We start from the raw sequence: 57,671 nt of genomic DNA on the forward strand, positions 1-57,671 counted from the left end.
TTTCTGGCACTTCCATTAATGATTACAATTTTCATGCGTGTATCCTCCAACTTTCGATTTGTCACTTTGTCTATGCTACAAATTATATCACATCGGTTTTTGAAAAACTACTTCTATATGTAAAGGCAACCCGAAGGCTGCCCCAGGCATCAAGCCTATCCTGTTTACACAGGTTCATTATCATCTTCGTCAACGGAGCTATCTGCATCATCGTCCTCAAACTCCGGATCGTATCCATAGTCCTCGTCATCGTCCACATAATCAGCATCCGGGGCAGGCTTTGCCGCTTCCTGTTCCTTCTTCTTTTCCTGGACTTTCTTGAATACGAAGAAACCGCCGCCACAGGCAAGCACAATCAGAGTAAGAATCGCCGGGAGCATATTCTTAGATTTCGGTTTTTCCTCCGGTGCCGGTTCTGTAATTTCAGGAATCGTTTCAACTACTTCTGGCTTTGTTTCCTCAACCGGCTTGGTGAACTCTGCAACTTCCTCCTCGTCCATCAGCTTGAGCAGGTCGGCTTCATCCACCTGGTTCAGAAAATGCACGGTTTCCTCGCCCTTATCATCACGGTCAATGATGATATAGAAGTAGTTTCCGTTTTTGGTAACGGCAGTAATGAATTACTTTCCGCTTTTCGTAGGTGAACCAACATCGTCAACCAGAGTCAGATTGCCGTCAGGAGTAAGGGCAGGTTCGCTTGTGTCCGTGTTCTGCATGAACGCACTCATAAACATCATAAGCAGCGCCATATCCATTTCGCTGTTCCGACAAACCGGAATTTGAAATCACACTGTTCAAGCCCTTATTTCTGAGCTTCACATTCAGAATATAATATTCGTAATCTTCTTCCTCTGTTGTTGTCTCTCCCGTTTCGGGATCAGTAGAAGATGTTGTTCGTGTACGAATCTCCACTACTTCTGTTAGGGTCAGCTCATATTGTTGCTCAAACAGCCATTGCAGGGTAGCCTGCACCTCATCTCTGGTGTAGTCCTCGAATTTTACCGTCAGATATGCCGCAAGCTCGTAAGGATTGTGGTTGATTTCATCAAGGTCATACCGGTACTCGTCATATCCGCTATGAGTACGCTCGATATTATTGATTTCATTGCGGAGCGCAGCTTCCAAAGCCTTGTAATCATTGTTCGCACCGATAATATCTTCCTCTTTTGCGGTAAAAGAAGTTCCCAGAACGATCTGCGTACCGCCTTGAAACATAGCAGAACAAGACGAGAACATCCCTGAGAGAATCATAAAAAGCAGTCCGGCAATCAAAACAAACAGAATCGTTTTAGAGTGTGTGGTGCAGAACTCCGTTACTCTTTCTGTGATGTTCTTGGCTCCCTGAGCTGCTTTGCCCGTTGCCTTGCCTGCACCCTTGGATGCAGAAGCCGTTGTCGAAGCGGTTTTCTTACTGGCTTTGGCGGCAGCATATTCTTTCTTGATTGCCCTTTTCTGTTACCAACGGGAGAACGGGTTGGAACCGGCATCGGGGTTGTCCTTTTTGAACTTCTCATACAGGGCATACCCAGCAATTGTGGCTTTTATCATTCATATTGAGAGTCTTATTCATAAAGATACCCAACTTTTTTTCTTTGTTTTCTCAATTCTTCACAGCATTAGTTAATAAGTTGAGCAACTAATTCCATCAGTTTCTGTTTATCAAATGGCTCTACTTCAGAAGAATAAAGACTAAATGCATTAATACCCTTCAACGCCTCATCAAGCTCGTCAATTTCAAATGCAAATGGTTCTTGTTTTGGCTCATATCGTGTCCCATATATCCCGTTATTCTTATTTCTTAAGATATACCAATCACCATACATATCGTCCGTTTGTACCAACCAGAGGTTAAATCCTAAACCCTTGGTATTTTTAATTTCAACCCATCCCATAATATTCTTATTTTTATACTGCGGAGTATATACTACTTCACGCTTACCATACAAAGAACCTTGCATATATGAAAAACCATAGACCCTATCCACATCAACAGTACGAGTAAACGAATTAGGCAAAATCACCTTACACTTAATTTCAATATTTGTAACAGAAGGAATTGTAAGTTCATATGAAAACTGTTCCATATGTTCATAACCTCGACCTGCTGATTGTAATCTACACTTATCATTTCCAGCCAAATGAATATTATATTCATCAGCGAATTGCTCAAAAAAATCTACTATAACTGATTCAAATTGATTCCTCACTAAATTGCAGAAATCTTCTTTTTCTTTTTTCTTTCGATTTTCCTCCTCGATTTGCTGTTGTATTCTCGTGTCAGTCTCTATTTTTTTCCCAATAGCTAAACTTATAATATTTCCTAAAGCACTATTTGCTTCAAGTGATGGATTGCCTAGTTTTTCTTCAATCTCCTCCCATGATTTTAATCTCTTCTGAACAGGTTTTTCTAACATAGCTAAAATTATGGATGCTACATCTGCTCCTAAAACATTTTTTAAATCATTCGTTCTTTTTATTCTAGAAAACATATGTGCGCTTCTGTATGCATCCACATCGTTAGAAGTAATGTCATATGGATAATCTAATAAAGCTAATTCATAAAATACTATGCCCATAGAGTAAATATCCATCTGAATAGTATTCTTTTCTGATTTCCAGGCTTCAGGAGCAATATATTGTAATGTACCATATCCCTTAAATGACATGGTTCTAGTAGATTCTGAAGCCACCTTTGCAAGTCCGAAATCAGTAATTTTACATATTCCATCACAAATAAGTATATTCTCCGGTTTTATATCTCTATGAACTAATTTTTTATTAATTGACTTCATTCCAGCAACAAGTTGAAGAAATAGATTTCTCAATTCCTCTTTCGAATATGGACTATTTGTTTTTTTACGCTCTTCAATCTGGTCTGCTAGCGTTCCTCCCTCTGCATACTCCATAATAATATAGGGAGGTAGTTCAGGATATTCATCTCCATCATGTGCATAGATATAACGTATTACATGCTCCCCACTTACTTCTGATGAAATTCTTACTTCATTTTTAAAAGACGCTGCTGTAGCCTCATCGCCAAATGAATATAATAAAGTTTTCACTGCATACACTGATTTATCCGCTTCACATTCAGCTTTATATACGCATCCAAAACCACCATGACCTAATTCTTCTGTTAATGTATATGTATTTCCTTCTCCATCTTTTACCTTGGATCCAATTGTAATAATCAATGTCCCACCTCAATTCTTTAAACTTAACAAATAACAATTATGATCAAAGTTCACTAAATCTCCTTTTTACCTAGTATAACACATACATAATATATTCACCATCAATAATCCTTATCTCCCTGTGGAACCAAATGCTCCGGTTCCACGTTCTTTCCATGATTCATAAGTAAAGTCCGGTATCACAATCGGCAGAATTATAAGCTGTCCGATCTTATCATCTGCTTTGATTTCATAGACTGTATTCCCTACATTTGAAATGATTGCATGAATCTCTCCTGTATAACCGGAATCGATGGGAGGCAATTCACACACAATTCCCTGAGCGCTTAATCCGCTTTTAGGAAATACAAAACCCGCATATCCATCAGGAACCAAAAGTCCAAATCCCAAAGGTATCTTGCAAATTTCTCCCGGTCGGATCACTGCATCCCTGAGACTGAATACATCAGCCCCTGCATCATTCGCAGGTGCCCTTTCCGGGCACCTGCCACCATAATCAAGCAACCGAAGGTAAGTCCAGAGTCTGATAATTAGCCAGTAACTCATTTAATCCGTTTCTGAATATCTTCAACAGATGGCAGTTGCTTTTCCAGAGCATCCGGCAAACTACTGGTTATTTTATATTCGCTTACCCCAATCGGCTTTGAAATATCCTTGAGTGAATATTCTGCAACCACATTGTTTTTGCTTTTGCACAGAAGCAAACCAATGGACGGATTATCCTGCTCTTTTTTCAAAATGCCGTCCACGGCTGACAGATAAAAGTTTAGCTGACCAGCATATTCCGGCTTGAAGTCACCGGTTTTCAATTCGATAACTACATAACAGCGAAGATTCAGGTTGTAGAACAACAAATCAATGTAAAAATCATCACCGCCCACATTCAGGTGATACTGATTCCCCAGAAATGCAAACCCTGTTCCAAGCTCCAGAAGAAGCTTGGTTACATCCCTAACAAGTGCCTGCTCAATATCCCGTTCCAGCATATCTTCTCTAAAAGGAATAAAATCAAAGACGTATGGGTCTTTCATAGTCTGCACTGCTAATTCGCTTTGCGGAGACGGTAAGCGGTGCTCAAAATTTGTGACCTTATCTGCCAGAACCTGTCTCTGATACAAGTTGCTTTCAATCTGATGGACAAGAACATTTCGAGACCAGCCGTTTTCCGCTGACTTTTTAATATACCATTTACGTTCATCCATATCAGCGACCTTATCCAGAAGAACTATATTGTGCCCCCATGGAATTTGTGCAACAACCTGTTGCACAAATTCTCGGTCTGGATAAATCTCTGCGAATTTTGCCATATACTTCAAATTACGAACAGAATATCCTTTGCTTTCTGGAAAAGCAATTCGAATATCTGCTGCAAGGTTATCAATAAACTTGTTTCCCCATGATTTATGTTCATTGATTACGCAACCAATATCATAATAGAGAAGCAACATATCAGCATTCACATGAACTGCCGCACGATATTGCGCCGCAGTAATTTCACTCTTAATATTTTCAATAATGGAAAGATACTCAGCCGTATTCATTAACATACTCATCGCCTCGCTTTCACATAATTCCTATCATTATTTTCTCTATATAAGATGCTCATATACAATTTTCAAATAATTCAGGTAACCACATGAGCACAGATACAACCATATTAGCCATTCAGCAGCACCGACATCAATTCGTTGACCTTCTTGTACACCCTTAGCTTTTTTGCATATATGGAAAGATTTTGCAGATTCTTCTTCTCATCCTTTGCATAAGCATTCAATGCCTTACTAAATATTTCACGATCAAGCCTTGAACGATATTTGAAGCAATCACAAATCGTACGCTCTCGATCATATACGGAGAGCTTAACCCCGTAAAAATCATCCGTCACTCTCCCCAGCTCATATATTTCTGGTTGAACATAATACGTTTGCAAAGCCAGTACATCTACATCCAGCTTTGTCCGGGACATAGATCTCGGTACAGCAATAGACCATTTACGAGGTGCAAAGTCACTATAGCCATAATGAAAAAGAGCCGATTCCACACAAATAATTGCCTTTGGAATCAACGCTGCAATGAGTTGTTCTTCAGAAGATGTATCCGCCTCAGCAAGTTGATAATATCCGTGTCGAATGCGATCAAGGTATCCGGCATTGCACATGTTTACTACATCAGCAGCATGAATTCCTGCCTGAACAAAATCTGCTGCTTTGGCAATGCCATCCTTTTCTATAATAACTTGTTTTGCTATCGTTCTAATATCCACGTGTTCACCAACTTTCGTTTTTAAAATCACTCACATTTATTTTCTTTCTGTGTATGTATTTATTATAACAGATATGCTTTAATAAGCAATAATTTTACGCACATTTATTCAAGATTTGTAAGTGAAATTTTGCATTAATTCGCATTAAAATATTTCACATACAAAAAAGTAAGCTTTTTTCAAAAAAGACTGGATGCAATCTCCCGTAGAATAACATCCAGTCTTGCTTATTTTACTCCTTATTACAGAACCAACTCATGAATCACAATCTCTTCCGCTCGATTGTGGATACTGTTCATAGCTCCGAGCCATGCCATCTGGTCGGCTGCTTTCAGTTCCTCTGTCACGCCCTCAGCGGCCTTCATCTGCTCAACAATCAGGGACAAACGCTCCTGTGCCTGCTCGTTCAAATCGGCAAGGTAAGTCCAGAGCTGCCCCTCCAGAACCAGGTCATTGAACATCATTGGGTTATGCTCTTTCAAATACTCTCGGTGCATCCGTCCGTATTTTCCGATAGGGCGTTCCTCATTGGGAAACTTCCGATCCGGGATGTAGTAATCTCCAACCAATATGTATTCGATATTGTTGATACTCTTTTTGTTTTTCATAACCTTGACCTCGATTTCAAAATTTTTGTCACATCGAGACTCACTGGTGTAGTAGTGGTGTAGTAGCACCACCTTCAAGTTTGAAAAACCTTGATATTACAGAGGATTTTAGAGATTTCTGCAAATAATGCCGTGGCAAACCATGAGCACTTTTATTTTTTCTCGCATAGCTTGGTATAACCTCTATTTTCCTTGTATTTACAAGGGTTCTATCTATTTCTCCTTAGAACCCTATCTCGATATATCTTAGCATATTATTTCTTACTCTTAGTAGGTAAAAGCTGTACAAATGGCTGTAAATTTTACCACTCGTACAGCAGCCCTATTTTTTCTCCCAGTGTTATACCGCACTCACTCTTTTTGATGGTGTATAAATAAAGTTGACAGCCTATTCTCAAGGATTTCATAGTATAATCAAGAGAATAAGGAGGTGCCCAACTATGGCACGAAGTCAACGTAAGTACACCATTTGTAAACGCATAAGTTCCGCCGCAAATTATCCAGAAGTACAATCTCTCTCATGATTTGTGCAGGAAGCCATTGCACAATTAACTGCACCTAATGCAAATGAACCTTCTGCTTTTTTAATTTCCGAAACATTACTTTGGAAATTAAAGTCTTATCTAATGATATATTTTGTGCCTTTGCCTTTTCCTTCCACTGCAATCACACCTTTTTGACACATTTCTTTTAGCAGCTTTATTGTCTTTGATTTACCGAAAGGTACATATGGTGCAACTTCGCTGATTGGCTTCAACATCGTCTTGCTTAAAAGTTTATAGATCACGATTTCGTCTTCTGTCAGATCCGCATTTTTTTCAAATATCGGAAGCACAATTTCTATCGCATTTTCTGAAACTTCAAAATCCGGTTTTATCAAACTTTCTGCATACAGTTGTTTTATTCTTGTAATTCCCGTTCCGAATATCTCTACAAATCCCAATCTGTAAAATACATTGGCAAGATTTCTATTTCTTAAAACAGAAAGTTTACCAGACAGATATTCTTCCTCTGTGATTCCAGACGGCAATCCGCCAGGAGAAACTATTTCAATTCGATCATCAAACATCGAAACTCTGATTTGCGAATTCACGTCCCACACTCTATGAATCAGAGCATTGGCGATTGCTTCCCGGAAAGCAGCTTCCGGTACTTTTTCCATCTTCTTTCGATCAGCACCTTGTATTACTTCATATTGGTAATAGTCTCTGAATACATCGATTGCCTTTTCATAAACCTCTAAAACCGATATATTTTCAAAAGTCGATCTCTTTTGAATGATGCTGATATTTTCTCCAAATTTGACAATATCGATTCCCGGAAAATGATTTTTATCTGCCAAAAGCCCTGCTGCATTATTGAATCCATTTACATCGTCATATAAGTTCAATGTCTTCAGTGTGTCCTTATCAAAATTTTCAATCCGGACAGTCTCTTTCAGCTTACGATGTAAAATTTCAAAGGACAGCTCCTGATCTTTGCAAGGCAATTCTTCAAATCGAATATTTTTTCCATCCAATACAAGCCTTGAAAATTCCAGAGTATCTACCTCTATCGTTGCTGTATCATTCCGCTTGTATGCTTTCGATTTATATAGATACGGCTTCTGTAATCCGCTTTTCACAGTAAGCTTTATCGTCTGGTCATTATTCTGTACCTCAAGCGTATAATCCGGCTGCGGTGTAATGCTGTCATTGATTTTATTTTCAATATCCAAGCAGGCTTGTTTTACATCCGGCAAACCTTTTATATTTCCATCATCATCCACTCCAAAAAAGATGGTTCCGCCGTCATAATTTGAAAAAGCACTGACTGTTTTTAAAAAAGTGTTGGTAATCGTTTCCTTGAACTCTAATGTTCTTGTTTCACGCATATCAATCGCCTCCATTTCTGTCTTATATATTATATGCAGAAATGCGCAAAAAAGCAATCGTATTTTTTTACGATTGCTTTTTTGATTACTTTTTGTTGTGTGCTCATAAATAAACTTTCTTTCTATACTGATTGCCCAAAGATTCCTGAATTGGTGAAACAATGTTTTTCCAATTTGAGCATGAGTAAATGCCTTATAGTAAGTGCATTATCCTCTGCTTTTCCAAATGACTTTCCAATCTTTTGTGTGTATCGGCTAATTAAAAGTATTTATTTACAAAAATGCACAGCTCCCGATAAGCTAAGAACTGTGCATTTCTTTTTTCTTCAATTTTACAATTTCTCTATTTTTCAAACAAGAACTTCTCGCTTTCAAATGGCGATAAATAAATCTCTCCACCATCATCAGTTTAATTTTCGTTTAGATTAACGATTTCTTTTTCCTGTATTCTCTGTCCCTCGGATTTCCTCATGATAGAAATAATCTACGATCACCGGATGTCCCTGCGGGACTCTGCCATAAGGCATTTCATTATCCACAAAGGAACAATCATGCTTCTTAGCCATTTCCTCAGCTTTTACTTCAAGTGCTTTAAAGTAGCTGTGGTTATGCTTGTTATAGATCTCGTCGTAAAGTGGTACAAGATCAGGATATTTTCCGGCGATATAATCCATAATTGTCTTTTTGAAACCGCCTCGAAGATTGAGATTTTCGATCCAGAACAGATCGCACTGATCCTTTACCCGCTCAAATATTGCTTCAAAATCCGTGATACCGGGGAATACCGGGGATACGAAACAGACTGTACGGATACCTGATTCATATACCTGCTTCATAGCAGCGATACGGCGCTCAATGCTAGAAGCAGAGTCCATATCGTTCTTGAAATTTTCATCTAGTGTGTTGATCGACCATGAAACGGTTACTCGTCCAAGCTTCTTCAGCAGATCAATATCCCGTACCACAAGATCCGACTTTGTGCAGATCAGAATATCTGTGTCACTGCCGATCAGCTGCTCCAGAAGTTTTCTGGTATTCCCGAATTGCTCCTCCTGTGGATTGTAGCCATCTGTCACAGAACCGATGACCACCCGTTGTCCGGCATATTTCTTCGGATTCTTAATTTCCGGCCAATGCTTCACATCAAGGAAAGTGCCCCATTCCTCCTTGTGTCCGGTAAAGCGCTTCATAAAAGAAGCATAGCAATACTTGCAGGCGTGTGTACAGCCTACATATGGATTGACCGAGTAACCGCCTACAGGCAGACTGGACTTGGTCATGATGTTCTTTGTTTCCACCTCACGAATGAGGATTCCATTTATTACTTCTGCCATGATCTCTGTCCCTCCAACACTTTATTGAATTCATCCGGCATTTCCTGAATCATATTTTCATTCCCTATGATAGGGACAAGAGCTTCCTTCATAAATACCGGAATGTCAAGCACATGCGCCTGATCTGCCAGAGACCATGCCCACTCCGGCTCCGTATGAACCTTCCTGCTCTGAACTCCAGTCATGGTGCCGACAACGATCCAGTTGATCCCGGAAAGATCAACTGAACCTGGATTGTCGAATAGCGGCTCAAAGGTAACATGATAGTGTTTTGCTCTGACATTTTCCCGTAGTGCGTCAATACGCCACAGTTCTGCTTTTCTCGTCACCGTAACACCAAACCATGCGTTTTCCAAATCTGTATCAAAATCCAGCAGATCTGGTCGCTTTGTAAGGAACAGGAACTGATGCTGTGGATTTTCACGGATTTTTTCAAATACCTCGTTTCTCCATTCTGACTTCCAGCCGGAAAGATCGCTCATGCCGGTAATAAGAAAGTTCTGCGGACGTTTCTTTTCCATCATCTTGAGCTTACCCGGAAAGAATTCAGGGTCAGCAAAGTCATCAATCATATGCCAGCGTTTCACATTATTGCGGGCATAGCAATATGCACACCCCACTGTACATCCGATGACGATATTCATGTTTTGAATCTGATCTTTGATACAAATACTCATGATTTCTGCCACTCCTCAAGATTCTTTCTGATGCGGTCGAGGTATTCCTCAAACTGGGTAATTTCTTCCTCCGAAAAACCTTTGTAGTAAATACTGCCCATTTTATCAGATACAGAATCGTATTCGTCCTTTAAGGCATGTGCTTTTTCAGTCAGAAACAGGAGTGTTTTCCTTTTGTCCGTTTCAGACTGAATGCGTCTTATCAGCCCTTGATTTTCCATTCTTTCCAGCATCGTAGTAAGAGAAGTTATCGCTAATCCACATTTAATCGAGAGTGACCTGATAGAGATTCCATCTTCCTGCCACAGTACATAAAGAATACGCCCTTGGGCTCCGTTAAACGCATCAATATTCTTTTCGCTGAGAATCTTCTCAAAGATTCGATACCAATCTTTTCTGGAATCGCTGGTGCCGTTCTTCAAAACCAAGTGAAGCTCTTTGATGAACTTTTCCGTCAGAGCTGCTTTTGCATGATCAATGATCATGTCAATGCAGCAGAAGTGATTTGCTGTTTCAATCACGTCATCCACGTTCAGCACTTCTTTTTCTACACCGATAGTATTGGTTTCAAAGATATACCGGGTCTGATCGTGGGTCAGTCGGCTTCCTTCTATATGGTTGGAATAGTATGTCAAATCAATCTGTGTTTTGTGGTAGATCTCGCCGGAGTATTTACTTGCCTTCTGCTCTTTCAGAATATCCAACAGTGTAACACTTTTCACCGACACAGGAAATGCGATTTCTGGATACAGAACGCCGGACTCCATCGAAAATGAAGTCCGGCAAGGTATTATCTATATACGGTTTCTCTTCAATTTTTTGAAACTTGCTTTTAAGGAGTATATACAGTTTATGATCCAGATGCAGGGCAAATCTGAAAAGCAGCGGTGACAAAACTGAGAGCATGATTCTCATACAAAGGCATCTGACTCCTATCAGACCCAACCTTAAATATCCTATTAACATCCGCCCAAAGAGAAACAGGGATTTCATGTATCGAGCAGCTCAAATCTCATCCCTATTATATTTCTTAACGTGACCGATGTGCATTCTGTCTTTTCGTCATACCTTAAAATATTTTTGCAGCACATGTGAGTATTTTCCTTGTAATGTACAATGCAGATTTTTCTGCATATTCCCTTAACTGAACCATGCTTTCCGCCATCGAAACCGGCAGCCCGAGTGCAGCGGCAGCAGAACTGATAGAATTTATGCAGAAGGATCTGATTCATGCCTTCGAGTAATCTATACGAACATCCGCTTTTTATACATTATTCGTCCTTCTTCACCTGCCGCAGCACCTCTTCCGGCACCGAATCCAGCAGATAATTTTTATGTCCGCTATGCGGTCGGTTGGTATGCTCCCGTGTCTGATTCTTCACACGGTCTACCTCTTCCTCAAAATCCCGCGCCGAATACAGCCCGCAGCCCTGCCCACGGATGATGATCTGTTCCAGACGGTCGGAGGTCGCTACCATCACCGTATATTTCCGCCCATTTTCATGGGCAAATTTCTCGATGTACTGGTCAGCTGTCTCCGCCTCTTTCGTAAAGACTACATGAATGTTGTGGTAATCCGTCACCTCCGTCCGGTGTCCCTGCACCCGGTAAGCATCGAACACCGCTATCACCTCGATACCGCGGCTTCCCTGATAATCGCATAGAATATCCAGCAGCTTACCACGGGCGCTGTCAATGTTGATCTTTGCCAGCTCATTTAACTCGTCCCAGGAGAAAATAATGTTGTAGCCATCTACCAGCAGATATTCCCGAACCGCTGATGCCATTTTTCCTTTGGAGCTGCCAGTTCTGCTGCCCTGTCTGCCACTTTCCGGCGCTTTCCCTGTATGCTCAAATTCCCCTGCATTTCCAGCTACGGATCCTCCTGATTTTCCCACATTTCCAAATGTCGAAGCTCCAGCTGTCCCGGCTTTCGAATCGCTCTTCTGTCTCACCGCTTCCTGTCTCCGCGCCGTCTCTCCATACACGCCCGCGCCGTACTGCTGCACTGGTCGTTTACTGGTTCCGCCCCAGCGGCGTTTTCCGCCGTCTTCCTTTTTATTGGCATGATAGGTGCGCGCCAGAATCGCATCGACCTCATCCGTTCCAATCCACATCTCCTCGACAGAACCTCCGCCCTGTCCGTCGGAGGAACGTGCGCCTGCTTCAATCGCCTCCATCCGCCGCTTTCCATTAGACGCACCCAGGCAGCTTTCCAGATGCATGTAATCTTTGACCTCGTCCCAGTTGACGACAAATCCGGCTCCGTGTGCACAGAAAACAGATCCGCTCGGGTTTGCCAGATCCGCATCCGGATCATACCCGGCTGCCGCAATGATTTCTTCTTCATTGTGGCACGGTCCGTAGCCATCGAGCGTGCAGATCATCTGTCCCAATCCGCCCGTGTACGCCGTCACCTCCGTCTGATATCCATCGAGTGCCGATACCGGAGCACGTCCGGTTAATATCGCCTGCCCGTCCTCCAGCGCCGGTCCCTCAAAGACGGCAAACCGCCGCTCCAGATCGGTCATTGCACGTCCCACCATCTTGTCCGGTATCGTCAGGTGAAAGGCATAAAATGGTTCCAACAGCACCGAATGCGCCTGCATCAGTCCCTGACGGACCGCCCGGTACACGGACTGTCGGAAATCGCCGCCTTCTGTATGTTTCACATGGGCGCGTCCCAATTTCAGCGTAATTTTCATATCCGTGATCGGCGCCCCAATCAGAACACCCCGGTGTACCTTTTCTTCCAGATGCGTCAGCACCAGCCGCTGCCAGTTTTTACTTAAAATATCTTCACTGCAATCGGTATCAAATACCAGCCCGCTGCCCGGTTCTCCCGGCTCCAGAAGCAGATGTACCTCCGCATAATGGCGGAGTGGCTCAAAATGCCCGACACCCTCGACCGTATCGGTGATCGTTTCTTTATATACAATGCTGCGCCCGCCAAACCGGACATTTACCCCAAAACGCTCTGCAATCAGGCTTTTCAGAATCTCCATCTGGATCTCGCCCATGATCTGGGCGTGAATCTCTTTCTTTTCTTCCTCCCAGACAATATGAAGCTCCGGCTCTTCTTCCTCTAATTGAAGCAGTTTCGGCAGCATCGCCGCCGCATCCACATCCTCCGGAAGCTCGACGCGATACGTCAAAACCGGCTCCAGCACCGGTTCCGCGCCCATTTCACAGACTCCAAGCCCCTCACCCGGTTTCGTGTGCAAAAGTCCCGTTGCCGCACAAATCATACCCGCCGGTGCCTCGCTCACCGCCTCATACTTATCGCCTGAATACAGGCGGAGCTGATTTACCTTTTCCTCGCCGATCCGGTCTTTGACATGCAGCACGCCGCCCGTGATCTTCATATAAGTCAGGCGTTCGCCCTGGCTGTCGCGCACAATTTTAAATATTTTCGCCCCAAATTCGTCCGGATACACTGGTTCCAGCGTATATTCTTCCAAACCGCGCATAAATTCTTCCATGCCCGTATTTTTGAGCGCCGAACCAAAATAACACGGAAACAGATCCCGGCTGGCAATCCGGCTGCGGATCGCATCTTTAGACACCTGTCCCGTCTCCAGAAATTCCTCCAATTCCGCTTCGCCGCTGACTGCTGCCTCTTCATAGAAACTTTCCGTCCCGTCCGCACCAAAATCAACAAAGTTGCCGCCCAGCGACTCTTTTAGGTCGCGCAGGACCTCCTGTTCCCGTCCCGGCGCCAGATCCATTTTATTGATAAAAAGGAACGCCGGAATCTGGTAGCGCGCCAGCAGCCGCCACAGCGTCCTTGTATGCCCCTGCACGCCATCTGAACCGCTGATGACCAGCACCGCATAGTCCAGCACCTGAAGCACCCGCTCCATTTCCGCTGAAAAATCCACATGTCCCGGCGTGTCCAAGAGCGTCACATCCATATCATCCCATGCAAGCCGCGCCTGCTTGGAAAAAATCGTGATTCCGCGCTTTTTCTCCAATTCATATGTGTCCAGGAACGCATCGCCCTTGTCCACCCGCCCCAGATGGCGGATCATACCGCCCGCATAGAGCATCGCCTCTGATAATGTTGTCTTCCCCGCATCTACGTGCGCCAGGATTCCCACCGCCAGTCTCTTCATGTATGTTACCCTCATTTCCGTTCTATATGAAAAAGAATGTGCCTTGGCACATTCGGGCGTCTCGCGCAGTCGCTTGCGACATGTTTCTGCTTCGCGCGAGTGCGCATCCTCGCGAAGCGTTTTTTGTTTCATAGGACGTAATTTCCTATGAAATAAAAATCACTCTACCCGTTATGATACCATGTATGTCACTGATTGTAAAATACCGCGTGCTGACCAGCCCGCTTCTATATCACAAAAAAAGTGCCTCTATTTTTCTTTTTTTCGTGATTTTTCGGATTGCCAATTTTATGTATTTCTTATAAAATCTACTCTCAGAGTTTTATAATCGTTTTTTAGAAAGGATGGTTTTTCCATGAGCCGCTCTTCGCAACGCTCTACCATAAAAGATATGACAAACGGAAGCCCGGCAAAACTAATTCTGGGCTTTGCGGTTCCGATGCTGATGGGACTTCTGTTCCAGCAGTTTTACAGCATGGTCGATACGATCATTGTTGGAAAATTTCTCGGTGTCGATGCACTGGCTTCGGTCGGTTCCACCTCCGCCATCAACTTTATGATTAACGGTTTCGTCATCGGCGTCTGCACCGGGTTTTCCATTCCGGTTGCACAGCGGTTCGGCGCACAGGATTACAAGGACATGCGCCGTTTCGTCGCTAATGCCGGATGGATCGCCTCCTGTTTTGCCGTGGTCATGACCGTGATCGTCTGCCTGATGACACGCCAGATTCTCGTCTGGATGCAGACGCCGGACAATATCATTGACGGCGCGTACAGCTACATTTTCTTCGTATTCGCCGGTATTCCGGCAACCTACCTGTACAATACGCTGGCGGGCATCATCCGTGCGCTCGGCGACTCCAAAACGCCGGTCTATTTCCTGATTTTATCCAGCCTTTTAAACATTGCGCTGGATCTGCTTTTCATCGTACAGATCGGAACCGGCACCGCCGGAGCTGCCTATGCAACTGTTATCTCTCAAGCAGTATCCGGTATTCTCTGCCTGATCTATATGAAGAAAAAATTTGAAATCCTGCATATGCACCGTGAGGAAACGCATATCAGCGGCAGACACATTTACATTCTCTGCAAAATGGGTGTGCCGATGGGACTCCAATACTCGATCACCGCGATCGGCTCGGTTGTCATCCAGACTGCCATCAACTCCCTAGGTTCCATCGCAGTTGCCTCCGTCACCGCAGGTCAGAAGATCGGCATGTTCTTCTGCTGCCCGTTTGACGCGCTGGGCGGCACGATGGCAACCTACGCCGGACAGAACGCCGGTGCCGGAAAGGTAGACCGCATCCGCCAGGGCGTCCGGTCCGCAACTCTCATCGGCGGCATCTACTCCATTGCGGCGTGCATCGTGCTGACCGTGTTTGGCGGCTTGATTCCGCTTCTCTTCGTCGATGCTTCGGAAACAGTTGTAATCCATCAGGCGCACCAGTTCCTGACCTTCAACTCCCTGTTCTACATACCTCTGACAATCGTCAATGTATGGCGTTTCACGATTCAGGGAATGGGCTACAGCCTGCTCGCCATCCTGGCAGGTGTCTGCGAAATGATCGCCCGCGCCATGGTCGGCTTCCTGCTGGTGCCGATCTTCGGCTACATCATCATCTGTTTCGCCTCGCCGCTCGCATGGCTCTTTGCAGATGCATTTTTGATTCCAGCATTTTTCTATTGCCAGAAACATTTGCTGGCTGAGAAAGCACGGATGGACTAAAACAAAATAAATAATACAACTCAAAAAAACTCCTCAGAAAGCTTTCATTTTGACCACTTTCTGAGGAAATTTTTGATTGCAGATTCTTATTTTGGACTTTCGCCAATTTGATTTTCAAAGATTTTTATTGTTCCGTCTATCCTTACACAAGCACAGTTCTATGCAAATGATTTCATTTTTGTACAGACAGAGTTCACGCATTTTCACTTTCCTCCGGCTCATTCTCACTCCACTTATCCTGCATTTCTATCTCTTCTATTTGCCTCTTCTCATCCCGCACATCCCTATAAAATGCCGCAAATGCCGCCTCCTCATATGGGCGCAGAAACAGATAGCCAATATTGAGCGGTCCCATCAGCCCTACCAGAAACAGCACTGCCAGAAACAGCACGGTCACACCACTGAGCCTTCCCTGTGTATACAAAAGAACCGCTGGTATTATATATTGAATGCTGCAGATCAGCCGCCAGCCGATAAAGCTAAAGGTCAGGCAGAATAAATTCCATTTTTTCCCATCCATCAGGCGGCGCGACTCGGTGATCGCCTCGTTAGCGGAATATTCTGGATGTTCCATCAGCACATATGGTGTCATCGCATAGCTGTACGTCTTTATGAAACCCGGAACGAAAAACAGGCAGGTCCAGCAATATATATAAAAGCCGCGCACAAATACCATCGCTACGCCATCTGTGATCCGCGAAAACTGGGAAAATAAATCAGAAAAGGACGCTTCCTTTTTCTCTGCCAGATTCAGATGGAAACGAGCGTATCCCATCTGCCCCGCACCTCCAATAATAACCACCATCAAGCCCCAGATAAGCAAAAGCACCCAGGGCAGAAGCATGCTGCGCATCGGAAATACCTGCGTCAGCACATTCTTCACTTCCGGTCGTGCCTGTATCACTTTTTGCAGCTCTGATATTCCATTTGGCGCCGTATCGGCAATCTCCGCACCGATCAGGGACGCTGCTAATCCCGTTCCCATCGCAAGTTTCCAGTTTCCGCGCAGTGTCTCACGCGCCATTTGCCTAAATTCAGATGCACTTCTCATGCTTTTGCCCCCTTTCTTTCTGAAATCATTGTATCATTTTTCCATTTTGACCGTCAATATGCCACTTCAAACCGTAAATAATTTGTAATAAGATCGTAATGATTCTACTGTCGTCAAAGGAAATTTCAGAATGCCGGAATCACTCTCCCAGCATTCTGGGAGCTGATTGAGCTGGCGATCCGCTGGCACTTCTCATCTTCCAAATCTGCCCTGCTTCCTACAATCTTCAACTGAAATTTTTAGCCTGCATCACAGACAGGTTGTTTACATTTTTCCCTACTTCATATACCCGCGCAGCTTCACATATTCCTTGATCAGCTCCGCCGTCTCGTCCAGTCCGAGGCGGGTCGTATTGATCGGAAGATCGTAGTTCTTCATGTTTTTCCAGTCATTTCCAGTAAAATATTTATAATAATTCTTCCGCTCATTCTCAATCTTCCGGATGCGCTTCTTCGCTCTTTCTTCACTGATGCAGTCTACTTCCATAACGCGTTGCACGCGGCGCACACGGTCGGCATAGACAAAGATGCGGACCAGATTTTCGATCTCCTCGTCCTGATCCAGCACATAGCCAGCCGCACGGCCCACAAATACGCACGGTTCCTGTTCTGCCAGCTCCCGCATCACCATCGCCTGGAATTTAAACAGGTTATCCGGCGATGTCACATCGCCTTTCAGGGACGGCTTTCCGAACACATCTGCCTTCTTCGCGCCAGTCAGACGGTGAAGCAGGTTGTTTCCCGCTTTCTCATCCGCTAAACGGAAAAATTCCTCTCCAACCGCACTCTTCTCCGACGCCATCTTTAAGATCTCATCGTCGTAGAAATGAAGCCCCAGCTCCTCTGCCAGCTTGCGTCCCACAATACGTCCTCCGCTTCCGTACTCCCTCTCGATTGTGATAATCAGATTTTTATTTCCCATAAACTCCACCGCCTTTCTATGTCCCAGTTTTATCTGCAAAACAGCCTGTCTTTTGTCTATGCAAATCTCCATGCCGTTTTCTTATTTGCATCTCTTTCTGCACATCACTTTTTGACACATCTTTCATTCCGTCCGGAATTTTTCTTTAGATGCGATCGCTCACACAGATCGCGCCGTGCGGACGGATACTCATGCGATATACATTTCCCTTACCGGTCGCATTTTCAATGTATTCTGTATACTCGTCCACCAGATCATTCGGAATCATCGCCATGATGACACCGGCAAATCCGCCGCCATGAACCCGGCACGCGCCGCGTCCTTTTTTCGCAATAAACAGCTCTGTCAGCGCCAGTGCAATGCTGATGCCCTGCTCCTGCACGTCTGCAGTCGTGTATACATTCTGAAGCCATTTCCAGGAAGAATTGCCCGAAGCTGTGATTCCCTCCAAAAAGGCAGCAAAATCATTTTCCCGAAGGGCCTTTACTTCCTGCTCCACTCTCTTATTTTCCTCAAAGAAATGGAACGCACGCATCACGGAACGATCTCCCGCAAATGCACGCACTTTCGCCAGGTTTGCGATCACCTCTTCCTCGGAAATCTCCGCGCAGACCTCTTTGCCAAAGTACTGCGCTACTTTTTTCATCTCGTTTGGAACGGAAGAATAATCTGCGCTCAGATCCGCGTGGCCTTTTCCCGTATTTACAATCATCAGGCTGTGATCCTGCGCGCCGAAATCAAAATCAATCTTCTCCACAACCGGCGCTTCCGGATTTTTAAAATCGATCGTAATCAGACCGCCGACCGCGCATGCCATCTGATCGAGCAGACCCGACGCCTTGTTCCAGAACTTGTTTTCTGCATATTTTCCGATGTGGGCGTAGGTGACAACATCCATCTTTTCCTCGTTAAACATCGTATTTAACATAGAGCAGATCAGCATCTCATAGGAAGCCGAAGAACTGACGCCCGCCGCGCTGATAACATTGCTGGTAATGTATGCGTCAAATCCGCCGACCTTGTATCCTCTCTCCTCAAAGCCCTTTAAAATGCCCTTTGTCAGGTCGATGGTGCCGCTCATACCCGTGCTCGGTTTCAGGTCGCTTAAATGGATGCTGAAATTTTGATGAAATGTCTCACTTAATATGCGGATCGTGTCGGTTCCGTTCGGTGCCGCCGCTCCGACGCAGTCCAGGTTGATGCTGCCCGCCAGCACCTTGCCATGATTGTGATCGGTGTGGTTGCCGCTGATCTCCGTCCGTCCCGGAGAAGTAAACAGCTTGATATCACGTTCCCCATATGTTTTCTCAAAGCGCTCTGCCACATAGCGGTAACGCGCCCGGTTCTCCTCCGCTTTCTCTGCCCCGTATAATTCTGCCATCAGCACTTTCGTTTTCTCAGATTCCAGCTGTTTCAGTGTTTCTTTGACTGACATATCCCTTCTCCTTTTCCCCAAATTGTTTGTTACTGTTCACGCATACGTGCCCAGTAACGGAATTTGCCGTGGCTTCGCATTTTAATACGGCAAATTCCTGCTGCCACCACGTTTTCTTACGGCACTTTCGATTCCAAAAGTGCCTACCCGTGAACAATTGTTTCCTTTATATGATTATGATTTCAGATATTTTGATTTCATCTGACTTCTTGTATGTATTATATCATTTTCCTCAAAATGCCTCAATACGATATTCTTTCGTGTATTTACAAAATGCTGTGGTTCTGGTAAGCTTTCATTTATATAGTAAAACACAGGAGTCCGTATGAAGCAAACCACTCAAACATACCTATCATTACCCGAAACATTCCATCCTGCATCCACCACCTCCGGCAAACAGCCGGATTCCTCCATGCCCCGCTGCTACTCCGACGGTCGTCCCTACTATTCGTTAAACGCATGGCTGAAAGACCAATTTGGGCAGAAAATCTACAAGCTGGCGCTCGACGGCGGCATGACCTGTCCCAACCGGGACGGTACGCTGGGAACGGGCGGCTGTATCTTCTGCAGCCACGGCGGTTCCGGCGATTTTGCAGAGCCGGCTCACACTTCCGTGACCGAACAGATCGAAGCGGCAAAGGCGCATGTCGCAAATAAAATAAAGGGTGGAAAATATGTCGCATATTTCCAGTCCTACACAAATACCTATGCGCCTGTCTCCTATCTGGAGCCGCTTTTTTCCGAAGCAATCGCCCACCCGGACGTGGCTGCCCTGTCCATCGGAACCCGCCCGGACTGCCTGCCGCCGGATGTCCTGGAGCTTCTCGCCCGCTTAAACCGCCGAAAACCGGTCTGGGTGGAACTGGGACTTCAGACCATCCATGAGGAAAGTGCTGCGCGCATCCAGCGCGGTTATTCCCTCCCAGTCTTTGAAAATGCCGTCCGTGAACTGAAATCCGCCGGTCTGACCGTCATCGTCCATGTCATTCTGGGGCTGCCTGATGAAACGAAAGCTCAGATGCTCGATACCGTCCGCTATCTGGCCGATTTCCAGCCCGCTATCGACGGCATCAAACTTCAGCTTCTCCACATTTTACGCGGCACGAAGCTGGCAGAGCTCTACGAACAGGCACCTTTTCCGGTCTTTTCAATGGACGAATACATTGAGCTGCTGATCGAATGTATCCGCCTGCTGCCGCCCGATATGGTCATCCACCGGATCAGTGGCGATGGACCGAAAAAATTGCTGGTCGCACCGGAATGGAGTGGAAATAAGCGGGCGTTTTTGAATACGTTTTCCAAGGCACTGCGGGAAAGCGGGTGTTTTCAGGGGCAGGATTTCACGAATTGATTTTACTGCACCTGCACTTTTCCATTCTCATCAATCTGCACGCCGTCCGAAAGCCCCTGTATCTTCTCGTAAAACGCCTCTTTCTTCCCCACATCCAGCTCTCTCGTATATCCGGCAGATGAAGTTGCAGGCACAATCGAAAGCGCCGTCTCTCCCTGTGCATCTAGCGACGCCTGCACCAGCATTGTCTCCGGAATCGAACTTCCGAACACAAAATTTCCCAGACTGTACAGAATCCATTTTCCATGATACAGCTCAATCCCCTGCAGCACATGTGGATGGCTGCCAACCACCAGATCAGCGCCCGCGTCGATGTACTGATGTCCCATCTCCCGCTGGTACGCCTCTGGCTGCGTGTTCCGCTCGATACCCCAGTGGACATAGACAACCAGATAATCACACTCTTTCTTTACCTTCTGGATCTCCTGCACGACCGAAGCCGTGTCATACGCCGAAAACATGCCCGGATGCGACGATCCTGCCGCCCATCCGCCCGTCGGAAAGACGCGCGACGCGCCCAGAAAACCAATCTTTTTTCCATTTTTCTCAATGATCTGCGGCTGTTTCGCCTCTTCCAGATTTTTTCCCGCCCCAACATGCAAAATCCCGGCACTGTCCAGCGTATCGCACGTGTCCAGCAGTGCGTCCGTGCCGTAATCTAGCGCATGGTTGTTCGCCACCGTCACGATGTCTGGTCCGATCTCCTGTAAAATAGACACGCGGGACGGCGATACCCGGAACGTAAACTGTTTATCCGCCGCCTGTGTTCCCCGGTCGCTGAACGGAAATTCCAGGTTTGCCATAAAAATATCAGACTCCGCGATCGTCTCCCGCAAACCCTCTCCGAGGACGCCACCGATACCTCCCACACGGTCGTAGGCATTTAAAACATGGTTGGAAAAATAGATATCTCCGGCAAACAGAAGCGAACACTCATTTGAATCATTTTCTCCCGGTTCTGCCTCAAGTTTGCCGGATTCACCCTGCCCCTGCATTTCCACCCTCAGTTCCGCGCCATCTACCTGTTCTGACTCCACCTGCCCGTCTATATCTGTTTCCGGATCAAGCGTTTCTTCCGATACCGTTTTGTCTTTTGGCTCCAATGAGATTGTCTCTTTCCATATGGAACCTCCCGCCTGGCATCCGCCAAGCAAAAGCGTCATTCCTGCCAAAATTGTCAAATTTCCAATTCTGGATAAAAGAAATGCCGTCCGGTATCTGAACGGCATTTTCGTGCATTTACTAAAAAATGTATGCTTCATTTTTCCTCAATCAATCGCAGCTGTCCGGCGTTTTCCACCTTTCCAGCTGTCATCACCCACTCTTTCTCCCTACAGTGTCATAATGATTCCGCCGTCGCCCGCATATACGGTTGCAACGCCAGCCGTATTCGTGATCACTACCTCACGGAAGTTTGCCCGTTTACACATGATCTCTTTCACGTGCTCAGCACGTTCCGGGTTATTACAGTGTGCGATCACCAGACGTTTGCTTGTGGTATCGCCGCCCTCTTTGCACGCAATCTCCGCCATCCGGTCGAGCGCCCGGGTCATGCCGCGCGCCTGATCAAGCTTGATGATCGTACCGCTGTCCGCGCCCATAACCGGCTTGATATTCAGCGCCGACGCGATAAAAGCCGTCAAACCGGTCAGACGGCCATTTTTCTTTAAGAAATCAAGTGTCTCAATGACGAAATACGTGTTCATCGAATCCCGATATGCCTCCGTCTGCCTGCAGATCTCCTCAAACGGAAGACCTTTCTCGCACAGATCCCGGATGAACAGCGCAATATTTAACTCGCCCGCCGACGCCGACAGGGAATCAATGACTGCAATCTTCTTCCCGTCCGTTCCGTTCTCTTCCTCATAAAGGCGTTTTGCCAAAGCCGCCGAGTTGTAGCAGCCGCTCAGATGATTCGAAAGCGTTACCACGAAAATATATTCTGCCTCGCCCTCAAATGCTTCCTTGAAGCTCTCCGGCGATGGACACGCCGTCTTCGGGCACTCGGAACTTGCCTTTACCTTTGCCAGAAACTCCTTCTGGTTAAATGTCTCATCATCCGTTACCTTGTAATCCCCTATCTGCAGGGTCAGCGGAATCATCTGAAAATGCGGATCCACTTTCAGTTCCTCCGTCAAATCCATGCAGCTGTCACCAATAATTTTATATAACATAACGTCCTCCCGTTACGCAATTCACATCACGTAGTATTCATTACTATTTATTATAGTAATCACACAGTAGGAAGTCAAGCAGAATCCCGTGAAATACATGCTGAAATACATGACAAACACATGAACAGTGTTACTGTTCACGCATACGTGCCCAGTAACAGATTTTACCGTGGCTTCGCATTTAAATACAACTAATTCCTGCTGCCACCACGTTATCTTACGGCACTTTCACTTCCAAAAGTGCCTGCTTGTGAACAGCAACTGACCACCACATCATCTCGACAAGAAAAACGCCATCGTAATCAAACTTACCAGAATAAATGCCACTGTCCCGAGATTCCCATACATTGCCCCACATATATTGCGGAATTTCACACCCTCTGGGAGTGCCCCATCGGACAGCCGGATTTTCCGGAAATTGAAAATCAGCAGAACAAACGCCCCGATGATCGTGCAGCCCATAAACCCGGTCATCAGAAACGTGATAAACAGCGGCAGCAGCGTATCCTGTGTTCCAAGCATCGCTATCACTAACGACCAGCTGTTGATCAGAATATGCAGCAGACAGTTATAACGCATCCGTCCCGTCTTCACCGCCACATATCCCAGAACCACGCCAATCACCGCCGCATAGAGAAACTGCGTCACATTTCCGTGCATCAGACCAAACATCAGCGCCGTGTAGGTGATAGCCGCCTTATCGCCAAAACGGCGCAATCGGTTTAAGAGTTTCCATCGAAAGATATATTCCTCAATAATGGGTCCTAAAAACCCTACATATAAAATCATTACCGGCGAGAGCGAATCCAGCATCTCGTTGACCGGGTTCATCGCGGATGCATCGCCGCCGCTACTTGCCGCCACCGCATCATTGATTGCATTTCCCAGCAGGTTAAAGATAGTTCCAAATCCCTGTGCCAAAATAAAAAACATACAGAACTGCAGGAAACTAATCTTCATTTTCTCTGCCCGTTCTTCCGGGACAAGGCGCAGAATTAAAAATACGAATGGAAGAACCAGCGCATATATGACCAGCGTGCTTCCGCCGTCCTCATACCACGCTGCATTTACCATCCGGTTCAAAAACGTACTGATCACGCCTCCGTCCGCCCATACGTTGCCAGCCACTTCCAGAAGTATGCTGACAAGCACCGTCATCACGCTGAAAAATGCCAGCGCCCAGCCGAGGGCATTGCAGACACGGCGCACCTCGCGGCGGCAGGTTTTTCGGATTTGTTTCGGACTCTGAACCGCATTCTGCAGCTCAGGTTCCGTTTGCAGACCATTTTCTTCTGCCTCCCGCTGCCAAAGATCCGATTCATTCCATTTTCCCTCTCCCATTTTCTCTCCTTCGTCATTCAGGTCTTTCATTCCCAGAAAATACCTGTTTTATCTTCCGGCGCTTTCTATCACACGGCGCGCCTTTTCCTCCTCTGCTTTCTGCACATAAAACAGATATTCCCGTTCCGATGCCGCATTTTCTCCCGCACTTCCCAGCCTCGCCCGCTGATTGCCGGAAAGCACGCCCGCTTTCAGACGGTTCTGCACCTTGACCTGATACTCAATTCCCGCCTGTTCCAGCTGCTCCCGGATCGCCGCCTGCCGTTTCATATCAAACGTCGCGCCAACCTGTTTCCATCCTCCGATTCCAAACATACACGCACCTCCCCGTCAAATCTGAAAAAACCTTGCTAAGTGCTCCTATTCTATCATAAATACTAAATTCGTGAAATAGTGAATCCCATTTGCTCTCTTACGACAGGTAATAAAAGAGCTGCCACATTTACGTGCAGCAGCTCCGTTATCATATCATATATGATATTTTAACATATTTTCCTATATAAAACAGTCCTAAACCAGACGCCCTTAGTTCAGCATCATACCCATAATCTCATTCGACCGTGCGATAAACTTCGTCATGCGCTCCGGTGTCAGGGAACCGTGGCTGAGCTGTGCCAGGTCGTAGAGCTGTTCGCAGATCTTCGGCGTATTCTCGCCATCCGTGTGCTCTAAGACGTACTGAACGAGCTTGTTGTTCGCGTTGAGTACCAGCACCTGACCGCTGCCGCCGAACATCGACGCGTCCATGCCCATGTTGTACATCTTCATCATATCCTGCATACGGCGTGTTTCCTCCGACAGGGTGATCATCGAAGAAATCTCAGCATCCTTCAGCTTCTCAACCTTTACCTGCAGCTTATCATCGCCCAGTGCTTTCTTGAAGGTCTCTGTCAGCGTCTCTTCCTGTTTCTTGAGCGCTTCCTTGTCCTCTTCCTTCACTTCCTCGCGCAGCGTGTCATTGACATCGGCATCAATACGCAGGAATTTCAGGTTCTCATGCTTCTGCTCTTCCTGGCTGATGAATGGATTATCAATGCTGTGAGACATGATGATCGCATCCTGTCCGTTTGCCTTGAACATGTTGATGTACTGGCTCTGCTCTTTCTCATTTGTTACATAGTAGATCTGGTTCTCATGACCTTCCTCTTTCGCCTTATCCATGCAGTCTTTCAGCGTCAGATATTTTCCGTCCAGGTTCTTGTAGATGATGTAATCATCCATCTTCTCAGCAAATTTCTGATCCTTTAAGCAGCCAAATTTGATAAATGGAGCGATATCGTCCCAATATTTCTCATAGGTCTCACGGTCTGTCTTGCACATACCGGTCAGCTTGTCCGCTACCTTCTTGGTGATGTAATCGGAAATCTTCTTTACAAATCCATCATTCTGCAGCGCACTTCTCGATACATTCAACGGCAGATCCGGACAGTCGATCACACCCTTTAAGAGCATCAGGAACTCCGGAATGACCTCCTTGATATTATCCGCGATAAATACCTGGTTATTGTACAGCTTGATGGTGCCCTCGATGCTCTCATACTCCATGTTGATCTTCGGGAAGTACAGGATTCCTTTCAGGTTGAACGGATAATCCATGTTCAGGTGAATCCAGAACAGCGGTTCCTTGTAATCCATAAATACCTTGCGGTAAAATTCTTTGTACTCTTCCTCGGTGCACTCGTTCGGATGCTTGTTCCACAGCGGGTGAATGTCATTCAGTGCCACCGGACGTTTCAGGATCTTATATTTCTCGGTTCTCGGAGATACCTCCACGGTCTCTTTCGTGCCGTCCTCTTTCTCCTTTTCCTCGGTCTTTGCTTCCTCGACCACCGTCTCAACGATGGTGTCCTTATCGGTCAGCTGATCCTTCTCGATCGTCTCATACTCCGGCTCTGCCGTTGCATTTTTCAGGTAAATCTCAACCGGCATGAAAGAGCAGTACTTCTGGATGACTTCACGTGCGCGATACTCATTGCAGAACTCAGTGCTGTCTTCATTTAAATAAAGGACAATCTTGGTACCATTGCCTTCCTTATCGCCCTTATCCATCGCAAACTCAGTGCCGCCCTCAGACTCCCAGTGAACCGGCTCTGCGTCTTTCTTATAAGAAAGAGTATCGATCGTAACCTTGTCCGCTACCATGAATGCAGAATAGAAACCTAAACCGAAATGACCGATGATCTGGTCTTCGTTTGCTTTGTCCTTATATTTTGCCAGGAAATCCTGTGCACCGGAAAATGCGATCTGGTTAATGTACTCTTCCACTTCCTCGGCAGTCATACCGATACCATTATCCTCGACGGTAATCGTCTTGTCCTCGGAATTGACGGTAACCTGAATCTTATACTCCGTCTCCCCCGGCTCCTCATACTCGCCCATCAGCGCCAGCTTTTTCAGCTTCGTGATCGCGTCGCATCCGTTGGAAATCAGCTCACGATAGAAAATATCATGATCGGAATAAAGCCATTTCTTAATGATCGGGAAAATATTCTCGCTGTTGATTGATAAACTTCCTGTTTTTGCTGCCATATCTATACACTCCTTTTGATTGCAAAATACAGTGGATATCCGCTCCCGGAAATGGAGTCTGGCAGTTTCACTCTGCCGCGTCCAATCCTGCTATCCAGCTACATAAATATACGCTTGTAAAATTCTTTTTTTGTGATTTTCCATCACCGTGACTCTTATTTTAATACCAGCGTTCCAAGATGTCAATAGAAAATTAGCACTCATTTTTGTTGAGTGCTAATAAAATTTTAAAATTCTCCGTCTTGCCAATAAGAAGTCACTTGCGTCCCCCTCCCGCCTGCGATAAAATAGAATCTACGTTATTGTTTCTACATTACACAGAAAATAACGAATTTACCATCTCAGCGAGGACACATATGATTGCCTGCAATATCTGTGATATAAAATTATTTACCAAGAAACTGTTCATCGGAGAGACATTTGACCGCTTTCTGCTCAAGGAAGCGGAGATCGTAACGTTCAACACCTTCTCCATCGACGGACGCGTCCATAAAAGCTTTTATTCCGAAGAAGAGCGTGCCGAGGGGCAGATTGAAGAATATTCAACCTGGAAAACTCTGCGCCCGTTCTGTTTTTCCCTCATAAAAGGAAAAAAGCTTCCGGAGCGCTTCTCCATCATTTTGAAGCTTCCGAAAGCTGCCACCGAACAGTTTCTGACCGCCCGCAAAAGCCAATGGCTCCCGGAGCAGGTCGGCGGACTGTTCTTAAATATTCATTATGAAAACCAGCATTTAAGCTGTGTCACCGGGCTGTCGCTCAACCAATTTACGTTAGACAAGACGCTGGAACGCGAGTGGGACGAGTCGATCCGGACATTTTTGCGAAAAGAAGAGCTGCCGTTTGAGGAATAACGGCAGCCCTGTTTTATCGGAATTTCCAGTTACACATCTTCGATTAATTCTCCCAGAGAATCAGTCCATTGTCATTCAATGCCTGTTCGATCTTTTCAATATTCTTCGTGGATTCCGGTGCGGTCCGTCTTCCCAGTTCACTCATGAGCGCCTCCGTTACCAGCATCAAAGCAGTATCACCGCTCGGATGGTTCACAGAATTCGTATCAATCACTACATCTGCGATCTTTACCAATGGATTTAAGCTTGTATTTGTGATCAGTATCATCGGGATTCCCAGGTTATGTGCTAACTCTGCCACACGAATCGTCTTTTTCGTACATGGCCAGACCGAATACACTAAAAGCACATCCTTCGGCGTCGTATTGATTGCAATCCGGTCATAGACAAACTCTTCCTCCCGGCTGAGCTGGCGGATATGCGGATAAAAGCGCTCTGCCACATATTCAAAATACAGCGCCAGCGCCTTGCTGGAACGCATTCCCAATATATAGAGCTGATCTGATTCCAGCATCAGCTGGATTGCCGCCTCAAACTGGGAAATGTTTGACGGCGTACAGAGATTTTCAAGCACCTGGATTCCGTCCGCGATCGCCATATGGAACGTATCCCGGCTCGCCGTCTCCGAGGTACGGGAAAATTCTTGCCGCAGGCTACGGTACGGCGTTGTATTTTTCAAAAGCGATTCCTGTGCCAATGCTTTCTTAAATGTAGTGTAGCTGTCAAAGCCCAGAAGCTGTACCAGACGCATGACCGTCGTGCTTCCCACACCCGCATTTTCCGCCAGTTCCGCCACCGTCATCACGCCGATCTTTTCATAATTCAGCGCCAGATAATTGCAGAGAATTCTCTGTTTTTTCGGTACGGCGTCCTTGATTTTTATGATCTGTTCCAATACTTCATTGCCCATCGTTTATCCTCATTCATTCCAAGATTCTCACTCGATTTTCGTTTGGTTTTATTATATACTTTCCTTACAAATTCGTCAATTTGACATTTGTTTTTCGTCAAAGCAGACAAATTTCGGAGGATTTCTTTGTAAAAAAGGTAAATTTTATTCTTTATTATTGTATTTTGGTTGATTTATTCCTTTACAAATTCTATAATCATGTCATAAATGTCGTTTATGGAATAAATATTCTATTTTAGGAAGGGGATACTCAAATGCAACAAACTCGATCACCTTACCAAATCGCCATGCTCCAGATGAACTGCGATTTGTTCCATGTTTCTAATAATCTTGACAAAGCAGAGAAACAGATCCGGGAAGCAGCCGCTCACGGGGCAAAATTGATTTGTCTGCCAGAGGTATTTAATGTCGGCTATCTCGGCACCTGCATCCCAGATATGATGAAGCTCGCCGAAATCGAAGATGGACCTTCCTTGACACGGATGCGTAGTCTGGCAAAGGAACTTTCAGTCTTTATTCTGGCTCCGATTCTTTTTTCCACCCCATCTGGAGTCGAAAACTCTGCTTTTTTGATCGATGATACCGGCACGATTCTCGGGCATTATTCAAAAACGCATCCCGTCGGAGACGAACGAACTTATCTGCAGCGCGGCACCCAGTACCCGGTCTTTGAGACAAAACTCGGAAAGATCGGCGTCGTCATCTGCTACGACGTATGCTTTCCAGAAACCGTCCGCCTGCTGACACTGGCCGGTGCCGAACTGGTTTTAGTCCCGGCCGCATGGCGCGCCAGCTACTATTTCAAAGAATGGTGGGATTTAAACCTTGCGTGCCGTGCCCTGGACAATCTTGTATACATAGCCGCAGTCAACCGCTGTGGATTGTCCGGCGATGAGATCTTCGCAGGAAAAAGCCAGCTGGTAAGTCCTATTGGAGAACGGATTGACAGCTGCGGCGTCCAGGAAGAAGCTATTTTATATGGAAGCGTTGATTTAAACCGGATTGCAAAAGAACGTGATTTTAATACCGTTCTGACCGACCGCCACCCGGAGGACTATCGTCCTATCTGGGATACACCCTACAAGGAGGAATCATAAATGACTGATAAAAATGCTAAAAATGAAAACTCAAAAATTCGCATCATGACCTTTTTCCCGCCATTTATTATTCTGGTCGCGTTCCTTGTTTTAAGCCTTGTCGATCAGGAAACTTTTCTGGGAGTCATCAATAATATCAACAACTGGATCATCAAAAATCTCGGCTGGGCTGCCAGCATTCTCGCCCTTGCAATCGTAATCGTCGCCGTTGTTGCCATGTTTTCCAAATTTGGCGATGTACGAATCGGCGGTGAGGACGCCAAACCAGAACTGAGCAATTTTTCCTGGTTTACTATCGCCCTTACAACGACCATGGCAGCCGGTGTCCTCTTCTGGGGACCAGGAGAACCGATCGCACATTACGCGTATCCGCCGACCGAATTATACGGCGTTGAACCTTCTACCAGCGGTTCCCTGAAATTTGCCATGGAAACCATGTTCCTTCACTGGACGATCGTTCCGTATTGTATGTATACGGTTCCGGCTGTTGTATTTGCTTTCATGTATTATAACGCAAAAAAGCCGTATTCCATCGCCAGTGAAGTTTCCCCTCTTCTGGGCGACCGCTGCTACCATCCTCGCTGGATGCAAACCATCGACGCAATCACCTTATTTGCCATCGGCGCCGGTATGGCTGGTTCCGTCGCACAGGCATTCATGAATATTTCCGGCGGTATCTCTAAAATATTCGGTCTTCCGTCTAATGCCCGACTCTGGTTTATGGTTGGCATCGTGGTTGCAGCCGTTACCGTTGCAACTGCTGTTTCCGGTATCCAGAAAGCCATGAAGCACGTTTCCAATATCAATGTATACGGCTTTGCCATTTTCCTGATTTTCCTGCTGGTATTTTCAAATGCCTCCTTCCTGTTCAACCTCTCTACCGAGGCATTGGGTGGTTTCGCAGGTACCTTTATTGAACGTATCTTAATCACCGGTGAATCCGTTGGAACCCAGTGGCCGCAGTGGTGGACCACGTTCTACTGGTTCAGTTGGATGGCATGGGCACCGACCTCCGGAGCTTTCATGGGACAGATCGCTTATGGACGCAAGGTAAAACACGTTCTTGGATTATATGTAGGTCTTTGTGCTTCTGTCAGTGCTATCTGGATGGTTTTAGTCAGCGGTACTTCCCTGTGGGTACAGACCTCCGGACTGTTCGACCTCGTTGCATCTTATGACCGCGGTGTTGAAAATGTTCCTTATGATATGTTAGGCGCACTTCCACTTGGAAATCTGATCATCCCGTTATTCGTGGTTCTGATCTTCCTCAGCACCATTACCGCCTGCAACTCCAACTGCATCGCCATGGCTGGTATCTCTACACAGGGCATCAACCCAGACTCCCCGGACTCCCCGATGTGGTTAAAGCTTGTATGGTGTGTCGTTCCGATGGCAGTCGGCTATATCATGATCGCAACCGTTGGTGTCAATGGTGTCAAGATCATCGCAAACTTCGGCGGAATGTTCGCCGCCCTCATCATGATCGGCGCAACCGCCAGTCTGGGAATTCTGATTAAAAATTATAAGAAATTTGACAAAACAGACGCTGGCAGTTCTGATAAGGCATAGCCTTTCAAATTAAAAACATTCACATAAAATTTAAAAACATAAAAAATAAAGAAACCTCTGCAATTCTTCCTTGATTACAGAGGTTTCTTTAACATATATTTCCTATATTGAACCATTTATCATTATATCATAAGTACTAAATTCAGCTTTCGCCTTTGGCTCGGCTTCATTAAGTGCTTAGATATGACTCGCACTAAGTTCGAAAACACCTCACTAAGTGCTCATATTATATCATATTGAAAGGGATGTCATGAAATTTGCACAAACTAATCCAATCTTGGGAGCTATCCTATACAATTTCTTATTCGGTATCTCTTATTTACCGCTAAAAATCTTAACTGCACGCCTAAATGGAGATACTGCACTACTAATTGCGCTTCGTTTTGCAATCTGTCTTGTGATACTTTACGCCTTAAAACATACCGGACGAATTCATCTGCGTTCTCTTCGTGATATGGGCATATCTATTCTTCCTATCTGTATTTTCCAGCTGCTTAATGGCTTTTTTGAAACCACCGGCATGTGCTTCTATCCTTCTGGGAAAGCAAGTGTGGTTCTGGCATTAATCCCGCTAATTACCACCTTACTTGCCATTCCGTTTTTCCATGAAAAGCCCTCTGCAGGACAATTTTTCTTTATTCTTCTTAGCTTTTTAGGTGTTTTCATTGTTGCCGGAAATTCTGAGGATAAAGCTGCAACCGTATGGGGCTTTTTCCTGTTGTTGATGGCTGCCTTTATGTCCTCCTCCTTAAATCTCTGTATCCGGAAGCTCGGAAAACATCTGACACCTCTGGACATTACCTATGCTATGAGCTTCGCTATGTTCGCCGTTTATGGAAGCATTTCTCTGATAACGCACCTTGTTTCCAACGATCCCATCGAGTTATTTCGTCCGCTCGCGGATCCTGTTATCGTTGGCTGTCTTCTTGCCTTATCCATCGGGTCCTCACTTTATGCTTCAGCACTGCGGAACATAGTTTTTACCCATATGTCCATGGCTACTGCATCCAGCTTCAGCGGCATCTCCACTGTTACAGCTGTATTTACAAGCGTTATTATTCTTAGCGAGCCTTTCGGTTTCCATGAATTTTTCGGTATTGCTCTCGTCCTTCTGGGAATCTGGGGAGTCAATGCACTTCACCATAAAAATGGGAGATTTTCTTTCTCTCATCATTCTCCTCTATTTCACCTACATTAGTCCGAGGCGAACTTTCTATCAATAAAAAATGTGTGGCTGTTCATTTTCATGTCCAACCACACATTTTTCAGAATATACAAAGACTTATTTACTTATGACCTCTGCTTCACCTTCCCGAAGCTCATTCATCTTCTCATTATGTACACCAAAGCATTTTGCACATATCAGGAAGAGCACCACAGCAATTCCCGTTTCAATCACACCAACTGCAATACATCCCATGGAAACCGTCAAAATTGGCGTAAATGCGATGATAAAGACCTCAATCACGGACTGCAGCGTATACGAATATCCATAGTCATTCAATGTGCCGCTCTTTCCTTCCGGATCTACAATTCGAAGAAGCGTAACACCGATTGCCACCACTCCTGTTGTCCATCCAAATACAAAAATTGATCGTTCAAACCAGAAATTGCGGAACAGCTTCTGTCCAACTACAAATACTAAAAACAGGGATGTCAGCATTCCTAATACACATAAAACTAAAATCGGACCTGCAAATTCAAGTACAATGGAAATCGAAATAGATGCCACACCAAAGCCAACCAGATAATCGGTTACCATCGAACCAATCCGTCCTTCCACATGCTCATCAATACTGTCTTTAAAACGAGTATGCCCTATAATCGTGTTAATAATGACACCAAATATCATTGCCAGGCACATAACCGGTAATTCTACATTCGGTAAGAACTGTTTATAAAAATCGTAGAACTTATAACCACACAGTGTTGCAGTCAGCGTGAGTGCAAGATGAAATGCCAACGGATCCATACTCATTGGATTGATGGTTTCTTCTCCCATCGAATTTCTCTTACCTACTGGAACGATTCCTGTGCGGCACTCTTCCGGAAGAGATTCCGCTTTTTCTACCAGACGTGTTCCTCCATGTCTGGTTGCATAGTTAATACAGGCAATTCCTACAAACAAACCAACTAACAGGCCCACGGTTGCAAACGTCTGCCCCAGTACAACGCCATCTTCACGTCCCAGTGAATTGTTAAGTGCCGTTCCAATCGTTGAAGCATAGCCATGTCCACCGCAAAATCCAGATGGCATCAGCAGGGCAATTTCTGTAAATACATTTGGAAACAAAATTTTCATCAGTGCACCGCCTACCAGCAGTGCAATACCAAAACAGAAAAATTCAGCTCCCATATTGACACAAAAGGAATCGCCCACCTTTGTCAGAATCTGTTTTACATTGGTTTTATCTTTTTTCCCCAGGAACAAACCGCCAAATAATACACATACCAGCATATAAGCATAACTTCCTATTTTACCGCTCCACGGAATCACGTTTAAAAACTGCGGTCCCAGGACAAGTCCCATCAGACCTGCCAGAACAGACGCTGGAATATAAAACATCTGCAAAAATTTTATACGGGAACGCAGGAACTGGGCTATAATCAGCAGCAGCGACATAAATGCAAAATCATATAGAAACGACATATTGGTATATTCCATAGATATCCTCCTTCCAGTACACTATATTATCCCTTACCTTCTTAAAAGTACTTCTCGAAAAAAATAAAAAGGTCAAGAATTCTTATAAGTAAACTTATAATTGATTTTTGACCTTTTTATTTTTTCATATTCAATTATCAAATTTACTATAACTCTCCCAGCACCTTCCGGGGCACCGTATGCGTCATCACATAAATCTCATCTTCCGTGATTCTCTCATCCAGCAATGTCTGCATAAACAACTTCATCGCTTCCACCGGGTGTTCTCTTGAAGTCTGCCCCCGATCCGTTACCATAAAACAGTGTTCTGCTCCGACTACCCGGATATGGTCTGCCATCTCCTGCGCCGTGCATTCCTTTTCTGCCACATTATACCAGCATTTTTCAATATAAACGCCCAGAGCTGCCAGCTGTTTCTGCGTTTTTACATCGACACGCGTCCGCGGAAATTCTGGATGTGTCAGAACCATACGGTTTCCCTGCCGGATTCCCTCCTGACACAGGAGAATACCTTCCTCCGGGCTGATGTGCCCGGTCGCGACTGCCGCATCATACTTTCTGGCAATCCTCAAAATCTCCAAAACCTCCGCCCTCAGCTCCCCTGTTTCGGTCAGGATAGAGATTCCAGAGCGGTCAAAGAAATCTCCCGGCATATTCCCGGAACACAAAGAGTTCTTTGCGTCCCGGGTCGGCATCCACACGATACGGCATCCGCGCTTCATCGCATTTTCAACCGCATATGGATTGAGTCCTCCGACTGGCCAGTTTAACACCAGACCGCCATAGGCTTTCGTACACGAAGCACAGTGGATATTAGCCAGAATTGCCCGCGCAATCGTGGACTCATAGTGAGATTTCAGCATAATTCCTGCCATTCCGGCTCTCCCGGCTTCTTCTAACAGCCCGTAATCATCCAAAACTCGATGAAAGGGGGACGGGGCTGCGTGCATATGGAGGTCATACGCTCCCTGCATTAAATATGCAATCTCTTTTTCTCTGTCCATAGATTATTTCTGTAAACCAAACTGGAATGCTTTCAGATTCTCCTTGTAGAATGCTGCCAGCGCGTCAGCCAGTGCCTGGAACTTCGGATCGTCGTCAAACATCCACTCATTGTGCTTGCCATCTACATAGTATAACTGCTTCGGCTCCTGTGCCAGACGGTATGCTTCTTCCGCCTCTACACGCTGATGCAGCTCGTTATAATAGCCATGACCTACAAAGACAGCACGCGGTGCGATTCTCGGAAGCAGGTCTTCTACGTTGAAACGGATGAAGCTCTCGCCGATTGCGGTGCTCATCGGGGTCGGGAACTCCTCGCCATTATCCTTGTTGACAGAATCGCCGATACCGCCGTTGATCTCTTTTAATACATGGTCTGTATAGAAATCGCCGCTCTCTGTGATGTTCGGATAATCGGTGTACGGATGCATCAGAACCGGATCGTTGGTTGTAATTCTCTTGATACGGTCTTCTCTGAGGCGTGCAACGCTCTTTCCAAACTTATCATTTCCCATGCCGTCACGCATCCAGCGCTCGCCATTTACAAAGCTGTTCAGGGTTGCAATCGCTTTTACTTCCTTGTCACGCGCTGCAACGGTTACGCATACAGCACCGCCGACACCCCATCCAAGAAGTCCGCAGCGTTCCGGATCTACTTCCGGCTGAATCTGCATAAAGGTAAATGCGTTTGCCACGTCTTCAACCTCTGTCTCAAGGGTTGTGTACTTCGGCAGGCATGGATGAACATTCTCACTCGGCTTAAATCCTCTGTAATCGAAGCCCATGCATACAAATCCTCTTGCTGTTAAAGCTCTTGCAAACAGTGCCGGATAGCACTTATTAACGCCAGTCCATCCAGAGTTACACAGAACTGCTGGTCTCTTCTCGCCCTCTTTGTAATCATCCGGGAGATAAATATCTCCTACCATCTTTGCGCCTTCGCTGTAGAATACAACTTCTCTTGTTTTCATGTTGAAATCCTCCATTTCATTTAATTTATTCTTTTTTGTCGGTTATGGAATTTTTGTTCCTTTTGTGATTTTATATTAGATCATGTTGCAGAATTTGTCAACCATATTTTTGAAAAAAGAATGTATTTTCCATTTTGTATAGTTTTAGCTTCCTGTTTTTGTTGATCCGTTCCAAATCTTGAAACAAAAAAGGATGTGCGACCACTTCCAACTCCAGTCGCACATCCTTTTTCTATCTAATCTTCATTTTATTCCATCATCAATGTGTCGCCACATAATATCCCAGCGTTGCCGGGACTGCCTTATTCTGGTTCCAGATCGCCGGATATTCCGAGAAAGATACCGGGCAGGTGGAACGTCCTACCTCGATCGTGATACCAGGGATGCCTGCTGCCTGCTGCAGCCAGTCCTTCAAGCCGCCGACGCCCTTGCTTCCAAGAACGGAATAACCATTCAAGGCATGAACAGCGTTTGCCAGCGCCTTGGACTCTGCCGCTTTCTGGTTGTTCTGCGTATCCCAGTAAATCACATTTCCCATCGCATGATAGTTGATAACCGCATTGAATCCCGTTCCCTGAATCAGGTTCGCGATTGCCTGGCTCTCCGGCTCTGACAGTGGGTTGGTTCCCTTATAACCATTTGCAGACGGATGAGTTAAAGACACATTGATTCCCTCCCAGTTTGCTGCAAAGTTATAGTTCAGATCAACACCGCGTGCATTCGCCTTCCAGCGTCTCATATACTCTTCATAGCTGACCGTTGTCCGGCTGGATGCCTTGTCCGCCGCGTACGCCGCCTGCATCGTCTGGCGCAGTTCCTCCGACTGGATACCATTCTCGCCCATCTGGCTGATCGTAACTCCATCCGGATTCAGCATCGGCACAAAATGAAATGCCACCTGTCCCAATATATTAGAAAGCGGCTGCGTCATATAGGTACCATTATTCGTAAATCCAGCTGCCAGATACTCGAGCTGCTGCATCATCAGCGGTACAACGATATACTCTCTGGCATGAATCGCCCCCTGGAACAAAATCTTCTTGGATGCGTTCGGATTGCCGACAATCACATCGTAGATATCACGTCCGTCCGCCGATTTTCCAATCGATTTCACTGTCACTGTTCCCGGATAACGGCTTGCCAGCGCCGAAATATCGTTTACCATCTGGCTATAGGAATACTTGTCCACCGGATTGACAACCGGATTGGATAACGTCTGATTATAATAGGAATTATCCGCCTGCTGTCCCGCATTCGCGTTCGTGGTTCCCGGACCGCCCGGTCCGATCACTGGTGCTGCCGCTGCCGGATCATCCGCCGGTCCTGCATACGCTGTAACTGCCGATAAGCTGCTGCACACAACTGACAGGGATAAACAAGTTGCCAAAGCGCCTTTTCGCAGCAGGCGCTGAATTTTATTTCGTTGACTCATTCTCATGTCTCCTTCTGACCCTTTCAAACTCTTACAAACAATGTTTCTATTATAGATTTACCTCTGTCGAATGTCAACGAACTGCATAAAACTGAAAGAAAAAAGAAAGATACTTTTTCCAATTTATATTTTACTTTAACTTACCTAAAATCAGCACCACTGCCGTAATAATCAGGACAACGACGAAAATTCCCGCCATTCCTTTTCCCATAATTGCCAGCGAAATCAAAAAATTATTCCACATCCGATATTTTCCTCCATCTCAATCAGTGCACTGGCTGTCTCTTGATTTTTCATCATTCAAGTGCAGCCTTCCTTTTCCATTTTATCTGCCCGACAGACCTATATTACAAATACTGGCTTACCAGCTTAATAACCAGTCCGCCCGCGATGACCGAGGCGATCTGCCCCGATACATTGGCGCCGACCGCATGCATCAGGATAATATTTCCCTTTTCCTCCTCCATCGCCAGCTTCTGCACCACGCGTGAGGACATCGGGAATGCGGAAATGCCCGCCGCACCGATCATCGGATTGATTTTCGTCTTCAAAAACAGGTTCATAAATTTAGCAAACAGCACACCGCCGATCGTATCAAAGATAAATGCAATCAGACCGATTCCCATAATCAGAAGTGTGTCAACCCGCACAAACGCATCCGCACGCATACTGAACGAAATCGTGATGCCAAGCAGCAGGGTAATCAGGTTTGCCAGCTCGTTCTGTGCCGTCTGGGAAAGTGCCGGAAGCACGCCGCACTCGCGGATCAGGTTTCCAAACATCAGAAATCCGACCAGCGCCACCGATGCCGGAGAAATCAGTCCGACAATGATAGTAACCACAATCGGAAATGCGATCTTGGTCGTTTTGGACACATTTTTCGGACTGTAGGTCATGTGAATCCGGCGTTCTTTTTTCGTCGTCACCAGACGGATCGCAAATGGCTGGATGATTGGCACCAGCGCCATGTAGGAGTACGCCGCCACCGCGATCGCGCCCACATAGTTGGAATGCATGATCTGGGAAACCAGAATGGAAGTCGGTCCATCCGCCGCACCGATGATTCCAATCGATGCCGCATCCCTGAGTTCGAATCCCATCAGCGATGCCGCACAGATCGCAAAGAAAATGCCAAACTGCGCCGCCGCACCAAATAAAAACATGATCGGCTGTGACAGAAGCGGTCCAAAGTCAATCATTGCCCCGATTCCGATAAAGAGCAGAATCGGAAGCGCCTCCGACGCGCTGATCGTCGTCTCAAACAGCCACTGTATAATACCCTGTGTCTCCCCGATGCCCTCCGTCACCTGGTTAATGACGCCGGATAATGGCAGGTTTACCATGATCGCGCCGAATCCCATCGGCAGAAGCAGCGCCGGTTCGTATTCCTTTTTGACCGCCAGCCAGATCAAAAGCCCGCCGATCAGATACATCACAAACTGCTGCGGCGTGATCGCCATGACGCCTTCCCATAAAAATTCCATGTTGTTCCTCCTGTTAATTTTGTTTTCCTTCATAAATATTCTGTTTCCTGGAGCCCCTTGCCAAGATACACCTGCTCTGGCAGCTGTCTTGCTTCGCGCCAGGTATACATCCATGTGAGTATTTTTGTTTCATAGGACGCAATTTCCTATGAAACATGAAAAGAATGTGCCTTGGCACATTCTCGCGCCGAGCGCGGTCGCTTGCGACATGTTTCTGCTTCGCGCGAGTGCGCATCCTCGCGGAGCGTTTTTTGTTTCATAGGACTCTATTTCCTATGAAACAAAAAAGACTTTCAGCATACGTTTCATCCACATATGCTAAAAGTCTTGTTCCTCACATTTGAATCATACGGCACACGCTTTTTGTTACAAAAGCACACTGCCATCTGACTTACACAAGGCATGTAACCATGAGGTTTACTATCCTCAGGGTTTGTTGGTTACATGGTTATAACTACTCCCTTTTAACGCGATCATCATATCATACGGTTTTTTCCCCGTCAAGGTCAAACTGAGTATTTTGTGTTAAGAAAATGAAAAGCTACGAAAGCACTAAACCTGCTATGCTTCCGCCGGCATATTGACACCCGCGATCTTAATATTAACTTCCAGAACCATCAGACCGGTCATATTTTCAATCGCTGTCTTTACTTTGTCCTGCACCTTTTCACTGACTGCCGGGATGCTGTAGCCATATTTCATATTTAAGGACAGATCCACAACCACGTGATCCTCGGTTACGGTCACTTTCACGCCCTTGCTCAAATTTTTCATGCCGAGCTTTCCGACCAGTTCATTTGTGATATTGCCAGCCATCGAATCGACACCGTCTACCTCGGTCGCTGCCAGACCTGCGATGATCGCCACTACCTCATCGGCAATTTTCACTTCTCCAATGCGGTCCTTTTCATATACGATATGTGTGCTTCTATCTTCTGCTTCTCTCGCCATTCCAAATCCCTCCTGACCACTTCCATGTACGCCCGGAATCTTCTCTTCCCACAAAAAACAGATGCTCGAATACTTCCAGAAATACATTTCAATTAAGTGTTTTTATTATACCAAAAATACAGGAGTTTGCAAAGGCATTTCCGGTTCGAATCTCATCCGAGTTACTGTTCACGCATACGTGCCCAGTAACGGAATTTGCCGTGGCTTCGCAATTTAATACGGCAAATTCCTGCTGCCACCACGTTTTCTTACGGCACTTTCGGTTCCAAAAGTGCCTACCCGTGAACATTAACTCATCCGAACTTCCTCAATCTCCCAGGTTTAAAAGGGAAATCACGATATTTTCCGCCGATATCTCGGTTTTCCGTTTTACAATATCCTCGATCTGCGCGCGCTGCGGATCTGTGATGGACGGCGCGTTGACAACGACATCCACTTTTCCATCCGTGATGCTGACAACCGGATCGGCAAATCCTTTCGCCATCAGAAGCGTTTCCGCTGCATTTTCCTTCTCCGCTATCGCATTGAGTGCCAGCATATCCTGAACGGCTGCCTCTTTTGCCGACGCATCCAGATTTTCATTGTTAATCAGGGCATTCAGCGCTTCGCGGTTCTTGGCGCGGATCTGTTCACGGCTGAGCTGTACATTGGCTATGTACTCTGCCACGCCGGTTCCGCCTGTCAAAACCGCCTCGCCCGGGTTATCGACTGCCGGATTGTCCGCAGATGCCTCCTCTCCGTCCGCCGCCCCCTGCGCTGTGCCCTCCTCACTGCCTGCTGCCAGCGGATCGCCCTCTCCCGGATCGTCAAGACTTGCAATCTCCTCATATTCACCGTCCGCCACGCTTCCGGACACCGCCTGATTTTCCGAATATATATCGCTATCTGAAATCTTGGTCGCCCCCGCTTCATATGTATCCGCCCCCGGCAGATCGGATTTTCCCGCATAGTTGAGATACCCCGCCGCCGCAATCATGATCGCCAGCGTCGTGATGATGATTTGATTTCTCCTGAAAACGCGTTTCATCTTCATTCTCATATTTGCATACTCCTTTATTCCACCCGCTTTAATACTTTTATTTTATGTGCCGGCAGTCCGAATAATGCCTGCATCGCTTCCGAAATTTCCTTCTGTACCGACGCATTTCCTCCTCCCTGTGCGCTGATCACGATACCGGAAATCTCCGGTGCCAGCTCTTTTTCAACTACCGGTTCCCCGCTGCCTGAACTTCCCGTCAGCACGGTGCTCTCCCGCAGCGATTCATCCGCCTGCTGCCGCGTACCACCCGAAGAATCCGTCTCCGAGGTGGACGCCCGGCTTCTCTCCTTATCCACCCGCAGCACCTTTTCCGAAGAAGAAAACAGAGTCAGCATCACATCCACCTCACCCACGCCGTCCACCTTCTTTAAAACGTCCCGGATCCGCTGCTCCAGGCGAAGCTCGTAGAGGCGGTTCGTGTCCTGCTTGGATGCAGTGCTTGGCAAACCTGTTTCGACATCCGAACCACTCTCTTCTGAACTTCCATTTTTGTCCTGCCCTGCTCTATGCCCAGAGTTTATTTCTGTTTCACTCTCCGCCCATCTTTCCCCTGACCGCAAGACTCCCGTCTCACTCGTCTTCTTCCCAAACGGCGCATATAAGATCAGAATTGCCAGCCCAAGCACCAGCAAAATCAGCCATTTTTCATTTCGTTTGACCCATTCCTTGTCAAGGTTCCATCCTGACTTCCACATGATCCGCCTCCACCTGATAAAACGATGCCAGCCGCTGCTGAAGCTCCCAAATCTTTTCCCCATTCATCCATGAAACTGCCTGCGCGGCGGCGGGTTCTCCCTGCTTCTGCTCCTGTTTAAGTGAAATTTCAATCGGGGGAATTTTTTCTATTTCAATCATCGAACTCTGATTCTCCTCCAGTTCCGCCGCTTCCATCCCCGCTTCCATCCCCGCCTCACTTCCCGCCACATACACCGTCACACTCCGCACCGAGGCAAATTGCTCCGACTCCGGATCTTTTTCCAGCTCTACATCCGCCTTTTCCACGGAAAATCCCGCTTCCGCTGCCACCCGCACCGCCTCCTTGGATGCTTCCGCCTCATACTGGCTCAAAACCATATTTCTGCGCCGCACCTCTATCTCATCCATCTCACGTTTCAGCTCGCCCGCTTCATTTTCAAACGAAAGAGATGTAAACAGATAATTCAGCCGCTCCTCCAGCCGCAGCCCGTCCGTCAGCGGCTTAAGCACAATCAGAAGCAAGATACAGCCCGCAAACAGGCGAATATATTTTTCATACTTATGTGCGGGCAAAAGCCCGGTCAGAACGGTCAGAAACACAAGATAACTGACGATATTCCCCGCCCAGTGAGTAATTACTTCCATCTTCTACCCCGCAAAATAAGCCGCGTTCGTGCTCGCACACACCACCGCGATCGAAAGCGCAAATAACACCAACGCCGAACCAGCTGCTGCCAGCAAAAAATAAAATCCTTTCGCCACTGCGCCGACTGCCTCCACCACCCGGCTGTCACTGACCGGCTGCAAAAGCGCCGCGCTTCCCTGGCACCCCAGATAGAGGATTAAAAGTTTCAAAAGCGGCAGAAGCGACACCGCCGCCAACACAAGCACTCCCCCGATGCCCACCGTATTCCGGATCAGGACGCTGCTTCCAAGAAGTACCTGCGACACTGCCGCCGCGCCCTGTCCGATTCCCGGTATCAGGCTGACCGCCCGCCGCAGCGCCGTCTGGCGCACCGAATCTGTATACGGCGCAATCATTCCCTGCAGCACATGAAAGCCCAGCACCACTCCCAAAAGCGCCTTGCTGCCCCAGCGCATCCCCTGTTCCAGCAATTCCAACGCTTTTGAAAACAAATCCTTCGAGCTTAAATGTCCCGCCAGCGACAGCAGGACATACAACTGGGTGCATGGCAGAAACAACCGTAAAAACACCCATTCCGCCACATTGACAGAAGCAAGTGTCCACGCATATCCGGCTGCTGCCGAGGTACTTCCCCCGGAAAAGGAAACAGCCAGAAAAAAAGCAGGAACCAACACCCGGACAAATTCAAAGAGCTGCTCCAACAGTGTCCGCGTGATCCGCACCCCATTCAAAAAACTGGCGGCAAGCAGTGTAAAAATCAGAAGATACGTGACATAAAAGCCCATCTCCGATACCTGACTGTCGGCAAAAAGACTCGAAAAGCTGGCGAACACCGCCCCTAAAATTCCCAGAAGGATGACCTGCCCCATCCATCTGCCATTTTCTGAAATTTCCCGAAATAGGGCTGTCCGGCAAAAATCCATCAGCATCCGAACCACTCTCTGATAATTGCCAGAGAGAAGCATCGAAAGGATTTCCCGGAATGAAAGCCCCGGGACTGCCGAACCTCCCGCTTCCCTTAAAAATGCTTCGATTCTGCTTAAATCCAGTGAGTTCAGAAGAGAATCCATGTTCTCTCCAGAAACACTGAAATCCGAATCTTCAGATATCTTTTCACCATTTGCCGCCGACACCGTTAAATGATTTCCTGCCATCAAATATACACTCAAGAATATAACGCTCACTGCCCGCACAACCATCTTTGTTCCCACCGTCACCTGCTCTCACCATCTCTCCGCTTTTCTGCACTTACCACTTCCCTACGCCAAAAACTGCTTCACCGTCTCCAACAATGCCAGCAGAATCGGCATACTGACCGCCAGAATGGACAGCTTCGCAAATATCTCAATCTGTGTTCCCAGCGAACCGTACCCGGCATCCTTGCAAATCCCGGAGGCAAATTCGGCAATATAAGTGATTCCCGCCATTTTCAAAAGCGCCGACAAATACACTGGACTGATCCCGATGCAGGATTCCATCGTCCGAAGTGTTTTCAGAATCACTTCCAGCTTTCCCGCCGCATAGAAAAAGAGACACAACCCCGCCGCCATCACAATGTACGTCCCATACTCGCTGTCTTTTCCCTTGAGCTGGACTGCCAGAAGAACTGCCGTGATCCCAAGAACCGATACGGTTAAAATTGACATTTTTTACCGTCCTTCCCTGCAATGTACTCTCGGAGTCTTTCCCGCACTCGCTTTTTCGGCTGATTTTTCGCCAGCTGCACCCGAATTTCATCAACATACGCCTCAGAAATTTGGGCTCAACTGACAAAAAATCATCTCACAAAATCAAGCATAGAAGGATTCCGAGAGTACATTACAACGCAAACAATTCCTTCATCGTCTCAAACAATTGATAAATATACGGCACCATCCAGAACAGTACCAAAAGAAGACCCGCAAGACTTGTGAGAAATGCCTGTTCCTCCCGCCCGCTGTGTTTGAGAATCTGGCAGAGGACGGAAACCAGGATACCGACTGCCGCAATCCGAAATATTAGATTAACTCCCATTTTCTTCCCCCACTTACATCAACACCACTGCCAGAAACAGCCCGCCTAGTATCCCAAGTCCCCAGCACAGCCGTTTCTTCTCCGGCTCTTCCCGCCGCAGCTGCTCAATCGCCCGTTCCAATTCTTCCAGATACAGTGCCAGCGTCTTTTGCTGCATTTCCAGATCGAGATACCCGATGCTGTTTCCAAACCGGCACATCAGCTCCCATTCCTCTGTTCCCAACATCGGACGAATCCCCTGCTCTTCCAGAACCGCTTCCCAGATACGCCCAAACGGACACTCTGGATTCGCTTCCAGCCGCTCTCCTGCCACCAAAAATAGTTTTCCCGCTTTTCCATCCCCGCGTGCCCCCGCCCGGCACAGTGCCAGAGGAAGAACTGCCTGTGTATACCCAATCTCTCCCTGCAGTCCCGCGGCAATCCGTTTTACTTCCTCCAAAAAACGCCTCCGGCCAATCAGGCGCAATGCCTCACCCCCGCCAATCCCCGCACACGATACACATACAAGGCAGATTCCAAGCAATTTTATCCACATATGAGCTCCTCGCCAGCTGCATCATATACCGCCTCCACCGTTCCCGGTCCGCGTCTATTTCCCAGCACCACATACCGCTCAAACCGTTTTTCTTGCAAAAAAGAGGACAAGCCCGGTTTTTCCCGGATGTCCTCCATCGAATTTCCATGTACGGTTGCCAGAATCCTGCAGCCACAGTTCATCACATAGCGAAGCGCCTCCAAATCATTCTCACCGCCGATCTCGTCCACCGCGACCACCTCCGGTGCCATCGAGCGGATCAGCATCATCATTCCCTCCGCCTTGGGGCAGGCATCCAGCACATCTGTCCGGCAGCCAACATCGTTTTGCGGGATTCCCTGATAGCAGGCGGCAATCTCCGAACGCTCATCCACCACCCCGACCGTCTGCGCCCTCACTTTTCCACCATGCTGCTTCCTCATCTCCACCATTTTTCCAGCTTTATTTTCATGTCCTGCACCTGCCTTAGGCCGTTCAAAGCTCCCCCTCAAAGCAGAGCCCCTATCCTTTCCCTCTTCTCCATCCGACACCATCCGGATCAGATCCCGCAGAAGTGTTGTTTTTCCGCATCTCGGCGGCGCAATCAGAAGCGTATTCCGGATACTTCCCGTCCCTGGATCCGTCAAAATCGACCGTATTTTTGCTGCACATCCTATCATCTGATGCGAAAAACGGACATTTAAAAAGGTTATCGGATGAATCGCCTTTATATGTCCGTTTTCCAGTATCGTCCTTCCAGCCACGCCAATCCGGTGTCCGCCCTGCACGGTCAGAAACCCCTGCCGGATTTCCTCCCCGTAAGCATAGAGGGAAGAACGAGCCGCGCATTGCAGCGTCTCATCCACATCCTCCCGGCTGACCCGGAATCCACTTCCGGCTGTGTACTCTTTATTTTTATATATGTAATACAGCGGCGCGCTAACCCGCAGCCGTACCTCTTCCATTCCATCCGCCTCAAGCGGAAGCGCCAGAAGCTGCTCCCGGATATTCCGGGAGAAAAAATGAAACAGCGCCCTCACATCCTGCTTTGATTGTTCCTCCTTCATCAGCCCGTCCTCCTTATCTCAATATATGAAGGACTGGCTAAAATATACCATCCGCCTATGCATGCACGGACGCACTTTCCATCCGCCGCAGCCGTCTCACCTCCACACCTGCCATCGCAAGCGCCACCACGCCCGCCACAAAGTCCGCGATCGGTCCGGCATACATGATGCCGTCAATGCCGATAAACAGCGGCAGAATCACAATCAGCGGCAGTAAAAAGAGAATCTGGCGCGTCAGGGACAGGAAAATACCCTTTTTCGGTTTTCCAATCGCCGTAAACAGGTTCGACGCAATCGGCTGCACACAGTTTAAGAACGTGAAAAACAGGTAAATCCGGAAATATTTTTCCGCAAACTGGAAATACATCTCCGATCCTTCCCCGAACAGCCCGATGATCGGACGCGGAATCAACTGGAAACACGCAAAGGACACCGCCGACACCGCAAATCCCCACCTGAGCGCCAACCCATACACCTGCCGCACGCGCGCATAATTTTTCGCGCCATAATTGAAACTTGCGATCGGCTGCATCCCCTGCGAAAGACCGATGACGATCGAAAAAAACACCTGATTGACCTTCGTGATAATGCCGGCACACGCCAGCGGAATCGATTCCCCATAGTCCGAATGCGCACCGTAGTAGGTCAAGGATTTATTTAACACGATCTGCACCACCAGCATCGCAAGCTGGTTGAAAAATGCCGCCGCCCCCAATGAGGTAATCATGCTTACATATGTTCTCTGTGGTCGAAGATGCGCCGCTGTCAGCCGTCCGTTTTTGTAACGGCGCAGATACCGGATAATCAGGATTCCTGAAAAAATCTGTCCAATGATCGTCGCCAGCGCAGCACCCGCCATTCCCATATGAAATCCAAAAATAAACAGCGGATCGAGCACCGTATTGATCAGCGCCCCGGATAAATTGTAAAGCATCGCATTAAGCGGGCTTCCGTCCGCCCTCACCAGATGCCCGCCGCCGTTGGTCAGAATCAGAAATGGAAATCCCAGAGCCGTGATACCCGTATACGTTTTGGCATACGCCAGCACATTGTCCGGCGAACCGAAAAAGCGCAGCATCGGCGTCAGGCAAAAAAGCGCCACAGTCCCCAGAATCACACCGCTTCCAAACAGAAGCGTCGCCGCATTTCCAATATAAAATAACGCCTTTTCCCGATCGCCGCCTCCCAGCGTCAGGTTAAAGGACGCCGCACCGCCGATTCCAAACAGAAGCGCCAGCGCCACACAGGAGATCGTCAACGGAAACGCCACGTTCGTCGCTGCATTCCCCAGCTCTCCCACGCTTCTTCCGATAAAAAACTGATCGACGATATTATAAAGGGCGCCTACCAGCATCGCGATAATACTTGGCACCGCAAACTGCCGCAAAAGCCCGCCGATCGGCTCCGTGCCTAGTATATTTTTCTTCTGTACCTGTTCCATGAATCTTGATTCTCCTGTCTACGTTACTGCGAACAATTATCAGTCTACCTCTCGTTACTGATAATTTTTCCTCTTTACATGCCTTCCCCGCGCATGATACACTACCATCAGTTATTAAAACGGAAAGGACTTAATCACATGAATCTTTCATCCTTACTGCAATTTCGGGACGAGTGGGCGCGTTTCAAAGCCCGCCACCCTAAATTTTCCCCTTTTCTGAAAGCCGCCTACACCCGCGCGCTGCGCGAGGACAGCGTCATTTCCCTAAAAGTGACCGCCCCGGACGGAACCGAGGTGGCATCTAACTTAAAGGTCAAAAAAGAGGATCTCGAACTGCTCTCACGCATTATGAATAGCTGATTTTTAATCACCCATCATGCATTATGTCTACTTATGATACGGTTCTCCTTTTATAATCCGGAAACTCCGGTAAATCTGTTCCAGCAAAATCACGCGCATCAGCTGGTGTGGAAAGGTCAGGCGCGAAAAGCTGATCTTCGTGTCTGCACGGTTTAACACCGCCTGCGACAACCCCAGCGAACCTCCGATGATAAACTGCAGATGGCTCTCACCTCGCACGCCCAGGTCTTCCATCCATGCCGCCATCTCCTCCGAGGAACGCTGCTTTCCATCGATCGCAAGCGCAATCACATACGCGTCCTCCTTGATATGCGCCAGAATCCGCTCGCCCTCCTTGTCGCGGATCTGCGCTTCCTGCAGCTCACTCGCCTTATCCGGCGTTTTTTCATCCGCCACCTGCACGATCTCCAGACGGCAGTAACGCCCCAGCCGCTTGCTGTACTCCACGATCGCCGCCTCCAGATATTTTTCCTTAATTTTTCCTACTGTCACTAACGTAATCTTCACTTTTTAAGCTCCCGTTTTAAAAATGCCAACAGATTCAGCCGCGCCCGGTCTTCCGTCTCTTTGCGTCTCGTTTTTACCTTTTTCACGACCGTTCCCTCCGGCTCCCGATGAATCCGGTAGATGATCCGCAGATATTCCGCGACCTCTTCCCATGCCTCGCGGCTCTCCGGAATCAGGTCGAGTCCCATCTGAAATACATGGAACATCCCGTCATAGACCGAGCAGCGCACCTTGACACCCTCGGCGCGCGCCTTTTTCGCTGCCGCCCTCGTATCATCTAAAAGCACCTCATACGCGCCCACCTGCATCAGCATCGGCGGAAATCCTTCAAAATCTCCAAACAGCGGTGACAGATACGGATTTTTCGGATTGGCATTCCCGATGTAGCTGCACTGGTACAACATATTTTCCTTCGAATTGCCAAACAGCGGATCGATCGTATAGTTTTCCTCATACGATGCCCCGCTCAGACTTACATCCGTCCACGGCGACATCGTGATAATGCCCGCAGGAAGCGGCAGCCCATGATCCTTCGCATACAGACAGAGCGCCAGCGCCAGGCCGCCGCCCGCCGAATCCCCGGCTACCACGATCTGGGACGGCTGGTATTTCTTCTCTTCCAGAAGCCACCGGTACGCGTACACCGCATCCTCCAGCGCCGCCGGATACGGATGCTCCGGCGCCACCCGGTAGTCCGGCGTCAGAACATCCGCGCCGAAGCTGATCTGTGAATACTTAACCGCAAACCGCCGGTAAATATTTTTCATCGGACCGATATACCCGCCGCCGTGCAGCTGCAAAATGACGCGCCCCGTCACCGCCTGCTTCGGCTTCAAATATTCCATCACAAACTGTTCTGTTTTTACCAGCTCATAAATATATTCCGCCGGACATCTCCACGCCGGTTCGACCGGATTTTTCCGGAATTCGCCGGTCTGGATCGGCTTCTTTAACGATGTCTCCATCACGTCACTCATCATATCACGCGTCAGATTGCCTATCATGCTGACTGTTTTCCGACTCATGCTTCTTCCCTTTCTTTCATCCAAATTTTCAATCTTCGTATTTTTATAGATCGTTCCTTTACTGTGACCGATTTTCCTGCCATTTACACATGAAACCGCCTCTTCAATTCCCGCTTCACACTCCGGTCGCCCAGAATCACCGTCGCCGCCAGCGCTGCCACCGACACACCTGCTGCCAGCACCGTCAGAAGCGGATGATGCGTCCACCCGATTTTCCAGAAAATCAACGGCACAAAGCTCAGAAATGTAATTGTGATCTGATACATAAAATAGCTCTGCCAGTTCATCCGGTTGACTAACATCATCAGAAGAACCGCCGCCACCTCAAACAGTGCGACGCATGGGATCGCGTAGTCCACCGACCACCCCCGAAGCCCTGTAAGCGCGTCAATCAGAAGCAAAATTGCCTGAATTCCCAGGGACTGCCGCACCAGCGTTCCTGCCAGGCTCGCATGCCGCATGACCGAAAACCGCAGCGTCATCGCCACATATGCCGCCGCGCCCGCCGTCAGAAGCGACCATTTAAACGGAATCCGATGATAAGTCGCCAGATTCGTAAGCCCCGCCAGAAGCGATACGAGCACCAATGACACATAAAATCCCCGCACCGCACGGCGCACGCGCTCTCGATCCTGGGCAATCACTGGATAACGTCCTTTATCATGCTCTGTATCCGTGATTCCATTGCTCTCGCGCTCTACCCGGATGCCCTTTTCCTCCAATAAGTGAAAGAAAAACTTCGGAAGCCGGTTCTCTGCCATCGCGCTCGTAAACGACAGGCATAATTTCCCGTCATACGCCACCGCCCCGCATTTCATCCGCTGCTTCGGCGATGCGCCGACAAGAAGCTGAAAGCCCTCGATCGAATCTTTCAGTTCCTCCCGAACCTGCGCCGGTCCGATATTGGAAAATGTCATCGTGTGGGCGCGGCTGGTGTGCAGAAAAATCAACTGCATCGCCAGATGTTTGACAAATAGCGGGATCGCCCGCACATACCATTTTTTCTCATTCGACACATTGTAGGAAATCGTCTCCTCCAGCCGATCCTTCACGATCTGCTCATCCATCTGGCGGCTCACAGACGCAATCACTTCTTCCAATGCCTCCGGCGCCTTTCCCGCCGCCCACGAAATATTCACGACAGCAAAGAAGTTTGCCAGCGTCTCCGACTCAAAAAAACTCCGTAGGTTCACCGGAAGATTGAGCGCCACCGGACGTTTCAGCGTTTTCCCATCCGTCTCCGTCTGGATGATCGCCCAGAGAAGCACCGCCGCCAGATATTTGGTGATGCTGACCCCCATCTTCCTGCATTCCGTCTTCAGTTCCGACACCTCAATCGTCCCCTGCAGCACTGCCATCTGATCAAATGGGAGAAATTCCCCCTGAATCGCAATCGCCGGTCTGCTGTTATAATGCCGATGCGGCAGTTTCCGGTAATGTCGCAGATAATCGTCCTCCCGGAGCGGCGAAAACTCCCGCTCCTGCACCATAACCGGCAATTTTTTCACCAGTTCCAGATAATGTTCTGTAAGCCGTGAAGCAAACCGCAGCGCCCCCAGTCCGTCCGTCAGCCCGTGAAACACTTCAAAATTGATCCTGCATCCATAGTAGCTCACACGGAATGGGAACCGCGCGCCCCGGTGCGGATCAATGAAACGGCACGGTGCACTCTGTTCTTCTTCCACGCCCGGATTCCGGTTGTTCGTCTCAAAATAATACCAGAAAAATCCCTTCCGCAGCTTCACCCGGAAATTTTCAAACTCCGGAAGTGTCCGCACAAGCGCCCTTTGCAAAAGCTCCGGATCTACTTTTTCTTTCAGAACCGCCGAAATCCGGAATACACTGCTTAAATCCTCCCCCGACACCGCCGCAAAGAGCTTCGCCGTGTTATCCAGCCGCCTCCACGCGGCGCCCTGGATGCGAAGACGCTTTTTCTTTGGTTTTTCCTTTCGTTTCTTCTCTACTTTTTTTGAAACTATCTGTCCCGGCTCTTCCTGCTTCCCTGCAATTTCATCCTTCTGATCCTGTTCTTGGTTTTCCTCGTTCATTCTCTGCCCCATCTGCCTTTGCCACCTAAAGAAAAAGAGCAGCTGCCGGGATACACACTCCCCTGCAGCGCCCCTTTCATCCTCTTCTGAGTTCTTTTCTACATTACCGAATCCGGAAATAATACCCCACGCCCCATTTCGTATGTACATATTTCGGATCACTCGGGCTCGGCTCGATCTTCTCGCGCAGCCGCCGCACATGAACGTCTACGGTGCGGACATCGCCGCCCGCCGCCGCCCGGTTGCCCCAGACAAAGCGCAGCAGCTCCTCGCGGCTGTAAACCTTGCCCGGATTGCACACCAGGAGCTCCAGAAGGTCAAATTCCTTCGCGGTCAGATTGATCTCGCGGGAAGCGATAAAGACCCGGCGGCTGTCCGAATCCAGCGTCAGATCGCCCGCCTCGATGACTTTCTTTGTCTGCTGCGGCTCCTGTCTCGATTTCTTGGAGTTGCGGCGCAGGATCGCCTTGATGCGCGCCTTTACTTCCAAAATGTTAAATGGCTTTGTGATATAATCATCGGCGCCGTATTCCAGCCCCAGAATCTTATCCATATCGTCGCCTTTTGCGGTCAGCATAATGATCGGCATCTCGGAGAACTCCCGGATTGCCTGGCAGACTTCAAATCCGTTCAGCTTCGGCAGCATCACGTCCAGAAGAACCATATCATACTCCGTCTCCTTTGCCATCTGAAGCGCTTCCTCCCCGTCATAGGCGCAGGCAACTTCAAATCCATCCTGTTCCAGACTGAAACGGATTCCTTTTACTATTAATTTTTCATCATCTACCACTAATACCTTCGCCATTCTCCACCTCAACCACTATGCTTCTATCTCTCTATACTGTAATCTTATCTTTTATCTTCTGAAATGCCGCGTTCTTGATGCCAGGCACCTTCATAATATCCTCAATCGTCCGGAAACCGCCCTTCTGATCCCGGTAAGAAAGAATCGCTTCCGCCCGCGCCGCGCCGATACCGTTTAAAGTCATCAACTCTTCTTTGGAAGCTGTGTTTAAATTAATCAATGCTGCACTGCTTCCAGATTTCTGCGAAGCTGACTCGCTGCCATTCCCAGCAGCGCCTCCGGCTCCCAGAAGCCCGGAGACATCCTTCCCTGTTTCCTGATATTTCCGAATCTCTTCCCGGCTCGGAATCCGAAGCTGCTGTCCATCCTCGATCGCCTGCGCCAGATTTACAGATTCCTGCGCCGCCTCCGACGTCATCCCGCCCGCCTTTTCAACCGCCTCATACATACGGCTGCCCGCCGGAAGCTCATAGACGCCCGGTGCGGCTACCTCGCCGCAGACGTGGATATATAGGATTCTCGGTTCCGGCGTTTGGGGATTTTCTTTTGATTGCCCCTCAGGCGCAGCGTTCTCTGCTGCTTCATTATCCCCATCCACTGCCCCGCCGTTTGACCGTTTTGCTGAACGTTCGGAGCTTTTCTGCGAATCATCCACTTCTTTTGAAAAACTATTCTGCGTCTCCAGCACCACCGTCTGCTTCTCTCGCCGGCTCTGCACACCAAAACACAAAACAGCCGCCAAAAATACCACGCCGACTGCCCCTGTTCGCATCCATCGTTTCCGATTTACTGTTTGATTTGTCTGTTTCATCTTCTGCACCCCTCTTTTTCCGAGGCGCGTTTTGTCCGTAATTCTATTCTAACCAAAACCCCCTTTAAACACAAGCAGAAAATTTTTATTCCCATCTGAAAATCACAATCCCCGCAATCGCAACTGCCGCCCCGATCGCCTTGCGCCACTCAAATCCCGCTTTCTCCACACCGAACCAGCCAAACACCTCGATCAGGTACGCCACCAGGATCTGTGCCACGACGATCAGAAGCGCTGATTTTGCCGGTCCCAGCGCGTCAAAGCTCTTGATGACCGTGTACGTGATAAATGCCCCGATCACACCGCCGGTCAGCATATACCGCGGTTCGATCTGCCAAAGCTCCGATACCGCGCCGCGCCCCGTAAAAAGCCACATCAGCAGGCAAACCACAAACGCACTTATCTGCACCCAGCCAGCCGATACCCACATGCTGGTCTGCTTCATCACGGCAGAATTAAACACGCCCTGTATACTCATGAGTGCGCCGGAAACCAGCGCGGTTATCATTCCCCACATAAAAAATAAACCTCCGCATTCTGTTCTACATTCTCATGAAACAGCAGCCGTTTCCGACCATTCATTTCACACTGTTAGTATCCCAGATATGCGAAGGTTTATACAATTTGTGTTTATTCCCTTTTCCTGTTTAAAATCCGATTTTTCCTCCAAAACCAGACAACCTTTCATGCAGCTGATCCCTATTGAATGGAAAACGTAGCCGACACCTCTGCCTCAACATCCACCTGCCCCGGCATCAGGTTTCTGCCTGCACCCGCATCTTCCATCGCCATTTCCTTCATCGCCATGCCGCTGCTGTAAGAAGTGTCATAATAACGCGCCTGCTGCCCGCTGCTGTACTCCTGCACATTCGTCATCGTTCCCAGCTTGCAGCCGCCTGCCTCCGCCATCGCTTCGGCTTTCACGCGCGCCGACTCAATGGCTTTTTTGAGCGCTTCCTGATAAATCTCATCAAAATTGCTGCACTGGTACTGGACCGAATCGATCGAATTGATACCCGCATTGACCGAATCGCTGATGATCGCCCCTGCATCCTCAATCGCAACATCCGATACAACCACCTCCGTCGTCATCTCATAACCAGTGATCTTCTTGCCATTGTCCCAGTCATAGATCGGATTCAGCCCCAGACCGCTCGTCTGCACCGAGGTATCTGCAATTCCCTTTTCCTTCAAAAGCGCCAGAACCGCATCCAAATCCGTCTGATTCTCCGACTGGCAGGTGCTCGCATCCGCCGCCTGTGAATAGACACTGTAGGTAATTTCCGCAATATCCGGCTCCGCCTTGATTTTCTCCTGGCTCGTCACCGTGATCCCCGTATTTTCCGCCGACTGCACCGTCACCGATGCCGGTGCGGACGTACAACCTGCCAGACCTGCCGCCGACGTCATTGTCATCGTGCCTGCTGCCAGCAGAAATGCCATCCTGTTTCGCATCATCCCCATTTTTCTCATAAAAAATTCCTCCCGTTTTTCTGTTTCATCCGTGAGTTCCACCCCACAATGAGTTCGGACCTTCCGGAACAACTGCTGGTACACTGTCATTCTTACTATAGTTATACCTGAAAACGAGAGGAAATGTATTGCTTTTCTCTTAACTTTCTTTCGCTTATTTATTACTATTTTTTTCCTGTTTCATCCGTGCTGCGCGCACCAGATGCTGTGCCAGAACCGCCGTCGTCACGCCGCCGACACCGCCCGGAACCGGGGTTGCCGCCGAAGCAGTTCCTTCCAGATCGGCAAAATCCACATCGCCGCAGAGTTTTCCATTTTCATCTACATTGATCCCAACGTCAATGACAACCGCATCCTTTTTTACATAGGTGTGGTTGATCATCGCTGCTTTTCCCACGCAGGCAGCCAGAATATCCGCCTCCCGGCATACCTCCGGCAGGTTGGCGGTTCTCGAGTGGCAGATGGTCACGGTCGCATTTTCATGCAGAAGCAGCATCGAAAGCGGGCGTCCCACAACCATGCTTCTTCCTACGACTGCCACCCGTTTGCCAGAAAGCGCGATATCGTTCATTTTCAGCATGCATACCACTGCCTCCGCCGTACACGGCGCAAAACCGCTCGTATCGCCGCTGAACACCTTTGCGATATTGACTGGGGAAATACCGTCCAGATCCTTCGCCGGATCGATCATTTTTTCAATATCCTGCTCGTTGATCTGTTTTGGAAGCGGGCGCAGCATTAAAATACCGTCCACCGACGCATCCGCATTGATCGCCGCAAACTCCCTCTTAAATGCCTCGTCCGAGATATCTCCCGGAAATACCTTCGATTCCACCTCAAGCCCGAACGATGTCAGCTTCTTCGTCGCGCCTTTCTCATAGGAAATATCATCCGGATTCTCGCCCACCCGGATAATCGTCAGTTTCGGCACCCATGTCAGGGTTTCCAGCCCTTTTTCCACCTGCTCTTTCAGCTTTGCCGAAACAGCGGCTCCCTTCATTGTAATCATCTTGTCTGCACCTTTCGTTTTTATTTATGATGAATTTCCCGCGCTTTCGCGCATATTCATTTTAAATTTTTCTTAAAATGAAAGCGACGCCAAAAGACCGGCTCCGCCTGCCATCTCAAGCAGGTAAACCGTCACAATCGCCGCGATCGCCACTACCACCAGGCTCTTTCCCTTATATCCCAAAATCACCGCTACGATCGTTCCTCCGACCGACGAATAGAGATGTCCTGTGGAGGTAAATACATCCGGAAATGTCAGTGCTCCCAGCACTGCATACGGCGTATAATCTAAGAAAGATCGGATAAACTTCGAACGGATCTGTTTCCGGAAAATCGTAACCGGAAGAACACGTGGAATATATGTAACCAGTGCCATCAAAAGGACACAGGTCAGCACGTATTTCATATCGAGTGTTCCGGCTGCTCCTGCTGCCTCTGCTGTATTCATCATTCTGCCCCCTCTTTCTGACTCTCGTCCTGACCGGCTTCTTTACCGTCCGGATCATGCGGGAATTTCCATGCACCGAACGCCGATGCCGCGATCGTAACCAGAATCACCCGGAAACCGGAGGAAATACCGGCAAAAACCGGAACATATTTTAAAATGCACACCATCACAACTGCCAGAATGATGACGCAGCACACCGACCGCGATTTGCGTGCCGCCGGCAGAATCAGTGCAATAAACATCGCGTACAGGGCAATTCCCATCGCATTCTGCAGCGCCTGCGGCAGAACCGCCGAGATCGCGCCTCCCAGCCAGGTTCCAAGATTCCACCCCAGAATCGGCATCGTGATAAGTCCCAGCATATACGACGCTTTCAAAATGCCCGGATGCAGGGAACTGACGACAAACGTCTCATCCGTGATGCCGAATGCCAGTGCCAGGCGCGCCCCGGTTCCCGTCTTTTCATCGAGCTTCTGGGACAGGGACAGTGACATCAGCATATAGCGCAGGTTGATGACAAACGTCGTCAATGCCACCTCAAAGTACCCAGCCCCCGCCAGAATCAGGTTTGTCCCTGCGAACTGTCCGGCGCTCGTTAAGTTCGTCAGCGATATAAAAACTGCTACCCAGACCGGCAGACCGCCCGACACCGCCAGGAAGCCAAACGTAAAGGAGACCGGCAGATACCCCAGTCCAATGGGGATACCGCTCTTTAGCCCCTCATAAAATGTCTTTTTCCAACTCATTCTACTTTTTCACTCTTTCTGTTCACGCAACCGTCTATTTTTCAGGCTTCACATACCGCGCATGCTGCCCGTTCAGCCACTCTACCCCGCTCACAATTCCTTCTTCCGAAAATGGAAATTCCTCGCGGGTCTTCTCCTCTTCCGGCGTTGCGTCGTATCCATATGGTTCCGGCCACGATGTCACGGTCAGGAGTGTCTCCTCGACCGTCTCGCCATCTGCGCCGTCTTCTTTCGGTACTTCGCGCTTTGTCATCTCCATCCGGTAGCGCATCCCGGTATCACTTCCGGTAAATTTTTCTTTTTTCAGGAAATTGACCGGCATCACATCTTTTCTCGTTATCATGCCATTTACCCCCGGAATTTATAACGGCGGATCACCGCCTGCAGCGTTTTTCTTCCATTGTACTCATTGATGTCCGGATAATACACGACGTCGATCTCCCCCCGTCCGGCGCGCTCTTCCTCAAACGCCGTTCCGTCACCGAAATATAGCGCCTCGATCGCGTGTCCGTCTGTCTCTTCCAACGTCATTTTTACGACATTCCGGTTGCGCCCCAGCACGCGGCTCGCCCGGATGCGAAGTGATTTCTCTGCAAACAGCGGTTTTTCGTTGCCCTGTCCAAACGGTTCGAGACAGGAAAGCTCCCTCACAAGCCGTTCTGTCACATATCCCACCGGCATCGGAACATCGATCCAGACTTTCGCTTTAAAATCTTCCTCCGTCAGCCCCGCATTTTCATTCAGTCTGCGCCGGAACTCGTCAATGTTCTTCTCTTCCAGCGAAAGCCCGGCTGCCAGCGGATGCCCGCCAAATTTGAGCAGCAGATCGCTGACCTCTGTCAGCTTTTTAAACATATGGTACTCATCAATGGAACGTCCCGAGCCTTTGACCGCCTCCTCGCCGCGCGTCAGCACGATCGCCGGCTTCTGATAATATTCCCTCAGGCGCCCTGCAATAATGCCCGCCAGCGATTCATGGCATTCCGGCAGAAAGACCACCAGCACCTTGTCCTTCTGGTACCAGCTCTCTACCTGCAGCTTCGCCGCCTCAGTCCCCTGCTCGGTCATATCCTTGCGGGTATCATTTAATTCCTTAAGTTCCTCTGCCAGGCGTTCCGCCTCTTCCTCACTCTGCGCCCGCAGAAGCGCCAGCGCTTCCTTTGCCGTTTTTAATCGTCCGCCCGCATTCAGGCACGGTCCAATGACAAATCCGATATGGTATGCTGTGATCGCCCCCAGATCAAGATTATTTTTCTCCGCCAGTCTGCGAAGCCCTAGATTTTTGGTCTGCGCCATCTTTTTAAGACCGTATTTTACCAGAATCCGGTTCTCATCCTGCAGCTTCATCACATCACCGACCGTCGCAATCGCGGCAAATTCAAGCAAATCCAGCCATTCCATCTGCGGCACGCCCCGGCGGGCATATAAAACCTGCACCAGCTTGTACGCCACCACTGCGCCGCAGATCTCCGGAAATGGGTACGGACAGTCTGCCTGTTT

The 57,671-nt window shown here is 47.9% G+C and carries 55 protein-coding genes (1 of these 55 running past the window's edge); 7 read left to right on the top strand and 48 right to left on the bottom strand.

Going from position 1 to position 57,671, the window contains the following annotated elements:
- Positions 1-164 precede the first annotated feature (164 nt).
- From DW739_RS13850 to DW739_RS13910, 12 genes are all read right to left on the bottom strand, one after another.
- Positions 165-617 (bottom strand): CD1107 family mobile element protein, encoded by a 453-nt coding sequence (locus DW739_RS13850; protein ID WP_279221051.1) that lies wholly within the window; start codon positions 615-617, stop codon positions 165-167.
- A 58-nt stretch (positions 618-675) separates the two neighbouring features.
- On the bottom strand, positions 676-1,251 hold the full coding sequence (locus DW739_RS15195) for a CD1108 family mobile element protein (RefSeq protein ID WP_243023786.1): 576 nt from the start codon (positions 1,249-1,251) through the stop codon (positions 676-678).
- A gap of 365 nt (positions 1,252-1,616) precedes the next feature.
- On the bottom strand, positions 1,617-3,194 hold the full coding sequence (locus DW739_RS13860; protein ID WP_118743228.1) for a serine/threonine-protein kinase: 1,578 nt from the start codon (positions 3,192-3,194) through the stop codon (positions 1,617-1,619).
- 111 nt (positions 3,195-3,305) lie between these two features.
- Entirely contained in the window at positions 3,306-3,740 is a 435-nt protein-coding gene (locus DW739_RS13865; RefSeq protein ID WP_118743229.1) for a deoxyuridine 5'-triphosphate nucleotidohydrolase, read from the bottom strand.
- On the bottom strand, positions 3,737-4,741 hold the full coding sequence (locus tag DW739_RS13870; RefSeq protein ID WP_347560730.1) for a PDDEXK nuclease domain-containing protein: 1,005 nt from the start codon (positions 4,739-4,741) through the stop codon (positions 3,737-3,739). Before DW739_RS13870 ends, DW739_RS13865 begins: the two co-directional genes overlap by 4 nt.
- Positions 4,742-4,851: 110 nt before the next feature.
- Positions 4,852-5,487, bottom strand: a complete 636-nt coding sequence (locus tag DW739_RS13875; protein ID WP_243023787.1) for a type IV toxin-antitoxin system AbiEi family antitoxin domain-containing protein — start codon at positions 5,485-5,487, stop codon at positions 4,852-4,854.
- Between the two features lie 212 nt (positions 5,488-5,699).
- Positions 5,700-6,065 carry a TnpV protein gene (locus DW739_RS13880; protein ID WP_107001347.1) on the bottom strand — a complete coding sequence of 122 codons (366 nt, stop codon included), beginning with the start codon at positions 6,063-6,065 and terminating at the stop codon, positions 5,700-5,702.
- A 619-nt stretch (positions 6,066-6,684) separates the two neighbouring features.
- Complete coding sequence (locus DW739_RS13885; RefSeq protein ID WP_107001346.1) at positions 6,685-7,938, bottom strand: ATP-binding protein; 1,254 nt, start codon at positions 7,936-7,938, stop codon at positions 6,685-6,687.
- 425 nt (positions 7,939-8,363) lie between these two features.
- Complete coding sequence (locus tag DW739_RS13890; RefSeq protein WP_118743230.1) at positions 8,364-9,272, bottom strand: radical SAM mobile pair protein B; 909 nt, start codon at positions 9,270-9,272, stop codon at positions 8,364-8,366.
- Complete coding sequence (locus DW739_RS13895) at positions 9,260-9,949, bottom strand: radical SAM mobile pair protein A (RefSeq protein ID WP_107001344.1); 690 nt, start codon at positions 9,947-9,949, stop codon at positions 9,260-9,262. Before DW739_RS13895 ends, DW739_RS13890 begins: the two co-directional genes overlap by 13 nt.
- Positions 9,946-10,377: a radical SAM mobile pair system MarR family transcriptional regulator gene (locus tag DW739_RS13900; protein WP_118743244.1), complete on the bottom strand. Its 432-nt coding sequence runs from the start codon at positions 10,375-10,377 to the stop codon at positions 9,946-9,948. The genes DW739_RS13895 and DW739_RS13900 overlap by 4 nt, the downstream gene beginning before the upstream one ends.
- 843 nt (positions 10,378-11,220) lie before the next feature.
- Positions 11,221-14,064: a TetM/TetW/TetO/TetS family tetracycline resistance ribosomal protection protein gene (locus tag DW739_RS13910; protein ID WP_118743245.1), complete on the bottom strand. Its 2,844-nt coding sequence runs from the start codon at positions 14,062-14,064 to the stop codon at positions 11,221-11,223.
- Between the two features lie 355 nt (positions 14,065-14,419).
- On the opposite strand from DW739_RS13910, the gene DW739_RS13915 reads away from it, so the two are divergent.
- Positions 14,420-15,790 (top strand): MATE family efflux transporter, encoded by a 1,371-nt coding sequence (locus DW739_RS13915; RefSeq protein WP_118743231.1) that lies wholly within the window; start codon positions 14,420-14,422, stop codon positions 15,788-15,790.
- A 193-nt stretch (positions 15,791-15,983) separates the two neighbouring features.
- On the opposite strand, the gene DW739_RS13920 is transcribed toward DW739_RS13915, so the two are convergent.
- From DW739_RS13920 to DW739_RS13930, 3 genes are all read right to left on the bottom strand, one after another.
- Positions 15,984-16,841 carry a DUF975 family protein gene (locus DW739_RS13920; RefSeq protein ID WP_118492485.1) on the bottom strand — a complete coding sequence of 286 codons (858 nt, stop codon included), beginning with the start codon at positions 16,839-16,841 and terminating at the stop codon, positions 15,984-15,986.
- A 276-nt stretch (positions 16,842-17,117) separates the two neighbouring features.
- Positions 17,118-17,762 (bottom strand): cytidylate kinase-like family protein, encoded by a 645-nt coding sequence (locus tag DW739_RS13925; RefSeq protein WP_118473028.1) that lies wholly within the window; start codon positions 17,760-17,762, stop codon positions 17,118-17,120.
- 145 nt (positions 17,763-17,907) lie between these two features.
- A complete protein-coding gene (locus DW739_RS13930) occupies positions 17,908-19,197 on the bottom strand; it encodes a galactokinase family protein (protein ID WP_107001339.1) in 1,290 nt (429 codons plus the stop codon).
- Between the two features lie 412 nt (positions 19,198-19,609).
- Here DW739_RS13930 and DW739_RS13935 point away from each other — a divergent pair, with 412 nt between their 5' ends.
- Positions 19,610-20,548 (top strand): TIGR01212 family radical SAM protein, encoded by a 939-nt coding sequence (locus DW739_RS13935; RefSeq protein WP_118492487.1) that lies wholly within the window; start codon positions 19,610-19,612, stop codon positions 20,546-20,548.
- A 2-nt stretch (positions 20,549-20,550) separates the two neighbouring features.
- On the opposite strand, the gene DW739_RS13940 is transcribed toward DW739_RS13935, so the two are convergent.
- The 5 genes from DW739_RS13940 to htpG form a co-directional block, all read right to left on the bottom strand.
- Entirely contained in the window at positions 20,551-21,810 is a 1,260-nt protein-coding gene (locus DW739_RS13940; protein ID WP_243023788.1) for a CapA family protein, read from the bottom strand.
- Between the two features lie 69 nt (positions 21,811-21,879).
- Positions 21,880-22,722: a DegV family protein gene (locus tag DW739_RS13945; RefSeq protein ID WP_118743232.1), complete on the bottom strand. Its 843-nt coding sequence runs from the start codon at positions 22,720-22,722 to the stop codon at positions 21,880-21,882.
- 273 nt (positions 22,723-22,995) lie between these two features.
- Complete coding sequence (locus tag DW739_RS13950) at positions 22,996-24,063, bottom strand: type II CAAX endopeptidase family protein (protein WP_182428003.1); 1,068 nt, start codon at positions 24,061-24,063, stop codon at positions 22,996-22,998.
- A gap of 48 nt (positions 24,064-24,111) precedes the next feature.
- Positions 24,112-24,378: a hypothetical protein gene (locus DW739_RS13955; RefSeq protein WP_117796879.1), complete on the bottom strand. Its 267-nt coding sequence runs from the start codon at positions 24,376-24,378 to the stop codon at positions 24,112-24,114.
- Positions 24,379-24,588: 210 nt separating this feature from the next.
- Positions 24,589-26,592 carry a molecular chaperone HtpG gene (htpG, locus tag DW739_RS13960; RefSeq protein ID WP_118492490.1) on the bottom strand — a complete coding sequence of 668 codons (2,004 nt, stop codon included), beginning with the start codon at positions 26,590-26,592 and terminating at the stop codon, positions 24,589-24,591.
- 356 nt (positions 26,593-26,948) lie between these two features.
- Between htpG and DW739_RS13965 the strand changes: the two genes are divergently transcribed.
- Entirely contained in the window at positions 26,949-27,443 is a 495-nt protein-coding gene (locus tag DW739_RS13965) for a DUF5721 family protein (protein WP_107001332.1), read from the top strand.
- A 43-nt stretch (positions 27,444-27,486) separates the two neighbouring features.
- Here the strand turns inward: DW739_RS13965 and DW739_RS13970 are convergent, their stop codons facing one another.
- A complete protein-coding gene (locus DW739_RS13970) occupies positions 27,487-28,353 on the bottom strand; it encodes a MurR/RpiR family transcriptional regulator (RefSeq protein WP_107001331.1) in 867 nt (288 codons plus the stop codon).
- 254 nt (positions 28,354-28,607) lie between these two features.
- On the opposite strand from DW739_RS13970, the gene DW739_RS13975 reads away from it, so the two are divergent.
- From DW739_RS13975 to DW739_RS13985, 3 genes are all read left to right on the top strand, one after another.
- Positions 28,608-29,450 (top strand): carbon-nitrogen hydrolase family protein, encoded by an 843-nt coding sequence (locus tag DW739_RS13975; RefSeq protein WP_233430262.1) that lies wholly within the window; start codon positions 28,608-28,610, stop codon positions 29,448-29,450.
- Positions 29,451-31,019, top strand: a complete 1,569-nt coding sequence (locus tag DW739_RS13980; RefSeq protein ID WP_107001330.1) for a BCCT family transporter — start codon at positions 29,451-29,453, stop codon at positions 31,017-31,019. It abuts the gene before it with no gap.
- Positions 31,020-31,269: 250 nt separating this feature from the next.
- The gene (locus DW739_RS13985) at positions 31,270-32,217 is read left to right on the top strand and encodes a DMT family transporter (RefSeq protein WP_118743234.1); all 948 of its coding nucleotides are present in this window, start codon (positions 31,270-31,272) and stop codon (positions 32,215-32,217) included.
- Between the two features lie 84 nt (positions 32,218-32,301).
- Here DW739_RS13985 and DW739_RS13990 read toward each other — a convergent pair whose 3' ends face one another.
- The 15 genes from DW739_RS13990 to DW739_RS14060 form a co-directional block, all read right to left on the bottom strand.
- Positions 32,302-33,684, bottom strand: coding sequence for a sodium/glutamate symporter (locus tag DW739_RS13990; protein ID WP_118468528.1), 1,383 nt, complete (start codon positions 33,682-33,684; stop codon positions 32,302-32,304).
- 146 nt (positions 33,685-33,830) lie between these two features.
- Positions 33,831-34,688, bottom strand: coding sequence for a DUF6282 family protein (locus tag DW739_RS13995; protein ID WP_107001327.1), 858 nt, complete (start codon positions 34,686-34,688; stop codon positions 33,831-33,833).
- 3 nt (positions 34,689-34,691) lie between these two features.
- On the bottom strand, positions 34,692-35,657 hold the full coding sequence (locus DW739_RS14000; protein WP_107001326.1) for an alpha/beta hydrolase: 966 nt from the start codon (positions 35,655-35,657) through the stop codon (positions 34,692-34,694).
- Positions 35,658-35,916: 259 nt separating this feature from the next.
- Positions 35,917-37,089: a M14 family zinc carboxypeptidase gene (locus DW739_RS14005; protein WP_107001325.1), complete on the bottom strand. Its 1,173-nt coding sequence runs from the start codon at positions 37,087-37,089 to the stop codon at positions 35,917-35,919.
- 347 nt (positions 37,090-37,436) lie between these two features.
- Positions 37,437-38,573 carry a sodium ion-translocating decarboxylase subunit beta gene (locus tag DW739_RS14010; RefSeq protein WP_118522942.1) on the bottom strand — a complete coding sequence of 379 codons (1,137 nt, stop codon included), beginning with the start codon at positions 38,571-38,573 and terminating at the stop codon, positions 37,437-37,439.
- 561 nt (positions 38,574-39,134) lie between these two features.
- Positions 39,135-39,524 (bottom strand): Asp23/Gls24 family envelope stress response protein, encoded by a 390-nt coding sequence (locus tag DW739_RS14015; protein WP_118468531.1) that lies wholly within the window; start codon positions 39,522-39,524, stop codon positions 39,135-39,137.
- A gap of 307 nt (positions 39,525-39,831) precedes the next feature.
- Positions 39,832-40,557, bottom strand: coding sequence for a SpoIIIAH-like family protein (locus DW739_RS14020; protein ID WP_107001501.1), 726 nt, complete (start codon positions 40,555-40,557; stop codon positions 39,832-39,834).
- Between the two features lie 20 nt (positions 40,558-40,577).
- Positions 40,578-41,258 carry a stage III sporulation protein AG gene (locus DW739_RS14025; RefSeq protein WP_118743235.1) on the bottom strand — a complete coding sequence of 227 codons (681 nt, stop codon included), beginning with the start codon at positions 41,256-41,258 and terminating at the stop codon, positions 40,578-40,580.
- Positions 41,233-41,904: a stage III sporulation protein AF gene (locus DW739_RS14030; protein WP_118482587.1), complete on the bottom strand. Its 672-nt coding sequence runs from the start codon at positions 41,902-41,904 to the stop codon at positions 41,233-41,235. The genes DW739_RS14025 and DW739_RS14030 overlap by 26 nt, the downstream gene beginning before the upstream one ends.
- 3 nt (positions 41,905-41,907) lie before the next feature.
- Positions 41,908-43,116, bottom strand: a complete 1,209-nt coding sequence (locus DW739_RS14035) for a stage III sporulation protein AE (RefSeq protein WP_107001320.1) — start codon at positions 43,114-43,116, stop codon at positions 41,908-41,910.
- Positions 43,117-43,164: 48 nt separating this feature from the next.
- Positions 43,165-43,551 (bottom strand): SpoIIIAC/SpoIIIAD family protein, encoded by a 387-nt coding sequence (locus DW739_RS14040; protein ID WP_118570591.1) that lies wholly within the window; start codon positions 43,549-43,551, stop codon positions 43,165-43,167.
- A gap of 172 nt (positions 43,552-43,723) precedes the next feature.
- A complete protein-coding gene (gene spoIIIAC, locus DW739_RS14045; RefSeq protein ID WP_022359269.1) occupies positions 43,724-43,918 on the bottom strand; it encodes a stage III sporulation protein AC in 195 nt (64 codons plus the stop codon).
- A 13-nt stretch (positions 43,919-43,931) separates the two neighbouring features.
- Positions 43,932-44,453: a stage III sporulation protein AB gene (locus DW739_RS14050; RefSeq protein ID WP_118524091.1), complete on the bottom strand. Its 522-nt coding sequence runs from the start codon at positions 44,451-44,453 to the stop codon at positions 43,932-43,934.
- Positions 44,444-45,499 (bottom strand): stage III sporulation protein AA, encoded by a 1,056-nt coding sequence (locus DW739_RS14055; RefSeq protein WP_118638344.1) that lies wholly within the window; start codon positions 45,497-45,499, stop codon positions 44,444-44,446. The genes DW739_RS14050 and DW739_RS14055 overlap by 10 nt, the downstream gene beginning before the upstream one ends.
- 55 nt (positions 45,500-45,554) lie before the next feature.
- Positions 45,555-46,940: an MATE family efflux transporter gene (locus DW739_RS14060; protein ID WP_118743236.1), complete on the bottom strand. Its 1,386-nt coding sequence runs from the start codon at positions 46,938-46,940 to the stop codon at positions 45,555-45,557.
- A 138-nt stretch (positions 46,941-47,078) separates the two neighbouring features.
- Here DW739_RS14060 and DW739_RS14065 point away from each other — a divergent pair, with 138 nt between their 5' ends.
- Positions 47,079-47,300: a hypothetical protein gene (locus DW739_RS14065; protein WP_107001315.1), complete on the top strand. Its 222-nt coding sequence runs from the start codon at positions 47,079-47,081 to the stop codon at positions 47,298-47,300.
- Positions 47,301-47,327: 27 nt separating this feature from the next.
- Here DW739_RS14065 and rlmH read toward each other — a convergent pair whose 3' ends face one another.
- The 12 genes from rlmH to recJ form a co-directional block, all read right to left on the bottom strand.
- Positions 47,328-47,807, bottom strand: coding sequence for a 23S rRNA (pseudouridine(1915)-N(3))-methyltransferase RlmH (gene rlmH / locus DW739_RS14070; RefSeq protein ID WP_118743237.1), 480 nt, complete (start codon positions 47,805-47,807; stop codon positions 47,328-47,330).
- Entirely contained in the window at positions 47,804-48,832 is a 1,029-nt protein-coding gene (locus DW739_RS14075) for an alpha/beta hydrolase (RefSeq protein WP_107001314.1), read from the bottom strand. Before DW739_RS14075 ends, rlmH begins: the two co-directional genes overlap by 4 nt.
- Before the next feature lie 83 nt (positions 48,833-48,915).
- Positions 48,916-50,892, bottom strand: coding sequence for a DUF6320 domain-containing protein (locus tag DW739_RS14080; RefSeq protein ID WP_243023789.1), 1,977 nt, complete (start codon positions 50,890-50,892; stop codon positions 48,916-48,918).
- A gap of 91 nt (positions 50,893-50,983) precedes the next feature.
- Positions 50,984-51,685, bottom strand: coding sequence for a response regulator transcription factor (locus DW739_RS14085; RefSeq protein WP_022359279.1), 702 nt, complete (start codon positions 51,683-51,685; stop codon positions 50,984-50,986).
- Positions 51,686-51,716: 31 nt separating this feature from the next.
- Positions 51,717-52,496: a helix-hairpin-helix domain-containing protein gene (locus tag DW739_RS14090; protein ID WP_118743238.1), complete on the bottom strand. Its 780-nt coding sequence runs from the start codon at positions 52,494-52,496 to the stop codon at positions 51,717-51,719.
- A gap of 85 nt (positions 52,497-52,581) precedes the next feature.
- Positions 52,582-53,013 carry a DMT family transporter gene (locus DW739_RS14095; RefSeq protein ID WP_022359281.1) on the bottom strand — a complete coding sequence of 144 codons (432 nt, stop codon included), beginning with the start codon at positions 53,011-53,013 and terminating at the stop codon, positions 52,582-52,584.
- A gap of 182 nt (positions 53,014-53,195) precedes the next feature.
- Positions 53,196-53,969, bottom strand: coding sequence for an SIMPL domain-containing protein (locus DW739_RS14100; RefSeq protein WP_242995821.1), 774 nt, complete (start codon positions 53,967-53,969; stop codon positions 53,196-53,198).
- A gap of 154 nt (positions 53,970-54,123) precedes the next feature.
- The gene (locus DW739_RS14105; protein ID WP_118743239.1) at positions 54,124-54,978 is read right to left on the bottom strand and encodes a bifunctional 5,10-methylenetetrahydrofolate dehydrogenase/5,10-methenyltetrahydrofolate cyclohydrolase; all 855 of its coding nucleotides are present in this window, start codon (positions 54,976-54,978) and stop codon (positions 54,124-54,126) included.
- Between the two features lie 72 nt (positions 54,979-55,050).
- Positions 55,051-55,383 (bottom strand): AzlD domain-containing protein, encoded by a 333-nt coding sequence (locus DW739_RS14110; RefSeq protein ID WP_107001498.1) that lies wholly within the window; start codon positions 55,381-55,383, stop codon positions 55,051-55,053.
- Between the two features lie 41 nt (positions 55,384-55,424).
- Positions 55,425-56,171, bottom strand: coding sequence for an AzlC family ABC transporter permease (locus DW739_RS14115; RefSeq protein WP_117796867.1), 747 nt, complete (start codon positions 56,169-56,171; stop codon positions 55,425-55,427).
- A gap of 34 nt (positions 56,172-56,205) precedes the next feature.
- Positions 56,206-56,514, bottom strand: a complete 309-nt coding sequence (locus DW739_RS14120; protein ID WP_118743240.1) for a hypothetical protein — start codon at positions 56,512-56,514, stop codon at positions 56,206-56,208.
- A gap of 5 nt (positions 56,515-56,519) precedes the next feature.
- On the bottom strand, positions 56,520-57,671 hold the 3' portion of the coding sequence (gene recJ, locus DW739_RS14125) for a single-stranded-DNA-specific exonuclease RecJ (RefSeq protein WP_118743241.1). 561 nt of this gene lie beyond the right edge of the window; the window shows 1,152 of its 1,713 coding nt (coding positions 562-1,713); its start codon lies beyond the right edge, outside the window; it ends in the stop codon at positions 56,520-56,522.

This window comes from Clostridium sp. AM28-20LB, from assembly GCF_003480665.1.
In the GTDB taxonomy this organism is placed as follows: domain Bacteria; phylum Bacillota; class Clostridia; order Lachnospirales; family Lachnospiraceae; genus Otoolea; species Otoolea fessa.

Bases quoted from the DNA above. Each gene is read 5' to 3' on its own strand.
- DW739_RS15195 (WP_243023786.1), bottom strand. From the start codon at position 1,251: ATGATTCTCTCAGGGATGTTCTCGTCTTGTTCTGCTATGTTTCAAGGC.
- DW739_RS13865 (WP_118743229.1), bottom strand. From the start codon at position 3,740: ATGAGTTACTGGCTAATTATCAGACTCTGGACTTACCTTCGGTTGCTT.
- DW739_RS13870 (WP_347560730.1), bottom strand. From the start codon at position 4,741: ATGTTAATGAATACGGCTGAGTATCTTTCCATTATTGAAAATATTAAG.
- DW739_RS13880 (WP_107001347.1), bottom strand. From the start codon at position 6,065: ATGAAAAACAAAAAGAGTATCAACAATATCGAATACATATTGGTTGGA.
- DW739_RS13885 (WP_107001346.1), bottom strand. From the start codon at position 7,938: ATGCGTGAAACAAGAACATTAGAGTTCAAGGAAACGATTACCAACACT.
- DW739_RS13890 (WP_118743230.1), bottom strand. From the start codon at position 9,272: ATGGCAGAAGTAATAAATGGAATCCTCATTCGTGAGGTGGAAACAAAG.
- DW739_RS13895 (WP_107001344.1), bottom strand. From the start codon at position 9,949: ATGAGTATTTGTATCAAAGATCAGATTCAAAACATGAATATCGTCATC.
- DW739_RS13910 (WP_118743245.1), bottom strand. From the start codon at position 14,064: ATGAAGAGACTGGCGGTGGGAATCCTGGCGCACGTAGATGCGGGGAAG.
- DW739_RS13915 (WP_118743231.1), top strand. From the start codon at position 14,420: ATGAGCCGCTCTTCGCAACGCTCTACCATAAAAGATATGACAAACGGA.
- DW739_RS13920 (WP_118492485.1), bottom strand. From the start codon at position 16,841: ATGAGAAGTGCATCTGAATTTAGGCAAATGGCGCGTGAGACACTGCGC.
- DW739_RS13925 (WP_118473028.1), bottom strand. From the start codon at position 17,762: ATGGGAAATAAAAATCTGATTATCACAATCGAGAGGGAGTACGGAAGC.
- DW739_RS13930 (WP_107001339.1), bottom strand. From the start codon at position 19,197: ATGTCAGTCAAAGAAACACTGAAACAGCTGGAATCTGAGAAAACGAAA.
- DW739_RS13935 (WP_118492487.1), top strand. From the start codon at position 19,610: ATGCCCCGCTGCTACTCCGACGGTCGTCCCTACTATTCGTTAAACGCA.
- DW739_RS13940 (WP_243023788.1), bottom strand. From the start codon at position 21,810: ATGAAGCATACATTTTTTAGTAAATGCACGAAAATGCCGTTCAGATAC.
- DW739_RS13945 (WP_118743232.1), bottom strand. From the start codon at position 22,722: ATGTTATATAAAATTATTGGTGACAGCTGCATGGATTTGACGGAGGAA.
- DW739_RS13950 (WP_182428003.1), bottom strand. From the start codon at position 24,063: ATGGGAGAGGGAAAATGGAATGAATCGGATCTTTGGCAGCGGGAGGCA.
- DW739_RS13955 (WP_117796879.1), bottom strand. From the start codon at position 24,378: ATGTTTGGAATCGGAGGATGGAAACAGGTTGGCGCGACGTTTGATATG.
- htpG (WP_118492490.1), bottom strand. From the start codon at position 26,592: ATGGCAGCAAAAACAGGAAGTTTATCAATCAACAGCGAGAATATTTTC.
- DW739_RS13965 (WP_107001332.1), top strand. From the start codon at position 26,949: ATGATTGCCTGCAATATCTGTGATATAAAATTATTTACCAAGAAACTG.
- DW739_RS13970 (WP_107001331.1), bottom strand. From the start codon at position 28,353: ATGGGCAATGAAGTATTGGAACAGATCATAAAAATCAAGGACGCCGTA.
- DW739_RS13975 (WP_233430262.1), top strand. From the start codon at position 28,608: ATGCAACAAACTCGATCACCTTACCAAATCGCCATGCTCCAGATGAAC.
- DW739_RS13980 (WP_107001330.1), top strand. From the start codon at position 29,451: ATGACTGATAAAAATGCTAAAAATGAAAACTCAAAAATTCGCATCATG.
- DW739_RS13985 (WP_118743234.1), top strand. From the start codon at position 31,270: ATGAAATTTGCACAAACTAATCCAATCTTGGGAGCTATCCTATACAAT.
- DW739_RS13990 (WP_118468528.1), bottom strand. From the start codon at position 33,684: ATGGAATATACCAATATGTCGTTTCTATATGATTTTGCATTTATGTCG.
- DW739_RS13995 (WP_107001327.1), bottom strand. From the start codon at position 34,688: ATGGACAGAGAAAAAGAGATTGCATATTTAATGCAGGGAGCGTATGAC.
- DW739_RS14000 (WP_107001326.1), bottom strand. From the start codon at position 35,657: ATGAAAACAAGAGAAGTTGTATTCTACAGCGAAGGCGCAAAGATGGTA.
- DW739_RS14005 (WP_107001325.1), bottom strand. From the start codon at position 37,089: ATGAGTCAACGAAATAAAATTCAGCGCCTGCTGCGAAAAGGCGCTTTG.
- DW739_RS14010 (WP_118522942.1), bottom strand. From the start codon at position 38,573: ATGGAATTTTTATGGGAAGGCGTCATGGCGATCACGCCGCAGCAGTTT.
- DW739_RS14015 (WP_118468531.1), bottom strand. From the start codon at position 39,524: ATGGCGAGAGAAGCAGAAGATAGAAGCACACATATCGTATATGAAAAG.
- DW739_RS14020 (WP_107001501.1), bottom strand. From the start codon at position 40,557: ATGAAGATGAAACGCGTTTTCAGGAGAAATCAAATCATCATCACGACG.
- DW739_RS14025 (WP_118743235.1), bottom strand. From the start codon at position 41,258: ATGTGGAAGTCAGGATGGAACCTTGACAAGGAATGGGTCAAACGAAAT.
- DW739_RS14030 (WP_118482587.1), bottom strand. From the start codon at position 41,904: ATGGAAGTAATTACTCACTGGGCGGGGAATATCGTCAGTTATCTTGTG.
- DW739_RS14040 (WP_118570591.1), bottom strand. From the start codon at position 43,551: ATGTCAATTTTAACCGTATCGGTTCTTGGGATCACGGCAGTTCTTCTG.
- spoIIIAC (WP_022359269.1), bottom strand. From the start codon at position 43,918: ATGGGAGTTAATCTAATATTTCGGATTGCGGCAGTCGGTATCCTGGTT.
- DW739_RS14050 (WP_118524091.1), bottom strand. From the start codon at position 44,453: ATGTGGATAAAATTGCTTGGAATCTGCCTTGTATGTGTATCGTGTGCG.
- DW739_RS14055 (WP_118638344.1), bottom strand. From the start codon at position 45,499: ATGAAGGAGGAACAATCAAAGCAGGATGTGAGGGCGCTGTTTCATTTT.
- DW739_RS14060 (WP_118743236.1), bottom strand. From the start codon at position 46,940: ATGGAACAGGTACAGAAGAAAAATATACTAGGCACGGAGCCGATCGGC.
- DW739_RS14065 (WP_107001315.1), top strand. From the start codon at position 47,079: ATGAATCTTTCATCCTTACTGCAATTTCGGGACGAGTGGGCGCGTTTC.
- DW739_RS14075 (WP_107001314.1), bottom strand. From the start codon at position 48,832: ATGAGTCGGAAAACAGTCAGCATGATAGGCAATCTGACGCGTGATATG.
- DW739_RS14080 (WP_243023789.1), bottom strand. From the start codon at position 50,892: ATGGGGCAGAGAATGAACGAGGAAAACCAAGAACAGGATCAGAAGGAT.
- DW739_RS14085 (WP_022359279.1), bottom strand. From the start codon at position 51,685: ATGGCGAAGGTATTAGTGGTAGATGATGAAAAATTAATAGTAAAAGGA.
- DW739_RS14090 (WP_118743238.1), bottom strand. From the start codon at position 52,496: ATGAAACAGACAAATCAAACAGTAAATCGGAAACGATGGATGCGAACA.
- DW739_RS14095 (WP_022359281.1), bottom strand. From the start codon at position 53,013: ATGTGGGGAATGATAACCGCGCTGGTTTCCGGCGCACTCATGAGTATA.
- DW739_RS14100 (WP_242995821.1), bottom strand. From the start codon at position 53,969: ATGAGAAAAATGGGGATGATGCGAAACAGGATGGCATTTCTGCTGGCA.
- DW739_RS14105 (WP_118743239.1), bottom strand. From the start codon at position 54,978: ATGATTACAATGAAGGGAGCCGCTGTTTCGGCAAAGCTGAAAGAGCAG.
- DW739_RS14110 (WP_107001498.1), bottom strand. From the start codon at position 55,383: ATGAAATACGTGCTGACCTGTGTCCTTTTGATGGCACTGGTTACATAT.
- DW739_RS14115 (WP_117796867.1), bottom strand. From the start codon at position 56,171: ATGAGTTGGAAAAAGACATTTTATGAGGGGCTAAAGAGCGGTATCCCC.
- DW739_RS14120 (WP_118743240.1), bottom strand. From the start codon at position 56,514: ATGATAACGAGAAAAGATGTGATGCCGGTCAATTTCCTGAAAAAAGAA.